General features: G+C 71.8%; 46 protein-coding genes (2 of these 46 cut by a window edge). 15 read left to right on the forward strand and 31 right to left on the reverse strand.

What is annotated here, in order from left to right:
* The 3 genes from EDD93_RS00020 to thyX all read right to left on the reverse strand — a co-directional run.
* On the reverse strand, window positions 1–1,022 hold the 5' portion of the coding sequence (locus EDD93_RS00020; RefSeq protein WP_123523202.1) for a ribonuclease J. Its footprint begins 664 nt before the window's first position; only the first 1,022 of its 1,686 coding nucleotides appear in the window; it begins with the start codon at window positions 1,020–1,022; its stop codon lies off the left edge, out of view.
* Window positions 1,023–1,154: 132 nt separating this feature from the next.
* The gene (dapA, locus tag EDD93_RS00025; protein WP_123523203.1) at window positions 1,155–2,054 is read right to left on the reverse strand and encodes a 4-hydroxy-tetrahydrodipicolinate synthase; all 900 of its coding nucleotides are present in this window, start codon (window positions 2,052–2,054) and stop codon (window positions 1,155–1,157) included.
* Between the two features lie 152 nt (window positions 2,055–2,206).
* A complete protein-coding gene (thyX, locus tag EDD93_RS00030) occupies window positions 2,207–2,944 on the reverse strand; it encodes an FAD-dependent thymidylate synthase (RefSeq protein WP_123523204.1) in 738 nt (245 codons plus the stop codon).
* A gap of 185 nt (window positions 2,945–3,129) precedes the next feature.
* On the opposite strand from thyX, the gene EDD93_RS00035 reads away from it, so the two are divergent.
* Window positions 3,130–3,369: a hypothetical protein gene (locus EDD93_RS00035; protein WP_123523205.1), complete on the forward strand. Its 240-nt coding sequence runs from the start codon at window positions 3,130–3,132 to the stop codon at window positions 3,367–3,369.
* Between the two features lie 94 nt (window positions 3,370–3,463).
* Window positions 3,464–4,015, forward strand: a complete 552-nt coding sequence (locus EDD93_RS00040; RefSeq protein ID WP_123523206.1) for a hypothetical protein — start codon at window positions 3,464–3,466, stop codon at window positions 4,013–4,015.
* Between the two features lie 98 nt (window positions 4,016–4,113).
* Here the strand turns inward: EDD93_RS00040 and EDD93_RS00045 are convergent, their stop codons facing one another.
* The 5 genes from EDD93_RS00045 to rpsO all read right to left on the reverse strand — a co-directional run bounded on the left by EDD93_RS00045 (window position 4,114) and on the right by rpsO (window position 9,620).
* Entirely contained in the window at window positions 4,114–4,653 is a 540-nt protein-coding gene (locus EDD93_RS00045) for a hypothetical protein (protein ID WP_123523207.1), read from the reverse strand.
* Window positions 4,654–4,667: 14 nt separating this feature from the next.
* Window positions 4,668–5,420, reverse strand: coding sequence for a 4-hydroxy-tetrahydrodipicolinate reductase (gene dapB, locus EDD93_RS00050; RefSeq protein ID WP_123523208.1), 753 nt, complete (start codon window positions 5,418–5,420; stop codon window positions 4,668–4,670).
* Between the two features lie 50 nt (window positions 5,421–5,470).
* On the reverse strand, window positions 5,471–6,850 hold the full coding sequence (locus EDD93_RS00055; RefSeq protein ID WP_123523209.1) for a pitrilysin family protein: 1,380 nt from the start codon (window positions 6,848–6,850) through the stop codon (window positions 5,471–5,473).
* On the reverse strand, window positions 6,847–9,060 hold the full coding sequence (locus EDD93_RS00060; RefSeq protein WP_123523210.1) for a polyribonucleotide nucleotidyltransferase: 2,214 nt from the start codon (window positions 9,058–9,060) through the stop codon (window positions 6,847–6,849). The genes EDD93_RS00055 and EDD93_RS00060 overlap by 4 nt, the downstream gene beginning before the upstream one ends.
* 269 nt (window positions 9,061–9,329) lie before the next feature.
* Window positions 9,330–9,620 (reverse strand): 30S ribosomal protein S15, encoded by a 291-nt coding sequence (rpsO, locus tag EDD93_RS00065; RefSeq protein ID WP_018551846.1) that lies wholly within the window; start codon window positions 9,618–9,620, stop codon window positions 9,330–9,332.
* A 276-nt stretch (window positions 9,621–9,896) separates the two neighbouring features.
* Between rpsO and EDD93_RS00070 the strand changes: the two genes are divergently transcribed.
* The 7 genes from EDD93_RS00070 (at window position 9,897) to EDD93_RS00100 (ending at window position 19,558) form a co-directional block, all read left to right on the forward strand.
* The gene (locus tag EDD93_RS00070; protein ID WP_073739179.1) at window positions 9,897–10,130 is read left to right on the forward strand and encodes a DUF397 domain-containing protein; all 234 of its coding nucleotides are present in this window, start codon (window positions 9,897–9,899) and stop codon (window positions 10,128–10,130) included.
* Between the two features lie 410 nt (window positions 10,131–10,540).
* Complete coding sequence (locus EDD93_RS00075; protein WP_123523211.1) at window positions 10,541–13,294, forward strand: SCO5717 family growth-regulating ATPase; 2,754 nt, start codon at window positions 10,541–10,543, stop codon at window positions 13,292–13,294.
* A 197-nt stretch (window positions 13,295–13,491) separates the two neighbouring features.
* Window positions 13,492–15,369 (forward strand): ABC transporter substrate-binding protein, encoded by a 1,878-nt coding sequence (locus tag EDD93_RS00080; protein WP_123523212.1) that lies wholly within the window; start codon window positions 13,492–13,494, stop codon window positions 15,367–15,369.
* Between the two features lie 121 nt (window positions 15,370–15,490).
* Window positions 15,491–16,573 carry an ABC transporter permease gene (locus EDD93_RS00085; protein ID WP_123523213.1) on the forward strand — a complete coding sequence of 361 codons (1,083 nt, stop codon included), beginning with the start codon at window positions 15,491–15,493 and terminating at the stop codon, window positions 16,571–16,573.
* A complete protein-coding gene (locus EDD93_RS00090; RefSeq protein WP_260255573.1) occupies window positions 16,570–17,538 on the forward strand; it encodes an ABC transporter permease in 969 nt (322 codons plus the stop codon). Before EDD93_RS00085 ends, EDD93_RS00090 begins: the two co-directional genes overlap by 4 nt.
* Window positions 17,535–18,563 carry an ABC transporter ATP-binding protein gene (locus EDD93_RS00095; protein ID WP_123523214.1) on the forward strand — a complete coding sequence of 343 codons (1,029 nt, stop codon included), beginning with the start codon at window positions 17,535–17,537 and terminating at the stop codon, window positions 18,561–18,563. The genes EDD93_RS00090 and EDD93_RS00095 overlap by 4 nt, the downstream gene beginning before the upstream one ends.
* Window positions 18,560–19,558: an ABC transporter ATP-binding protein gene (locus EDD93_RS00100; protein WP_123523215.1), complete on the forward strand. Its 999-nt coding sequence runs from the start codon at window positions 18,560–18,562 to the stop codon at window positions 19,556–19,558. Before EDD93_RS00095 ends, EDD93_RS00100 begins: the two co-directional genes overlap by 4 nt.
* A gap of 53 nt (window positions 19,559–19,611) precedes the next feature.
* Here the strand turns inward: EDD93_RS00100 and EDD93_RS00105 are convergent, their stop codons facing one another.
* The 10 genes from EDD93_RS00105 to rimP form a co-directional block, all read right to left on the reverse strand.
* The gene (locus EDD93_RS00105; protein WP_123523216.1) at window positions 19,612–20,709 is read right to left on the reverse strand and encodes an XdhC family protein; all 1,098 of its coding nucleotides are present in this window, start codon (window positions 20,707–20,709) and stop codon (window positions 19,612–19,614) included.
* Window positions 20,710–20,786: 77 nt separating this feature from the next.
* Complete coding sequence (locus EDD93_RS00110; protein ID WP_123523217.1) at window positions 20,787–21,740, reverse strand: bifunctional riboflavin kinase/FAD synthetase; 954 nt, start codon at window positions 21,738–21,740, stop codon at window positions 20,787–20,789.
* 43 nt (window positions 21,741–21,783) lie between these two features.
* Window positions 21,784–25,599 (reverse strand): serine protease, encoded by a 3,816-nt coding sequence (locus tag EDD93_RS00115; protein WP_123523218.1) that lies wholly within the window; start codon window positions 25,597–25,599, stop codon window positions 21,784–21,786.
* A gap of 191 nt (window positions 25,600–25,790) precedes the next feature.
* Window positions 25,791–26,693 (reverse strand): tRNA pseudouridine(55) synthase TruB, encoded by a 903-nt coding sequence (truB, locus tag EDD93_RS00120; RefSeq protein WP_123523219.1) that lies wholly within the window; start codon window positions 26,691–26,693, stop codon window positions 25,791–25,793.
* Window positions 26,690–27,142, reverse strand: a complete 453-nt coding sequence (gene rbfA / locus EDD93_RS00125; protein WP_123523220.1) for a 30S ribosome-binding factor RbfA — start codon at window positions 27,140–27,142, stop codon at window positions 26,690–26,692. Before rbfA ends, truB begins: the two co-directional genes overlap by 4 nt.
* A gap of 81 nt (window positions 27,143–27,223) precedes the next feature.
* Window positions 27,224–27,520, reverse strand: a complete 297-nt coding sequence (locus EDD93_RS00130; RefSeq protein ID WP_073739168.1) for a DUF503 domain-containing protein — start codon at window positions 27,518–27,520, stop codon at window positions 27,224–27,226.
* Window positions 27,521–27,657: 137 nt separating this feature from the next.
* A complete protein-coding gene (gene infB, locus EDD93_RS00135) occupies window positions 27,658–30,780 on the reverse strand; it encodes a translation initiation factor IF-2 (protein ID WP_123523221.1) in 3,123 nt (1,040 codons plus the stop codon).
* 154 nt (window positions 30,781–30,934) lie between these two features.
* The gene (locus tag EDD93_RS00140; protein WP_072489326.1) at window positions 30,935–31,213 is read right to left on the reverse strand and encodes a YlxR family protein; all 279 of its coding nucleotides are present in this window, start codon (window positions 31,211–31,213) and stop codon (window positions 30,935–30,937) included.
* A 159-nt stretch (window positions 31,214–31,372) separates the two neighbouring features.
* A complete protein-coding gene (gene nusA, locus EDD93_RS00145; RefSeq protein ID WP_073739165.1) occupies window positions 31,373–32,413 on the reverse strand; it encodes a transcription termination factor NusA in 1,041 nt (346 codons plus the stop codon).
* 2 nt (window positions 32,414–32,415) lie between these two features.
* Window positions 32,416–32,913 carry a ribosome maturation factor RimP gene (rimP, locus tag EDD93_RS00150; RefSeq protein ID WP_123523222.1) on the reverse strand — a complete coding sequence of 166 codons (498 nt, stop codon included), beginning with the start codon at window positions 32,911–32,913 and terminating at the stop codon, window positions 32,416–32,418.
* 178 nt (window positions 32,914–33,091) lie between these two features.
* On the opposite strand from rimP, the gene EDD93_RS00155 reads away from it, so the two are divergent.
* From EDD93_RS00155 to EDD93_RS00170, 4 genes are all read left to right on the forward strand, one after another.
* On the forward strand, window positions 33,092–33,631 hold the full coding sequence (locus EDD93_RS00155) for a hypothetical protein (protein ID WP_123523223.1): 540 nt from the start codon (window positions 33,092–33,094) through the stop codon (window positions 33,629–33,631).
* A gap of 11 nt (window positions 33,632–33,642) precedes the next feature.
* Entirely contained in the window at window positions 33,643–34,167 is a 525-nt protein-coding gene (locus EDD93_RS00160) for a ferritin-like domain-containing protein (protein ID WP_123527513.1), read from the forward strand.
* A 29-nt stretch (window positions 34,168–34,196) separates the two neighbouring features.
* Complete coding sequence (locus EDD93_RS00165) at window positions 34,197–35,123, forward strand: aminoglycoside phosphotransferase family protein (RefSeq protein WP_123523224.1); 927 nt, start codon at window positions 34,197–34,199, stop codon at window positions 35,121–35,123.
* A gap of 125 nt (window positions 35,124–35,248) precedes the next feature.
* Window positions 35,249–36,082, forward strand: a complete 834-nt coding sequence (locus tag EDD93_RS00170) for an NAD(P)H-binding protein (protein ID WP_123523225.1) — start codon at window positions 35,249–35,251, stop codon at window positions 36,080–36,082.
* 96 nt (window positions 36,083–36,178) lie between these two features.
* Here EDD93_RS00170 and EDD93_RS00175 read toward each other — a convergent pair whose 3' ends face one another.
* The 10 genes from EDD93_RS00175 to EDD93_RS00220 form a co-directional block, all read right to left on the reverse strand.
* Window positions 36,179–37,879, reverse strand: coding sequence for a proline--tRNA ligase (locus EDD93_RS00175; RefSeq protein WP_123523226.1), 1,701 nt, complete (start codon window positions 37,877–37,879; stop codon window positions 36,179–36,181).
* A 73-nt stretch (window positions 37,880–37,952) separates the two neighbouring features.
* Window positions 37,953–38,528 (reverse strand): GNAT family N-acetyltransferase, encoded by a 576-nt coding sequence (locus EDD93_RS00180; RefSeq protein ID WP_123523227.1) that lies wholly within the window; start codon window positions 38,526–38,528, stop codon window positions 37,953–37,955.
* 85 nt (window positions 38,529–38,613) lie between these two features.
* Window positions 38,614–39,456, reverse strand: a complete 843-nt coding sequence (locus EDD93_RS00185; RefSeq protein WP_123523228.1) for a GNAT family N-acetyltransferase — start codon at window positions 39,454–39,456, stop codon at window positions 38,614–38,616.
* A 180-nt stretch (window positions 39,457–39,636) separates the two neighbouring features.
* On the reverse strand, window positions 39,637–40,791 hold the full coding sequence (gene ispG, locus EDD93_RS00190; RefSeq protein WP_123523229.1) for a flavodoxin-dependent (E)-4-hydroxy-3-methylbut-2-enyl-diphosphate synthase: 1,155 nt from the start codon (window positions 40,789–40,791) through the stop codon (window positions 39,637–39,639).
* 181 nt (window positions 40,792–40,972) lie between these two features.
* Complete coding sequence (locus EDD93_RS00195; RefSeq protein ID WP_123523230.1) at window positions 40,973–42,283, reverse strand: RIP metalloprotease; 1,311 nt, start codon at window positions 42,281–42,283, stop codon at window positions 40,973–40,975.
* Window positions 42,280–43,533 carry a 1-deoxy-D-xylulose-5-phosphate reductoisomerase gene (gene dxr / locus EDD93_RS00200; protein ID WP_123527514.1) on the reverse strand — a complete coding sequence of 418 codons (1,254 nt, stop codon included), beginning with the start codon at window positions 43,531–43,533 and terminating at the stop codon, window positions 42,280–42,282. The genes EDD93_RS00195 and dxr overlap by 4 nt, the downstream gene beginning before the upstream one ends.
* A 136-nt stretch (window positions 43,534–43,669) precedes the next feature.
* Window positions 43,670–44,164, reverse strand: coding sequence for a nucleotidyltransferase domain-containing protein (locus EDD93_RS00205; protein WP_123523231.1), 495 nt, complete (start codon window positions 44,162–44,164; stop codon window positions 43,670–43,672).
* A gap of 31 nt (window positions 44,165–44,195) precedes the next feature.
* Window positions 44,196–45,449, reverse strand: coding sequence for a 3-phosphoshikimate 1-carboxyvinyltransferase (gene aroA, locus EDD93_RS00210; RefSeq protein ID WP_123523232.1), 1,254 nt, complete (start codon window positions 45,447–45,449; stop codon window positions 44,196–44,198).
* 86 nt (window positions 45,450–45,535) lie between these two features.
* A complete protein-coding gene (locus EDD93_RS00215; protein WP_123523233.1) occupies window positions 45,536–47,497 on the reverse strand; it encodes an acyl-CoA dehydrogenase family protein in 1,962 nt (653 codons plus the stop codon).
* Window positions 47,498–47,737: 240 nt separating this feature from the next.
* Window positions 47,738–48,859 carry a PP2C family protein-serine/threonine phosphatase gene (locus EDD93_RS00220; protein WP_123523234.1) on the reverse strand — a complete coding sequence of 374 codons (1,122 nt, stop codon included), beginning with the start codon at window positions 48,857–48,859 and terminating at the stop codon, window positions 47,738–47,740.
* A 190-nt stretch (window positions 48,860–49,049) separates the two neighbouring features.
* Between EDD93_RS00220 and EDD93_RS00225 the strand changes: the two genes are divergently transcribed.
* Both EDD93_RS00225 and EDD93_RS00230 read left to right on the forward strand, forming a co-directional pair.
* On the forward strand, window positions 49,050–50,072 hold the full coding sequence (locus EDD93_RS00225) for a helix-turn-helix domain-containing protein (RefSeq protein WP_123523235.1): 1,023 nt from the start codon (window positions 49,050–49,052) through the stop codon (window positions 50,070–50,072).
* Between the two features lie 134 nt (window positions 50,073–50,206).
* Window positions 50,207–53,593, forward strand: coding sequence for a S8 family serine peptidase (locus EDD93_RS00230; protein WP_123523236.1), 3,387 nt, complete (start codon window positions 50,207–50,209; stop codon window positions 53,591–53,593).
* A gap of 75 nt (window positions 53,594–53,668) precedes the next feature.
* Here EDD93_RS00230 and EDD93_RS00235 read toward each other — a convergent pair whose 3' ends face one another.
* The 3 genes from EDD93_RS00235 to EDD93_RS00245 form a co-directional block, all read right to left on the reverse strand.
* On the reverse strand, window positions 53,669–55,114 hold the full coding sequence (locus tag EDD93_RS00235) for an aldehyde dehydrogenase family protein (protein ID WP_123523237.1): 1,446 nt from the start codon (window positions 55,112–55,114) through the stop codon (window positions 53,669–53,671).
* 132 nt (window positions 55,115–55,246) lie between these two features.
* Window positions 55,247–56,812: a PucR family transcriptional regulator gene (locus EDD93_RS00240; protein WP_123523238.1), complete on the reverse strand. Its 1,566-nt coding sequence runs from the start codon at window positions 56,810–56,812 to the stop codon at window positions 55,247–55,249.
* Window positions 56,813–56,972: 160 nt separating this feature from the next.
* Window positions 56,973–57,671: the end of an ATP/GTP-binding protein gene (locus EDD93_RS00245; RefSeq protein WP_123523239.1), read on the reverse strand. It continues 1,782 nt past the right edge of the window; only the last 699 of its 2,481 coding nucleotides appear in the window; its start codon lies beyond the right edge, outside the window — the gene reads right to left on this strand; it ends in the stop codon at window positions 56,973–56,975.

The following is a 57,671-nucleotide window of genomic DNA, read 5'->3' on the forward strand; positions in this document are numbered from 1 at the left end:
GACGACGCCAGGATGACCGTGTCGCCCTGGACGATCCTGATCTGGTGATCACGGTTGGCCATCCGGGACAGGGCCGCCATCGGCTCGCCCTGGGAACCGGTGCAGACCAGCACGACCTCGTCGTCCGGCAGGTCGTCGAGGGTCTTGACGTCGACGACCAGACCCGCCGGAACCTTCAGATAGCCGAGGTCACGGGCGATGCCCATGTTCCGGACCATCGACCGTCCGACGAAGGCGACCCTGCGGCCGTATTCGTGGGCCGTGTCCAGGATCTGCTGGATGCGGTGCACGTGGCTGGCGAAGCTCGCCACGATGATGCGCTTCTGGGCGTTGGCGAAGACCGTGCGCAGGACGTTCGAGATGTCCCGCTCCGGCGGTACGAAGCCGGGCACCTCCGCGTTCGTCGAGTCGGAGAGCAGCAAGTCGATGCCCTCCTCGCTCAGCCGCGCGAAGGCGTGCAGGTCGGTGAGGCGGCCGTCCAGCGGGAGCTGGTCCATCTTGAAGTCGCCGGTGGCGACGGCCATGCCCGCAGGGGTGCGGATGGCGACCGCGAGGGCGTCCGGGATGGAGTGGTTGACCGCGATGAACTCGCAGTCGAAGATGCCGATGCGCTCGCGCTGGCCCTCCGTGACCTCAAGGGTGTACGGACGGATGCGGTGCTCCTGGAGCTTCGCCTCGATGAGCGCGAGGGTCAGCTTGGAGCCGATCAGCGGGATGTCCGGCTTCAGGCGCAGCAGATACGGGACACCACCGATGTGGTCCTCGTGGCCGTGCGTGAGGACGATGCCCTCGATGTCGTCGAGGCGGTCCCGGATCGTCGTGAAGTCCGGAAGGATCAGGTCGATTCCGGGCTGCTCCTCCTCGGGGAAGAGGACGCCGCAGTCGACGATGAGCAGGCGGCCGCCGTACTCGAAGACCGTCATGTTGCGGCCGATTTCGCCGAGGCCGCCGAGCGGGGTGACCCGCAGGCCGCCCTTCGGGAGCTTCGGCGGGGTGCCGAGTTCAGGATGCGGATGACTCAAAAGACTCTCCTTACCACACGCGCCACGTACCGCTTGGGCACGTGGCGCGCATGTCAATCGTGCACTTGCTGTTGTCTTGGGGTGTTGCCCTCTTGCGAGGTTTCTTCGCGTATTCAGTTGTGAAGTCTGTGGTTACAGCTGTACCCCACCGGCGGCGAGATCGATCTTGAGCTGTGCCGTTTCGTGTGCGGAGAGTTCCACCAGGGGGAGGCGCAGCGGACCTGCGGGGAGGCCCTGAAGGGTGAGTGCCGCCTTGGTGGTGATCACGCCCTGGGTACGGAACATGCCGGTGAAGACGGGCAGCAGCTTCTGGTGGATCTCGGTGGCCTTCTGGACGTCTCCGCCGAGGAAGGCCTCGACGAGGGCCCGCAGGTCGGGGGTGACGACGTGCCCGACGACGGATACGAGGCCGACGGCACCCACCGAGAGCAGCGGGAGGTTCAGCATGTCGTCGCCGGAGTACCAGGCGAGGCCCGACTGGGCGATGGCCCAGCTGGCCCGGCCGAGGTCGCCCTTGGCGTCCTTGTTGGCCACGATGCGCGGGTGCTCCGCGAGCCTGACGAGCGACTCTGTGTCGATCGGCACACCGCTGCGGCCGGGAATGTCGTACAGCATCACCGGCAGACCGGTGGTGTCCGCGATCGCCGTGAAGTGCCGCAGCAGGCCCTCCTGCGGCGGCTTGTTGTAGTACGGCGTCACCGCGAGCAGGCCGTGTGCGCCGGTGCGCTCGGCCATGCGGGCGAGCTCGACGCTGTGGCGGGTGTCGTTGGTGCCGATGCCGGCGACGACGTGCGCCCGGTCTCCCACTGCTTCGAGCACAGCCCTTACGAGCTGGTCTTTCTCCGCGTCGCTGGTGGTCGGGGACTCGCCGGTGGTGCCGTTGATGATCAGGCCGTCGTTGCCTGCGTCCACCAGATGGGTGGCGAGCCGCTGGGCGCCGTCGAGGTCGAGTGCGCCGTCCGCCGTGAAGGGCGTGACCATAGCGGTGAGGACCCGCCCGAAGGGGGTCTGCGGAGTGGAGATCGGAGCCATGGGTAACACGCTACTCGTTGCTCGGCGCCGGGTGTCCCCTCGGGGGGACAAGCGATAGGAGCCCGGCACTGCCTGCTCGGGGGTTCAAGCAGTGCCGGGTCCGTTTGATCAGCCTAGATGAACTTCACGAAACGCCGCAATACGGACACCGCCTATGGGGCGACGCGTCCATTTTTGTTGAAGGCTGCATGGGTGAGCGGCATGAGCTCCGCCCAGTGCGCCTCCATCTGCTGGCCGACCATCTCGATCTCGCGCTGCGGGAAGGACGGAACCTTCGCCAGCTCGTGCTGGGTGCGCAGGCCGAGGAAGTGCATCAGCGAGCGGGCGTTGCACGTGGCGTACATCGACGAGAACAGCCCGACGGGGAGAACCGCGCGGGCCACCTCGCGGGCCACACCGGCGGCGAGCATCTCCTGGTACGCCTCGTACGCCTGGCGGTACGAGTCCTCCATGACGCGGCCGGTGAGCTCCTGCTGTGCCTCGGTGCCCTCGACGAACTCGTACTTGCCGGGCCGGCCCTGCTGGACGAGCTTGCGGGACTCCCCCGGTACGTAGAAGACCGGTTCCAGCTCCCTGTAGCGGCCCGATTCCTCGTTGTAGGACCAACCGACGCGGTGCCGCATGAACTCGCGGAAGACGAAGATCGGGGCGCTGATGAAGAAGGTCATCGAGTTGTGCTCGAACGGGCTTCCGTGCCGGTCCCGCATGAGGTAGTTGATGAGCCCCTTGGAGCGCTCAGGATCCTTGGTGACCTCCTCCAGGGACTGCTCACCAGCCGTGGAGACACGGGCGGCGAAGAGCACGTCGGAGTCGCCTGCGGCATGTTTCACCAGCTCAACGGTGACATCGCTGCGGAAGCTGGGCTTTGCGGGCTCGGGGGTCTCGGTCACCGGCGGGGGTCCTTCCAATGGCGTCGCTCGGGCGGCGCCCACTCTACGGGCCCACTGACAACGTGGTCGGCACCGCCCTTTCGAGGATTCTTTCGACCAATTCGGCGATTCGGGGCACCGATCGGGCCCGCCATGCGTCTGACTCAGTAGCACCACCCGAAACAGAGTTCAAGGAGAGTTTCCTCATGTTCCGCCGGCGTGAAGCCGTCCCGTTCTCATTCGTCGCCGAGGCCGACCGATTCCGCAGTAACGTCACACCGCCGCCCCGGCAGCGCAGCACCGTCTCCGAGCTGGCGGCCCGCAGCCTCATCGGGTTCGCTGTGGTCGCAGGCCTCGCCGGATCACTGCTGCTCGGCCTTCCCGCCCTGGCACCCGATCAGTCGTCGTCGCACAGCCAGCAGACCGAGGCAGCACCGGGGCACTGACTCGTACGGGCCCCCTGGGGTGGTACGGCCTGCCACCCCCTCGGTAGCCTCACCGGGCACAGCAATCGAGCGTGCTTGTGAGTGAGGATCAGTCGTGCCCCTGCCCTTCCTGACGGCCGACCGCGCGTTTGACGCCAGCGCCGAGGATGTCGCGCTGCCGTTCGACGACCACGACAGCTGGCGGCGTCCCTACCGCCCCGGCCCGTGGCGGGTCGCGGCCGCGGCCACCCTGCTGCTGCTCGCCTCGTTCGTCCTCTTCGCGGGGATGATCACCGCGTTCGCCGGAGCCCTGCCCGGGGCGGGTGCCTGTCTGGCGCTCGCTCTCGCGCTGATCATCTGCGCCCTGCGGATGCTGCGGGTGGGCGCCTGGGTGAGCCGGCACGGCGTGCGTCGCGTCGGCTTCTTCCGGACGACGACCGTGCCGTGGAACCGCGCCACCGCGGTCCGTACGGTGCAGCAGCCGGTGAAGTGGCTCGGGTTCCCCCGCACCGTTCAGGGACAGGCCCTGATCGTCGTGCGCCGGGGTGGTGACGCGGTGCCGCCGCTGCTCACGGACTCCAACGCGGACTTCCTGACGCGGGGAGAGGCGTTCGACCGGGCCGCCGACACGATTGAGGCCTGGGGGGACGAGTACCGGCAGCACTGAGGCCTTTGCGGCCTTGCCGTCCGGCGACTGGGGTGGTCCTCAGTCGCCGGACGGCTTTTTTGTGTCCTCAGTCGCCCGACGGGCTCAGAAGACCGTCCTCAAACGCCGGACGGGCCTGAAGCACCGGACGCGCTTGAGATGCCCGTCGGGTCTGAGGGGCCGGACGGGGCTGAGGTGCTGGACGGGCTCGTGTGGCTTGAGTCGGCCTTGTGCAGGGTGATCGCGCGTTGCATGGCCTTGCGGGCCCTTGGGGTGTCCCTGGCGTCCTGGTAGGCGACCGCCAGACGGAACCAGCAGCGCCAGTCGTCCGGCGCGTCCTCGGTCTCCGCCTGCCTGCGGACGAACGCCGCGTCGGCGGAGTCCCGGTCGATGCGCCCGCTGGGGGTGCGGGCCAGGTCGTCGACCGGCAGCCCGCCCTCGGCGTCGAGCTCGGCGGCCAGGGCGTTGGCCCGCCGGACGAACTGGGTGTTCTTCCAGAGGAACCAGATGCCGATCAACGGCAGGATCAGCACCGCGACCCCGAAGGTCACCGTGAGGAGCGTGCCGTGCCGGATGAGCAGGATGCCCCGGCTGCCGGCCAGGACGAAGTAGAAGACCAGGACGGCAGCGGTGACGGTGTACGTGATCTTTGCGCGCATGGCGGTGGGCTCAGTCAGTTCAGGTCGAGGAAGTTTTCCAGGCCGAACGTGAGGCCCGGAGTGGACACCACACGGCGGGTACCGAGCAGGATGCCCGGCATGAAGCTGCTGTGGTGCAGCGAGTCGTGCCGGATGGTGAGGGTCTCGCCCTCGCTGCCGAGCAGGACCTCCTGGTGGGCCAGGAGGCCGCGGAGCCGGACCGAGTGGACCGGGACCCCGTCGACGTCCGCTCCACGCGCCCCGTCCAGCGCCGTGCTGGTGGCGTCGGGCTGCGGTGCGCTGCCCGCTTCCCGGCGGGCGGCCGCGATGAGCTGGGCGGTGCGGGCGGCGGTGCCGGAGGGCGCGTCGGCCTTGTTCGGGTGGTGGAGCTCGATCACCTCGACCGACTCGAAGTAGCGCGCGGCCTGCTGCGCGAACTTCATCGTGAGGACCGCGCCGATGGAGAAGTTCGGTGCGATGAGCACACCGGTCCCCGGCGAGCCGGAGAGCCAGGTGTTCAGCTGCGCGAGCCGTTCGTCGGTCCAGCCGGTGGTGCCGACCACGGCGTGGATGCCGTGCCGGACGCAGAAGTCGAGGTTCTCCATCACCGACGCGGGGGTGGTGAGCTCGACGACGGCCTGGGCGCCGGTGTCCGTCAGGGTCTCCAGCTTGTCGCCCCGGCCCAGTGCGGCCACCAGCTCCAGGTCGTCGGCGGCCTCGACCGCTCGTACCGCCTCGGAGCCGATGCGGCCCCGGGCACCGAGAACGGCCACGCGCAGCTTGCTCATGCTTGCTTCTTTCGGGTGACGGGTGACTAGGTGACTAGGTGACGATGTGACTAGGCGACTGTCTCGTGCAGACGGTCCGCCTGCTTGTCCTTGAGCGGACCGATGACCGACAGCGAGGGACGGTGTCCGAGGACCTCGCCCGCCACGGCGCGGACGTCGTCCGGGGTGACCTGCGCGATGCGGCCCAGCATCTCGTCGACCGACATCTGTTCGCCCCAGCACAGTTCGCTCTTGCCGATGCGGTTCATCAGCGCGCCGGTGTCCTCCAGCCCGAGGACCGTGGACCCGGAGAGCTGGCCGATGGCGCGGCTGATCTCCTCGTCGTCCAGTCCGTCCGACGCGACACGGTCGAGCTCGTCGCGGCAGATCTTGAGGACGTCGTGCACCTGGCTGGGGCGGCAGCCCGCGTACACCCCGAAGAGGCCGCAGTCCGCGAAGCCCGAGGTGTACGAGTACACGCTGTAGGCGAGGCCGCGCTTCTCCCGTACCTCCTGGAAGAGGCGGGAGCTCATGCCGCCGCCGAGGGCGGTGTTGAGTACGCCGAGCGCCCAGCGGCGCTCGTCGGTGCGGGCCAGTCCCGGCATGCCGAGGACGATGTGGGCCTGCTCGGTCTTGCGGCCCAGCAGCTCGACCCTGCCCGCGGTGCGCAGCGTGCGGGAGCCCGCGCGGGGCGCCACGGGGGCGGCGTCGGTGCGGGAGAGCGCGCCGGCCCGTTCGAAGGCGTTGCGGACCTGGCGTACGACCGTGGCGTGGTCGACGTTGCCGGCGGCGGCGACGACGAGGTGCGTGGGGTCGTAGTGCTTCTTGTAGAAGCGGGAGATCTGGCCGCGGCTCAGTGCGTTGACCGTGTCGACCGTACCGAGGACCGGACGTCCCAGGGGGGTGTCGCCGAGCATGGTGTGCGCGAACAGGTCGTGCACGCAGTCGCCCGGGTCGTCCTCCGTCATGGCGATCTCCTCGAGGATGACGCCGCGCTCGGCGTCGACGTCCTCGGGGGCGATCAGGGAGCCGGTCAGCATGTCGCAGACGACATCGATGGCCAGCGGCAGGTCCGTGTCCAGGACCCGCGCGTAGTAGCAGGTGTACTCCTTCGCCGTGAAGGCGTTCATCTCGCCGCCGACCGCGTCGATGGCGGAGGAGATGTCCAGGGCGCTGCGCTTGCCGGTGCCCTTGAAGAGGAGGTGTTCGAGGTAGTGCGTCGCGCCGTTCAGAGCCGGGGTCTCGTCGCGTGATCCGACGTTGGCCCAGATGCCGAAGGTGGCGGAGCGTACGGAGGGCAGGGTTTCGGTGACGATGCGCAGGCCGCCGGGGAGGACCGTGCGGCGGACCGTGCCGATGCCGTTGCTGCCCTTGAGAAGCGTTTGGGTACGGGCGACGGCCCGCGCCTCCGAAGAGGTGCGGGCCGTCGTCACGGAACTACGGGACGTCACTTGGCGGCGTCGTCCTTCGTCTCGTCCTCTTCACCCTCGACGACCGGGATCAGCGAGAGCTTGCCGCGGGAGTCGATCTCGGCGATCTCGACCTGGACCTTGGCGCCGACGGCGAGCACGTCCTCGACGTTCTCCACGCGCTTGCCACCGGCGAGCTTGCGGATCTGCGAGATGTGCAGCAGGCCGTCCTTGCCGGGCATCAGGGAGACGAACGCACCGAAGGTGGTGGTCTTGACGACCGTACCCAGGTAGCGCTCGCCGACCTCCGGCATGGTCGGGTTGGCGATCGCGTTGATCGTGGCGCGCGCGGCCTCGGCCTGCGAGCCCTGCTGGGCACCGATGTAGATGGTGCCGTCGTCCTCGATCGTGATGTCGGCGCCGGTGTCCTCCTGGATCTGGTTGATCATCTTGCCCTTGGGGCCGATGACCTCACCGATCTTGTCCACCGGGATCTTGACGGTGATGATCCGCGGGGCGTTCGGGGACATCTCGTCCGGGACGTCGATGGCCTCGTTCATCACATCGAGGATGTGGAGGCGGGCGTCACGGGCCTGCTTCAGCGCGGCGGCCAGGACCGAGGCGGGGATGCCGTCGAGCTTGGTGTCGAGCTGGAGCGCGGTCACGAACTGCTTCGTACCGGCGACCTTGAAGTCCATGTCACCGAACGCGTCCTCGGCACCGAGGATGTCGGTGAGGGCGACGTAGTGGGTCTTGCCGTCGATCTCCTGCGAGATCAGGCCCATGGCGATACCGGCGACGGCGGCCTTGAGGGGCACACCGGCGTTCAGCAGCGACATGGTGGAGGCGCAGACCGAGCCCATGGACGTCGAGCCGTTGGAGCCCAGCGCCTCGGAGACCTGGCGGATCGCGTAGGGGAACTCCTCGCGCGACGGCAGCACCGGCACGATGGCGCGCTCGGCGAGCGCTCCGTGGCCGATCTCGCGGCGCTTGGGCGAGCCCACGCGGCCGGTCTCACCGACGGAGTACGGCGGGAAGTTGTAGTTGTGCATGTAGCGCTTGCGGGTCACCGGGGAGAGGGTGTCCAGCTGCTGCTCCATGCGGAGCATGTTGAGGGTGGTGACGCCCAGGATCTGGGTCTCGCCACGCTCGAACAGCGCCGAGCCGTGCACGCGCGGGATGGCCTCGACCTCGGCGGCGAGCGTACGGATGTCCGTGACGCCGCGGCCGTCGATGCGGACCTTGTCCTTGATGACCCGCTCGCGGACCAGCTTCTTGGTCAGCGCGCGGTAGGCACCGGAGATCTCCTTCTCGCGGCCCTCGAAGGCCGGGAGGAGCTTCTCGCCCGCGATGTCCTTGATGCGGTCGAGCTCCGCCTCGCGCTCCTGCTTGCCGGCGATGGTGAGCGCCTTGGCGAGCTCGGTGCTGACGGCCTTGGTGAGCGCCTCCAGGACGTCGTCCTGGTAGTCGAGGAAGACCGGGAACTCGCCGGTGGGCTTGGCAGCCTTGGCGGCGAGGTCCGACTGGGCCTTGCAGAGCGACTTGATGAAGGGCTTCGCGGCTTCCAGACCGGCGGCGACGACCTCTTCGGTCGGGGCCTCGGCGCCGTCCTTGACCAGCTGGATGGTCTTCTCGGTGGCCTCGGCCTCGACCATCATGATCGCGACGTCGCCGTCCTCCAGGACGCGACCGGCGACGACCATGTCGAAGACGGCGTCCTCGAGCTCGGTGTGCGTCGGGAACGCGACCCACTGGCCCTTGATCAGGGCGACGCGGGTGGCGCCGATGGGGCCGGAGAAGGGCAGGCCCGCCAGGATCGTCGAGGCGGACGCGGCGTTGATCGCGACCACGTCGTACAGGTGGTCGGGGTTGAGCGCCATGATCGTCTCGACGATCTGGATCTCGTTGCGCAGGCCCTTCTTGAAGGAGGGGCGCAGCGGCCGGTCGATCAGGCGGCAGGTGAGGATCGCGTCCTCGGAGGGGCGGCCCTCCCGGCGGAAGAAGGAGCCGGGGATCTTGCCTGCGGCGTACTGCCGCTCCTCGACGTCCACCGTGAGGGGGAAGAAGTCGAGCTGGTCCTTGGGCCGCTTGGAAGCGGTGGTGGCCGACAGCACCATGGTGTCGTCGTCCAGGTACGCGACGGCGGAGCCTGCGGCCTGCTTGGCCAGGCGGCCCGTCTCGAAGCGGATGGTGCGGGTGCCGAAGGTTCCGTTGTCGATAACGGCCTCGGCGTAGTGGGTCTCGTTCTCCACTAGTGATTTCTCCATACTCGTCGTCTTTCGTCCTGTCGCCCGTGTGGCGCAGGACGGTGCGGAGAGGCGCACCGTGTGTGCGGGGCCGGTCTTCGATCGAAGCTCCCGGGCGTTGTCCCGGGGGCCACTACCGAGGACCGGCGGCGGCGTGGGGCGCCTCTCCTCGTCTGGTGTTGTACGTCCAGGTTACTGAGCTTGACCCCAGTCCCGCACGTACGGCAAAGGGAGCGGCCCCCTGGATACGGGCACCGCTCCCTCTCACAGCGTCTTTACTTGGCGCCGCCGGCCGCACCGCGGCGGATGCCGAGGCGGTCGACGAGCGCACGGAAGCGCTGGATGTCCTTCTTGGCCAGGTACTGCAGAAGGCGGCGACGCTGGCCGACCAGGATCAGCAGACCACGACGGGAGTGGTGGTCGTGCTTGTGCGTCTTGAGGTGCTCCGTCAGGTCCGAGATGCGGCGGGAGAGCATGGCCACCTGAACCTCGGGGGAACCGGTGTCGCCCTCCTTCTGCGCGAACTCGGTCATGATCTGCTTCTTCGTAGCGGCGTCGAGCGGCACGCGGTACTCCTCTAGGTGTTCGATGCGCCCACGAGTGCCCCTGGTCTTGATCTCAGGGGGGCTTGCGTGACTCGGGAGCGAAGGTCCGATGAGCGCAGCTCCCAGAACGAACCGGGAACGCGTACACAAACGGCCACGCCCAGACTACCAGCCGCCCGGAGCGCGCCCGACGGGAGCACAGATCAGGGCCGCGCGCTGCGGAATTCCCGACCCGCTCCCCCGCCGTTGCGGGACCTGTACGGTGCCGTGCAGAGCCACCGTACGGAGAGGAACCCGATGGGCACGCAGGCGGAGAAGGACGAGCTGTACGCACTCGACATCTCGGGGGTGGAATGGCTGAGCGCGCCCGGCACCGAGGACGCCGAGGAGCGCGTCGAGATCGCGCATCTGCCCGGCGGAGCGGTGGCGATGAGGTCCTCGCTGGATCCGGAGACCGTGCTGCGCTACACCGAGGCCGAGTGGCGCGCCTTCGTGCTGGGCGCCCGGGACGGCGAGTTCGACCTCAAGTAACGGGCCGGGGCGACGTTCCGGCACACGGCGTTACGGGGTGCGGCGGACTCGGCCCCGGCAGGCACAGGCGGTAGGCACAGTGGGCACGTTCAGGCGGACGTGCCCACTGTCGTGTGCGAAATGTTCAGGTTTCTCTGCGTAGATGTGCCTGTTTGATCGCATCCCCCTTCACTCTGCGCCGCACTCAGTTCACTTGGGGGCAGTACGTGACGTACGGGACAGCGCACGGGGTCCCGTACGGCCTGCCGTAGCGGGCCCGATGACGATTAGGGTGGGTGCGGACGCGGCAGAAGAACCTGCGGGCAGGCAACGCGCGTCCCAGGGGGAGAGCCGGGCGGTTCGCACTGTGTGGGAACGGTCGCCCCCACCCACCACGGCACAGAGGGTGCTCGACCACACCAGGAGGCAAAGTGAACGGCGATCGGGACGAGATGCGCGGGAGCTGGGACAGGCCCGTCGACGAGTCGACCGACGCGGAGCCCGCCGAGACGACGGGTGAGTTCACCATCGACTACACCCCGCCCGCCTGGTACACGCAGAATACGCCGGGCGACTCCGCAGGCGGCGCAGGAACACACCTGGCTCCGCCCCCGCCGCCCAACGGCGCACCGGTGTCCGCACCCGGGCTGTCGGCCGGCGGCGGTTACGAACCCGGCTGGACTCCGGCCGCGCCGGCGCAGCCCGCACCGCAGGCCCCGGCGCCCGCCCCGGCTCAGCCCGCCCCGGCAGCACCGGCCCCGGCGGCCCCCGTCCCCGCGCCCGCAGCGACGGACGGCGGCGGTGCGGCCGATCCGGCCGGGAACGGCGACGTGGAGAGCGGCTCGACCGTGCGGTTCTCGTCCGCCGCCCTGCGGCGGGAGATCGCGGAGCGCGAGGCGCCCGCCGCATCGCCGAGCCCGAGCCCGAGCCCCGGCGCGGACGCGGCCGACGCCGGTACGGACACGGACGCCGCACCTGACCGGACCGCCCCGGAGGATGCGGGCGAGCCGGACTCGCCGGCGCCCTCCGACACCGCGTCGGCGGAGCCCGACGAGCCCTCGGCCGACGCGACGAACGGCACCGGTGACGACAGCACGCCCCAGGCCGACGGCGCGCCGGACGAAGCGCCGTCCGCCGACGCACCGTCCCCCGACGCACCGCAGAACGCCCCCGTCCCCTGGGCGCCCGCACCGCCGCAGGGCGGGCTGCCGCCGCTGCCGCCCTCCTTCGAGCCGGCCGCACCGCAGCCCGCCGCGCCCCAGCCCGCGTCGCAGTGGCCGGGACAGCCCTCGGCGAACGAGGCTCCGGGCGGCTACGGGTTCCCGCAGACCCCGGCGGCCCAGGCGCCCCAGAGCCCTCAGCAGCCCGGGTTCCCTCAGCAGCCCCAGCCCGGAGCGCCCGCACCGCAGGCGGGCTACGGCTTCCCTCAGCAGCCTCCCGCGCCGCAGCAGGCACAGCAGCCGCACCAGGCACAGCAGCAGCCCGGAGCCCCGCTCCCGATGCCGCACTCGCCGCAGGCCTCTCCTTATGCACCGCAGGCGCCCCAGCCGCCGCAGACACCTCAGTGGCCGGCGCAGCAGCAGGGCGCTCCGCAGCCGCCGCCCGGACCCCAGCCGCAGCAGCAGGGCGGTTACGGCTTCCCGCAGGGCGGCCACCCGCAGGCCCAGGGCGGGCCGAACCTGCCCGCCCAGATCCCCCCGCACCAGCTCCAGCAGCAGGGGCAGCCTGTACAGCAGGGCCAGCAAGGGCAGCAGCTTCCGCCGCAGCAGGGGGCGCCCGTCGACCCGCGCGCCGGAGCCGCCTGGCCCACTCCCGTCACCCACGACCAGCGCGAGCGTTCGGTGCAGGGCGCACCGCTCGGGTACACGGCGGCGGTGGAGCTCTCGTCGGACCGGCTGGTCCGGGGCAAGCAGAAGACGAAGAGCAGCCGGGGCCCGTCCGCGGCCTCCCGCTTCAAGATCGGCGGCAAGAAGGAGGAGATCGAGCGTCAGCGCAAGCTCGAACTGATCCGCACCCCGGTCCTCTCCTGCTACCGGATCGCGGTGATCAGCCTCAAGGGCGGCGTCGGCAAGACCACGACGACCACCGCGCTCGGCTCCACCCTGGCCACCGAACGGCAGGACAAGATCCTGGCCATCGACGCCAACCCGGACGCCGGCACGCTGGGCCGCCGGGTCCGCCGCGAGACCGGGGCGACCATCCGCGACCTGGTCCACGCGATCCCGCACCTGCACTCGTACATGGACATCAGGCGGTTCACCTCGCAGGCGTCCTCCGGTCTTGAGATCATCGCCAACGACGTGGACCCGGCCGTCTCGACCACGTTCAACGACGAGGACTACCGGCGCGCGATCGAGGTGCTGGGCAAGCAGTACCCGATCATCCTCACCGACTCCGGCACCGGTCTCCTCTACAGCGCCATGCGCGGCGTGCTGGACCTCGCCGACCAGCTGATCATCATCTCCACGCCGTCGGTCGACGGTGCGTCAAGTGCCTCCACCACGCTGGACTGGCTGTCGGCGCACGGTTACGCCGATCTGGTGCAGCGTTCCCTCACGGTGATCTCCGGGGTCCGCGAGACCGGCAAGATGATCAAGGTCGACGACATCGTGCAGCACTTCGAGACGCGCTGCCGCGGCGTGGTCGTCGTGCCGTTCGACGAGCACCTGTCGGCCGGCGCCGAGGTGGACCTCGACATGATGCGCCCGAAGACGCGGGAGGCGTACTTCAACCTCTCCGCGCTCGTCGCCGAGGACTTCTCGCGCGCCCAGCAGCAGCAGGGGCTGTGGACGTCGAACGGCGGCAACCAGCCGCCGCAGTACGCCCCGCCGATGCCCGGCCAGCAGCAGGCGCCGGGCCAGCAGCCTTACGCGCCGCAGCAGCCGGGCCAGCCGTATCCGCCCCAGCAGCCCTACGGCGGCCAGCAGCCGCAGCAGCCGTACGGCGGTCAGCAGCCCTATCCGCAGCAGCCGGCCCCCGGCGCCGGTCAGGGCTGGCAGCAGCAGCCCCCGCAGGCCCAGCCGCCCGCCGACCCGGCCGGCCACCCGCAGCAACAGCAGTACGGCGGACCGGCCGTTCAGCCCGGTCAGCCGGGGCAACCGGGGCAACCCGCCCACCCCGGACTTCAGGGTCCCGTGCCGCCTGCGGGATGGCAGCAGCAGCCTCCGCCAGCGCCTCAACAGTAAGGCGTCAGAGGTCTAAACCAATGAGGGTCCGCATCGTCTCCACGATGCGGGCCCTCTGCGCATTCCCGCAGCCCACACGCCGTTTCGATGACCGTTGACGCGGCTCGACCACCGCTGATAAACCTTCGCTTCACCAGCTGGCGATCCACAGATCAACCCGCCTTCTCCGTGCGAGTCATGACGCGAGGTCCCTGACCATGGTCGAAAGAGTTCCACCACACGCCGCCCAGCCACGCTCACGTCTGCGTATCCTCCTGGCCTCCGGCGCCGCCGCCCTCGGACTCGCCGCCGCGTCCGTCGTGCCGGGGGTGCCGCTCGGGGCAGCCTCGCCCCAGCAGGCACAGGCCGCCGACAGCGGCAAGTCGACACTGACCGTCGCGGTGGCGCAGAGCGTCGACTCGCTGAGTCCGTTCCTCGCCCAGAAGCTGCTGAGCACCAGCGTCTCCCGGCTCATGTACGACTTCCTGACGAACTATGACGTCAAGGACAACCACGCGATCCCGGGCCTCGCCACCAAGTGGGAGCCGTCCGCGGACAAGCTGACGTGGACGTACACCATCCGGTCCGACTCCAAGTGGTCCGACGGTCAGCAGGCCACCGCCGAGGACGCGGCCTGGACCTTCAACAAGATCATGACCGACGAGGCAGCCGCCCAGTCCAACGGCAGCTTCGTCACCAACTTCAAGAAGGTGACGGCTCCGAGTCCCACAAAGCTCGTCATCGAGCTGAAGGAGCCGCAGGCCACCATGGCCGCGCTCGATGTGCCGATCGTCCCCAAGCACGTCTGGGAGAAGGTCGGGGACTTCTCGAAGTTCAACAACGACACGAAGTTCCCGATCGTGGGCAACGGGCCCTTCATCCTGACCGACTACAAGGTCGACCAGTATGTGAAGCTCAAGGCCAACAAGGACTTCTGGCGCGGCTCGCCCAAGTTCGACGAGGTGGTCTTCAAGACCTACAAGGACCAGGACGCCGCGGTCGCCGCGCTCCGCAAGGGCGAGGTCTCTTTCGTCGCCGGTTCGCCCGCGCTGACGCCCGCTCAGGCCGCGTCGCTCAAGGGCGAGAAGAACGTCAAGGTGAACGAGGGTCCGGGCCGCCGGTTCTTCGCGCTGGCCACCAACCCCGGCGCGCAGACCAAGGACGGCAAGAAGTTCGGCAACGGCAACAAGGCGCTGCTCGACCAGAAGGTCCGCCAGGCGCTGTTCCTGTCGATCGACCGCGACACCCTCATCGACAAGGTCTTCCAGGGCCACGCCGTCAACGGCGCGGGCTACATCCCGCCGCGCTTCCCCGCCTACAAGTGGGAGCCGTCGGCGAGTCAGAAGCTGGGCTACGGCCCGGCCAAGGCGGCCAAGCTGCTCGACCAGGCGGGCTACAAGCTCAAGGGCGACCAGCGCGTCGGCAAGGACGGCAAGCCGCTCGACCTGCGCATCCTGTGCCACGCCACGGACCCGAACGACAAGGCGATCGGCAAGTACCTCAAGGAGTGGTGGGGCAAGCTCGGCATCGGCCTCAAGGTCGACTGCCTCGACGACGTCTCGGTGCCCTGGTACGCCGGTGAGTACGACCTCGCCTTCGACGGCTGGTCGGTCAACCCCGACCCGGACTTCGTCCTCGGCATCCACACCTGCGCCGCCCTGCCGGTCAAGGCCAAGGCGAGCGCGGCCACGGACAACTTCATCTGCGACAAGACGTACGACGAGCTGTACAAGAAGCAGCTCGCCGAGTACGACCCCGCCAAGCGGGCGGACATCGTCAAGCAGATGCAGTCCTGGCTCTACGACTCCGGTTACATGAACGTCATCGCGTACCCGAACGCGGTCGAGGCCTACCGCACGGACCAGATCAAGTCGATCTCCACCATGCCCGAGGCGGCCGGCAACATCTACGGCCAGGACGGGTACTGGAGCTGGTGGTCGGCCGTACCGGCGGGCAGCGGCGACGGAACGGACAACGACAGCGGCTCGGGTTCCACCGGGATCGTCATCGGCATCGTGGTCGTCGTCGTGGTCCTGGCGGGTGGCGGATTCCTCCTCATGAGGCGGCGTCGCACCACTGCGGACGACCGCGAGTAGTTCCATGGACCGCGGGCATTTTCCGCGGACCGGATGAGAGCGAGCGGCGGCGGGGCCCCGGACAACGGCGGCCCCGCCGGCCCCTCTCTCTAAGTGCAGCACGAGTAACGAGAGTTCCCTCATGACAGCTGACAGCACTCCGGCGCTCGTGAAACAGGCGGATGCGGATACCGACGGTCCGGCTCCGGCCGGTCCGCCGGCCGCACGCAGTCCACGGGCGCGCGACACCAAGGCCTACCTCAGGTACGTGGCCGCCAAGATCCTCGGCGCGGCGGTCTCGCTGTTCGCCGTTCTGGTCACCAGCTTCTTCCTCTTCCGGCTCATCCCCAGCGACCCGGTGAAGCAGATGACGGGCGGCCGCCGGGTCTCCTCCGAGCAGCTCGAGTCGCTGCGCCATCAGTTCGGCCTCGACCAGCCGATGTGGAAGCAGTTCACCTCCTACGTGGGGGACGCGCTCACCGGCGACTTCGGCACCTCGTACCAGTTCCACGCCCCGGTGATGGACAAGATCGTCGAGGCGCTTCCGGCGACGCTGCTGCTGACCGGCACGGCGTACGTCCTGTACAGCGCGCTCGGCCTCTGGCTGGGCACCCGTACCGCCTGGCGCAACGGCTCCACGAGCGACCGGTTCAACACCGCGCTGGCGCTCACGCTCTACTCGGTGCCGTCGTTCTGGCTCGGGCTCCTCCTGATCATCGTCTTCGCGGTGGGCATCGGACCGATCCCGGGCATGTTCCCGACCGGCGGTCTGGAGTCGGGCAACGAGACGGGGTTCGCGTACGTCCTGGACGTCGCACACCACATGGTGCTCCCGGTGATCACCCTGGTCGCGGTCGGCTACGCGCAGACGCTCCTGGTGATGCGCTCCTCGCTGCTCGACGAGATGGGCAGCGACTACCTGACGACGGCCCGCGCGAAGGGGCTGCGCGACGACTCGGTACGCCGCAAGCACGCCGTGCCCAACGCGATGCTGCCAACTTTCACGCTGATGTTCGTCAACCTGGGCCATGTGGTCGCCGGACAGATCCTGGTCGAGACGGTGTTCTCCTGGCCGGGTCTCGGCGGCCTCTTCTACCAGGGACTCAGCGTCCCTGACCTGCCACTCGTCCAAGGGCTCTTCTTCGTCTTCGCCACCGCGGTGATCCTGGCGAACACCCTGGCCGACGTGCTGTATCCGCTGCTCGATCCCCGGGTGGGCCGATGACGACCGAATCCATGCCCGCCTCCGCCCCCGAGGCCGGGAACCCCGCGCCCGAGGGACCCGGTACCGGCGTGTCCAAGAGTCCGCGCGCACTGGCCAGAGCCCGCAAGCGCCGCTCCGTGGCCCGCTTCTGGCGCGAGTACCGCAAGCACCCGGGCGGCCTCTGGGGGCTGGCCGGGCTCATCCTGATCGCCCTGATCGCCGTGTTCGCGCCGGTGCTGGTCGGCAACGACTCGCAGAGCGTCACCGCCGCCCCCGGCGGGGCGCTGGAGTCCCCGAGCGCAGAGTTCCCGCTCGGCACCGACCAGTTCGGCCGCAGCGTGCTCGCCCTGCTGGTGTGGGGCGCGCGTGTCTCGCTGACCGTCGGGCTGCTCGCCGCCTTCCTGTGCGTCGCCATCGGCACGGTCGTCGGCATCCTCGCGGGCCACTTCCGCGGCTGGTACTCGACGGTACTGATGCGGGTCACCGACTGGTTCCTGGTGATGCCGACCCTGGTCCTGGCGATCGCGCTGGCCACCGTGATGGACCGCTCGCTGTGGACGGTCATCATCGCGATCGGGGTCACCACCTGGCCGACGACGGCCCGTCTGGTGCGGGCGCAGACGCTCGCCGTGGAGTCCCGCCCCTACATCGAGCGGGCACGGGCGCTGGGCGGCGGACACGGCCACATCATGACCCGGCACGTCCTGCCGAACGTGATGCCGCTCGTCCTCGCCCAGACCACACTGGTGATCTCCAGCGCGATCCTGACCGAGGCCACCCTGGCCTTCCTCGGCCTCGGCGACCCGACCATCACCTCCTGGGGCGGCATGCTCCAGGACGCCCGCGAGGCCGGCGCCGTCAGCTCGGGCGACTGGTGGTACCTGGCACCGCCCGGTATCGCCATCGCCCTGGTGGCCCTGGCGTTCACGCTGTGCGGCCGCGCCATCGAGACCGTCCTCAATCCCAAGCTGGGGGTGGCCCGTTGAGCACGACGAGCATCCGTAAGACGCCTCTTCTCCAGGTCCGCGACCTGACGGTGACGTACGCCGGCGGGGCCCGAGCGGTCCGCGGGGTCGATCTGGAAGTGGACGCGGGCCAGAAGCTCGGCATCGCCGGGGAGTCGGGGTGCGGGAAGTCGACGCTGGCGCTCGCGCTGCTGCGGCTGCTGCCTGCGGGCACGAAGGTCACCGGCGAGATCCTGCTGAACGGCGAGGACGTCCTCACCATGAAGTGGGGCCGGGTCCGGGCCGTGCGCTGGGCAGGCGCCTCGATCGTCTTCCAGGGCGCGATGCACTCGCTCAACGCGGTGCACCGCATCGGGGACCAGATCGCCGAGCCGATCGTGCTGCACAGCAAGGCCTCCCAGACCGCCGCCCGCAAGCGGGCCGGCGAGCTGCTGGAGCAGGTGGGGCTGCCCGCCGCCCGGGTGGACGCCTATCCGCACGAGCTGTCCGGCGGGCAGCGCCAGCGCGTGATGATCGCGATGGCGCTCGCCTGCGACCCCGGGCTGATCATCGCCGACGAGCCGACGACGGCCCTCGACGTGATGATCCAGGCCCAGATCCTGCGCCTGATCGAGCAGCTGGTCTCCGAGCAGGACCTCGGGCTGATCATGATCAGCCATGACCTGGCGGTGCTCTCGGACACCTGCGACCGGCTCGCGGTGATGTACGCGGGACGCGTCGTCGAGCAGGGGCCCGCCTCCGAGGTCTACGAGAACGCCACCCACCCGTACAGCAAGGCCCTGTCCGGCGCCTTCCCGCGCATCGGGGACCCGGCCTCCCGGTTCGCTCCCCGGGGGCTGCCGGGCGATCCGCCCGACCCGTCGGCGCTGCCGGCCGGCTGCACCTTCCACCCGCGCTGCCCGGTGGCCCTGGACTCCTGCACCACGCTGGACCAGGAGCTGCGGGACGCCGGGCCCGGACGGCAGGCCGCCTGTGTGCTGGTGGGCCCGCAGGGGGCCGCAGCGCCGGTCCTGCCGGGCGCCGAGGAAGCAAGGAGCACCACATGACCACCACCACGGACCTGCTCAGCGCCCAGGCGCTGCGGGTCGCCTTCCCCGGCAGGCACGGCGCCGAGCCGGCGCGGGCCGTCGACGGCGTCGACCTGGACATCAGGCCGGGCGAGATCGTCGCCCTGGTCGGGGAGTCCGGCTGCGGCAAGACGACCCTGGCGCGTTCACTGCTGGGCCTGGTCCCGCCGACCTCCGGGCAGATCACGTTCGGCGGCAAGCCGCTCGGCTACGGGAGCCGTGCGCTCAAGGCCTACCGCAAGCGGGTCCAGCTGGTGCTCCAGGACCCGAGCGGCTCCCTGAACCCGCGCCATACGGTGTACGACGCGGTGGCCGAGGGGCTGCGGATCCACCGGTACGGCGGCGACGAGCGGGAGGCGGTGACCAGCGCCCTGTCCCGGGCCGGGCTGCGGCCGCCGGAGCGGTTCTTCCTGCGCTACCCGCACGAGCTGTCCGGCGGCCAGCGCCAGCGCGTCGTGATCGCGGGGGCACTGGTCCTGGAACCGGAACTCATCGTGGCCGACGAGCCGGTGGCCTCGCTGGACGCCTCGGTGCGCGGCGAGATCCTGGCGCTGCTGCTGCGGCTGCGGGACGAGCTGGGCCTGTCCGCCCTGGTGGTCACACACGACCTCGGACTGGCGTGGAACATCGCGGACCGGGTGGCGGTGATGTACCTCGGCCGGATCGTGGAGACCGGTGACGTCGAGCAGATCCTCACCGCTCCCCGGCATCCGTACACCCAGGCGCTGCTGTCGGTGCTGCCGGAGGCGGAGGGCGATCCGGTGGTGCTGAGCGGCGAGCCGCCGGACCCGTCCAAGGTGCCGTCCGGCTGCCGCTTCCACGTCCGCTGCCAGGTGCTGGCCTCCGGTGAGGCGGAGCGGGCGGGGGTCGCGGACGCGTGCCGTACCAAGGATCTGCCGGTGCTCGCGGGGGGCGGCGAGACGCAGGTGGCGTGCCACTGGGCGAACGCGGTGGTGGCGGCGCCGTCGTCGTAGGCGTGACGTGCGGTGGCGGGCGGGTCCGGGACAGCGGGCCCGCCCGCCGCTGTTCAGTGGTGGATCGCGCCGGACAGCTCGCCGAGCGGCCGCCCCGTGCCGCCCCAGCGGTGCTGGATGATCTCGGCGGCGATCGAGACGGCCGTCTCCTCCGGCGTACGGGCGCCGAGGTCGAGCCCGACGGGTGAGGCGAGCCGGACCAGGTCGGACTCCCGCACCCCTTCTTCGCGCAGCCGGGCGAGCCGGTCGAGATGGGTGCGCCGGCTCCCCATCACACCGATGTAAGCGGCCGGCGTGCGCAAGGCCGCGACCAGCAGCGGGACATCGAACTTCGGATCGTGCGTCAGGACGCAGACCACCGTGCGCCCGTCGATCTGCGTGTCCGACAGGTAGGTGTGCGGCCAGGCGCAGACGACCTCGTCCGCGGTGGGGAACCGCTCGCGGGTCGCGAAGGCCGGACGGGCGTCGCACACGGTGACCCGGTACCCGAGGAAGGAGCCGATGCGCGCCGTCGCGGCCGCGTGGTCGATCGCGCCGAAGACGAGCATCCGGGGCGGTGGCGCGTACGTCTGGACGAACACGGACACGTCCTGCATCCGGCGCTCCCCGCGCGCCCCGTACCACTGGAGGCCGGTGGCCCCTTGGGCGAGCAGGCCCCGGGCGTCGTCGGTGACCGCCGCGTCGAGCCCCTCGTTGCCGAGCGAGCCCTGTGCGCTGCCGGCCCTGACCACCAGCCGGGCCCCGGCAGCGGCGGAGCCCGGCAGGACGGTGGCCACGGCGACGGGTTCGCCGTCCGCGATCGAGTCCGTGACGCCCCGGAGCCATGCGCGGTCGGCCTCGGCGGCGAAGGGCGCGACCAGGATGTCGATCGTGCCGCCGCAGGTCAGTCCGACGCCGAACGCCTCGTCGTCGCTGATCCCGTACGACTGGAGCTGCGGAGTGCCCGAGGCGAGCACCTCGCCGGCCAGCTCGTACACCGCACCCTCGACACAGCCGCCGGACACGCTTCCCGCCACCGCTCCGTCGGCGGTCACCGCCATCGCGGCGCCCGGGGCACGCGGGGCGCTGCCCCGGACGGCGACGACCGTGGCCAGGGCGAACGGTGTGCCGGCCTCGTGCCAGACACGCAGCTCGGAGAGCAGTTCACGCACGGTAGCGACCTCCTCGGGCCCGGCTCACCCGGCCGGGACGCGGCCCACCCTAGGGCCTGGCGCCGAGGCCCGGCGGCTCAGTCCCGGTCGTACGCGGCGATCAGCTCGCTGCACCGCTTCACGTCGGCGGCCATCGCCACGAGCAGCTCGTCGATCGAGTCGAACTTCAGCATCCCCCGTACGTAGGCGAGGAAGTCCACGGCGACGTGCAGCCCGTACAGGTCGAGGCCGACGCGGTCGATCGCGTACGCCTCCACCGTCCGCTCGGTGGCGTCGAACTGCGGGTTGGTGCCGACCGAGATCGCGGCGGGCATCGCCTCGCCGTTCACGTTCAGCCAGCCCGCGTACACCCCGTCGGCGGGGATCGCGGTGTGCGGCAGGGTCTCCACGTTCGCGGTGGGGAAGCCGAGTTCACGGCCGCGCTGGGCACCGCGGACGACCACGCCCTCGACACGGTGCGGGCGGCCCAGGATCTCGGCGGCGCCGGTCATGTCGCCCTCGGCGACCAGGCGCCGGGTGAGGGTGGAGGAGAACGGCTCGCCGCCGCCCGCCTCGCCGCGCACCCGCAGGTCGATGACCTCGACCTGGTAGTCGTACGTACCGCCGAACTCGGCGAGCAGCCGCACGTTCCCCGCCGCCTTGTGGCCGAAGCGGAAGTTGGGGCCCTCGATGACCAGCTGCGCGTGGAGCTTGTCGACGAGCACCTTCACGATGAAGTCGGCCGGGGCGAGCTTCGAGAAGTCGGTGGTGAACGGCAGGATCAGCAGCGCGTCCACGCCGAGCTCCGCCATCAGTTCGGCGCGCCGGTGGTGGGGGGCGAGCAGCGGCGGGTGGCTGCCGGGCCGGACGACCTCGCTGGGGTGCGGGTCGAACGTCACGACGACCGACGGCACGCCCAGTTCACGGGCCCGCTCGACGGCTCGGCCGATGATCAGCTGGTGTCCGCGGTGCACCCCGTCGTAGGAGCCGATGGTGACGACGCTGCGTCCCCAGTCCTGGGGGATGTCCTCCAAGCCACGCCAGCGCTGCACTCTGACCGCTCCTCGCCCGAACCTGTGTACGTGGGTTTGTCTCTTACGCAGGTCTAAGACTGCCATGCTCACGCTCTGCGGCCTGCATCGGCATGGGCATCGGGGCCCCGAGTGCCTCCACGGTCCGCCACGCGCCGGGACCGACGACCACCGCCCACTCCTGCGGGGCGTCCGCCAGCCACCCGGTGACCATGGCGGCGAATCCGGCCACCTCATGGGCGAGTTCGACCAGTCGCCGGTCGAACCGTGCGGCGCCCTCGGGCGTCCGGACGAGCAGCATCCCGGTGCGGTGGACCAGGGCCCTGGTGCGGGCCCGGCCGCGCCGGGCGCTGCCGGCCGCGGCGGCCCGCAGCAGCGCGTCGAGGACGACCGGGTCCCGGTGCGCAGCGCCCTGTTCGAACTCCAGCAGCACTTCCAGCAGCTCGTCCCGCAGTGGCTGCGAGGCCGGGCTGCCGGGCGAGGCCAGCACCCCGGCGAGCGAACCGCGCACCGGCGCGGGTGCCGGCCGGTCCCGGAGCAGCCCGGTCAGCAGGGGCAGCAGCAGGGCACGGGCGGCGGGCCCGTGCTCCAGCCTGCGGTCGAGGTAGGCGGCGGTGTGGACGGTGTCCTCGGGGTGGCTGTCGACGTAGGTCCGTACGAGCCCGGCGGCGTGCAGGGCGAGCGCGGGGGCGTCGATCCCGGCGAGGGCGCGCAGCACCTCGCCGGCGCTGTCGCCGGATCGCCGGAGGCGCTCGCGGTACGCGGCCAGCACCTGGTCGGGGTGGGTGGGCAGGGCGACGGCGAGCGCGGCCGGGGACAGCCGGGGGCCGCCCTCGGCGAAGGCGCGCAGGGCCTGCGGCAGGCAGCGGTCCCTGGTCTGCGGGTCGGCCACCAGCCGGGTCAGCGCAGGCCCGTGCAGTTCGGTGTCGCCGGGGCGGGCCAGCAGGGCGAGGGCGGAGCGGCGCAGCAGCTCGCGGTCGGCCTCGCGGGTGAGGTTCGGTGCGACGACCGCCCCGTAGGAGGCGGCCGCGATCCGCCGGTCGCGGCGTTCGTCGTCGCGGGACCAGCGCTCGACGGCCCGGCAGAGCGCGGAGGGTTCGTCCTCGGCCAGGGCCGCGAGCAGCTCGACGGCCCGGGGGTGGTCGGTGGAGACCAGCGCGTCGGCCAGGTCGTCCACGGCGAGGTCGCGGCGGGCGTAGAGGAGGTCCTGCGCGGCCGCCGCGACGGTGGGGCGCGGGGCGGCTTCACGGTCGGCCGCGATGGGCTGTTCGTCGGTGAACCAGGTGCACAGGAGCGGCTGGAGGGCACGCGGATGGGCGGCGAGCCGGCGTGCCACCGCGTCCAGGAAGCCCCCGCCGTCGGCGTCGTCCTCGCCGCGTGGCGGTCCGTCGGCGGGGACGAGCCGGCGGAACAGGTCCATCCGGTCCGCCTCGGGCAGCCGCAGCCGCCGCCAGAACCACGGCCCGAACTCCGCGTACACCCCCTGCGGACCGGCCCCGCCGGCCTCGGCGGAACTGCGGACGATGCGCCCGGTGAGCAGCCGGAGCACGCCGAGGTGCGGCCGGGCGTCGGGCACCCGCAGGAGCGTCTCGGCGAGCAGATGCGCGGCCCACCAGCGGGCGTCGGGGGGCGGGCAGCCACCGGCCGAGGACGGCTCGGCGGACGGGGCCTCGGCGGAGGGCGGCTCGGCGGGATCGTCGCCCGGCCGCGCCGCGGTGGCGGTGCTGTTTCCTGAAGCGCCCGGGGCGTCCGGTGACGGGTCCGGTGACGGGTCCGGTGACGGGTCCGGTCCGCCGGTCCTAAGCGCCGTCCCCTCCCCTCCGGCCGGCAGCCGGTCCAGCGCCTCGATCAGGTCGGCCAGCCGGTGGGCCAGCGCGGCGGGGCCCTGGCGGCGGCCCAGGACCAGGAGTGCCTGGATCACGGGTCCGATCCGGTGGCGCGGCACCGGGAGGGTGCGCGGCTCGGTGTCCCCGGCTCCCCCGGCCGGGGCCGCGTGGCCGGCGCCGGGGCCTTCGGCCGTGTCCGGGCGCCGGGGGTGCGGAACCCGGCCGCCGCTCTCCGCCGCCTCGGCAGCGGGGGCGTGCCAGCGGTGCACCAGCGCCCGCAGCGCCGCGTCCAGGTCCAGATGTGCGCCCTGGACCCAGTCCCCCAGCTCCTCGTGCGCGAAGCGGTAGCCCGCTCCCGCCGGGACCAGCAGGCCCTCGGTGAGCACGGCCGACGCCCAGCCCGTGCGCCACGGGAAGACCTGCTCGAACCCGGTCCGGTCCAGCTCCCCCTGCCCCGGCCCGAGGCAGCGCCGGGCCGCCTCGTGGACCTGGCCCGCCACCTGCGCCGCCAGCCGCCGCACCGCGCTGCCCCTCGGGGCCGGCCGGCACTCGGCGGCGATCCGGACCGCGATGCGCAGGCACATCAGGTCCAGGTGGGCGCCGAAGACCTCCTCGGTGTCCGGCCGCCCCGGTGTGTCCGGCGGCAGCGCCTCGCGCACCTCCGCCAGCAGCCGCAGGGTGAGCGGGTGCCGGTCGTGGCCGGCGGCGAGCGCGTCGGGCGGGAGCCCGTACCGCTGCCGGGCGAGCTCGGCCTGACCGACGGTGAGGTCGTCGACGCGCAGGGCGGACGGCAGTCGCCGGGCGGGCCTGGCCGGGCGGTGCAGCGCGTCCGGCGGGCAGAGTGCGCCGGCGGTCTCCCAGTGCTCGGGGCGGCAGGCGACGACGAGCCGTGCCCCGTTCTCCCGGAGCCAGCCGACCGTGCCGGTGCTCCACCGGGCCAGCCGGTGCGCCAGGACGGGCGGCATCTCCTCGGGGCCGTCCAGCAGGACGAGCAGCGGGCTGCCGGAGTCCGCCGCCAGCCGGGCCACCCGTTCCGCGGTGGCGGCGGCCATGTCGCCGAGGGCTCCGGCGGCGGTGACGATGCGCCCGGCCTGCCCGAGTGTGCGGGCGATCGCGTCGGCCACGGAGGTGTCGTCGGCCAGCAGGTCGGCGCCGCGCAGCCACAGGGTGAGCGCGGGCACCGGGCCCCGGGCCCGCCGGGCGGCGAGCGCGGCGAGCTCGGTGGTACGGCCGGTGCCCGGCTCCCCCACGAGGCCGAGGACGACCGCGCTCGCCCGGCCGGCCACCGCTGGTCCGGCGGCGGCGAACGCGCTGAACTCCGCGGTGGTCGCGGGCCGTTCCACCGGATCGGGCCGGACACCGTGTCCGCCCGCCGAGCCGACGGACATGGCGGTCAGCTGGAGGGCTCCGGCCAGGTTCAGATCGCGGCCGTAGCCGGGCACGCTCATGGCGTTGCGCCGCAGCAGCTCGCGCAGGGGTCCGCCGTCGCCCGTCCCGGCCAACGGCACCGCGCATCCGGCGGCGGCGTGGCCGGCCCGCAGGGAGGTGCCGAGCACCGCGATGACCGCGCCGGTGTCCGGGTCGAGGACCGGCCCGCCCACGGCCGCGCCGCCGAGCCGGAGCGCGTCGCTGCCGTCCGTGCCGAGGGCCAGCTCCAGCGCCCGGCCGATCCGGTGGGCGGCGCCGCCGGCCGTGTACGTCACCGGGACCGGGCCCAGGACGCGGGCCTCGCGCCAGCCGTGCGCGGCGATCGTCACGTAGCTGCCGGCCTCGATCCGCTCCCGCTCCACGATGGGCAGCGGCTGCGCGCCCAGCGCCTCCGGCCCGCCGGTGGGCAGCAGCGCGAGATCCAGCTCGGGCAGGGCGGTGATGTCATCGGCTTCGACGCGGCAGCTGCGCCCGTCCGTGCCGTGCAGGACGAGGTGGCCGACCCCGTCGACCGCCTCGTGGCTGGTCACGACCGTGCCCCGGTCGTCAGCGACGAACCCGGTCCCCCTCGGCCGGCCGGCCGAATCGCACAGTCGTACCAGCGTCGCCCGGTCCCCGCATCCCATGATCCGACGTTAGGTCCACCGTGATCGACAAGAGGCCATTGGAGTAAAAGCGCCCCCGTTCGCACCCTTGATTCACTCCGAGCGCCTGCTCAATGGGGTGAATCAGGGGCATTCGATGGACAGGAGGCGATAGGTGCCTGTGGAGCGGGCGTGGGACCCTGCCCGCTCCACAGCGCGGACACCGGAGGCGTTCAGCCGAAGACGGCGAGGCTCTTGGCCTTGCCCTTCTGCTCCTCGACGAGGACCAGGAAGCGCCCGTCGGGCCCGAAGACCGCGACCGGCCCCGGCGGGTAGGCGGGCATGTCGATCCGCATCCCGTTCAGCAGCAGCCGGGCCCGCTTCTCGTCGACGTCCCAGCGCGGGAACGCCGAGGCGGCGGCCTCGGCCACCGGCATCACGGTCAGCTCCTCCTGGTGCTGGTCCAGGGTCCTCGCCCCGTCGAGACCGTACGGGCCGACGCGGGTGCGCCGCAGCGCGGTGAGGTGCCCGCCCACGCCGAGTCCGGCGCCGAGGTCGCGGGCGATGGCCCGGATGTACGTACCGGAGGAGCAGACCACCGAGACGACCAGGTCGACCACCGGGGTGCCGTCATCGGCGACGGCCTCGCGGACGTCGTAGACGTTGAAGGACGAGATGGTCACCGGCCTGGCCGGGATCTCGAACTCCTCGCCGCCGCGCACCCGCGCGTAGGACCGTTTGCCGTCGATCTTGATGGCGCTGACCTTGGACGGCACCTGCATGATGGCGCCGGTCAGCGCGGCGACCCCGGCGTCGATCCCCTCACGGGTCACTCCGGAGGCGTCGGTGGACGAGGTGATCTCGCCCTCCGCGTCGTCGGTGACGGTGTCCTGGCCGAGCCGGATCGTACCGAGGTACTCCTTCTCGGTCAGCGCGAGATGGCCGAGCAGCTTGGTGGCCTTCTCGACGCCGAGCACGAGCACGCCCGTCGCCATCGGGTCCAGCGTGCCGGCGTGGCCGACGCGGCGGGTCCTGGCGATGCCGCGCATCTTGGCGACGACGTCGTGCGAAGTGAAGCCGGACGGCTTGTCGACGATGACAAGGCCGTCCGGCGTCCTGTTGTTCTGCGCTGTCATTCGGAGGCGGTGTCCTCGTCGGTCTCGTCCTCCGGCTTGCGGTACGGGTCGGCGTCGCCCGCGTAAGCGGCGCCCGAGGACGCCTCGCGCACCTTGGCGTCCGAGGCGCGTGCCCGGTCGAGGAGGTCCTCGATCGCCTTGGCGTTCTCGGGGAGCGCGTCCGCCATGAAGGCGAGCGTGGGGGTGAACTTCGTCCCGGCCGCCGCGCCGACCGCCGACCGCAGGATGCCCTTCGCGCTCTCCAGACCGGCTGCCGCGCTCGCCCGGTCCTCGTCGTCGCCGTAGACCGTGTAGAAGACCGTGGCCTCCCGCAGGTCGCCGGTGACGCGGGTGTCCGTGATGGTCACGTGCGTACCCAGGCGCGGGTCCTTGATTCCGCGCTGCAGTTTCTCGGCGACCACCTCCTGGATGAGGTCCGCCAGCTTCTTAGCCCGCGCGTTGTCGGCCACTGGTCCGTCTCCTTCTCGCTTTGGACCCGGCCGGGAGCCGGGGGCGGCGTCGCCCGCCCTCCGGTTCCCGGCCGGTCCTGCTCAATCGTCTTCGTCGCTGTGGAGCCGCCGCCGTACGGACAGCAGCTCCACTTCCGGCCGGCCGGCGATCAGCCGCTCGCACCGGTCCAGTACGTCCGTGAGGTGCCCGGTGTCCCCGGAGACCACGGCGAGGCCGATCTCGGCCCTGCGATGGAGGTCCTGGCCGCCCGTCTCCGCCACGCTCACCGCGTATTTGCGCTGGAGCTCGGCAACGATCGGACGGACCACGGAGCGCTTCTCCTTCAGCGACCGTACGTCGCCGAGAAGCAGGTCGAAGGACAGTGTCCCCACATACATGTATGTCCGGATGTCCCGCCGGTTCGGGTTCGTGCCCCACCAGTGTTTGGCAGGGACACAAGAACCGTACACGGAACGGCCGGGGCCGATCGACGGAAATACCACCCGTCGACCGGCCCCGACTGTTGAGGTACGGGTCAGCCTCGCGGCTTCTCGCGCATCTCGTACGTCGCGATGACGTCGTCGATCTTGATGTCGTTGAAGTTTCCGAGGTTGATACCGCCCTCGAAGCCTTCGCGGATCTCGGTGACGTCGTCCTTGAAGCGGCGCAGCCCGGAGATGTTGAGGCTCTCCGCGATGACCTTGCCGTCGCGGAGCAGGCGCGCCTTGGTGTTGCGCTTGACCTCGCCGGACCGGACCAGCACACCGGCGATGTTGCCCAGCTTGGACGAGCGGAAGATCTCGCGGATCTCCGCCGTACCGAGCTCGACCTCTTCGTACTCCGGCTTGAGCATGCCCTTGAGGGCCGCTTCGATCTCTTCGATCGCCTGGTAGATGACCGAGTAGTACCGGACGTCCACACCCTCGCGGTCGGCCATCTGCTCGGCACGCCCTGCGGCGCGCACGTTGAAGCCGATCACGATGGCGTCGGAGCCGGTCGCCAGGTTGATGTCCGACTCGGTGACCGCACCCACACCGCGGTGCAGGATCCGGATGTCGACCTCTTCACCGACGTCGAGCTGGAGCAGCGAGGACTCGAGAGCCTCCACCGAACCGGACGCGTCGCCCTTGATGATGAGGTTGAGCTCCTGGACCAGACCGGCCTTGAGCGCCTCGTCCAGGTTCTCCAGGGAGAACCGGACACCCTTGCGGGCGAAGTTGGCGTTGCGCTCACGAGCGGCACGCTTCTCGGCGATCTGGCGGGCCGTACGGTCCTCGTCGACCACCAGGAGGTTGTCGCCGGCACCCGGGACGTTGGTGAGACCCAGGACCAGGACGGGGGTCGAGGGACCCGCTTCCTGGACGTTCTGACCGTTGTCGTCGAGCATCGCCCGGACACGGCCGTACGCGTCGCCGACCACCACGGTGTCGCCGATGCGCAGCGTTCCGCGCTGGACCAGGACGGTCGAGACGGCACCCCGGCCTCGGTCGAGGTGGGACTCGATCGCAATACCCTGCGCGTCCTGCTCCGGGTTGGCCCGCAGGTCGAGCGAGGCGTCGGCGGTGAGGACGACGGCCTCCAGGAGAGCCTCGATGTTGAGGCCCTGCTTGGCGGAGATGTCGACGAACATCGTGTCGCCGCCGTACTCCTCGGCCACCAGACCGAACTCGGTGAGCTGACCGCGCACCTTGACCGGGTCGGCACCCTCGACGTCGATCTTGTTGACCGCGACCACGATCGGCACGTCGGCCGCCTTGGCGTGGTTCAGCGCCTCGATCGTCTGGGGCATCACACCGTCGTTCGCCGCCACCACGAGGATCGCGATGTCGGTGGACTTCGCACCACGTGCACGCATGGCGGTGAACGCCTCGTGACCCGGGGTGTCGATGAAGGTGATGCGACGGTCCTCGCCGTTGACCTCGGCGCCGACCTGGTAGGCACCGATGTGCTGCGTGATACCGCCGGCCTCGCCCGCGACGACGTTCGTCTTGCGGATCGCGTCCAGCAGCCGGGTCTTACCGTGGTCGACGTGACCCATGACGGTCACGACCGGCGGACGGGAGACCAGGGCCTCTTCGCCGCCCTCGTCCTCGCCGAACTCGATGTCGAAGGACTCGAGCAGCTCGCGGTCCTCCTCCTCGGGGCTGACGATCTCCAGGACGAAGTTCATCTCGTCCGCGAGGAGCTTCAGCGTCTCGTCCGGGACGGACTGCGTGGCAGTGACCATCTCGCCGAGGTTCATCATCACGCCGACGAGCGACGCCGGGTTCGCGTTGATCTTCTCCGCGAAGTCCGTGAGCGAAGCACCGCGAGACAGCCGGACAGCCTGCCCGTTGCCGCGGGGCAGCATGACGCCGCCCACCGACGGAGCCTGCATCGACTCGTACTCCTGGCGCCTCTGCCGCTTCGACTTGCGACCACGACGCGCGGGACCGCCGGGGCGGCCGAAGGCACCCTGTGTGCCACCACGGGCACCGGGGCCACCGGGACGCCCGCCGAAGCCGGGACGACCGCCGAAGCCGCCGCCACCCGGACGACCGGGAGCGCCACCGCCGCCACCGGGACGGCCGGCGAAACCGCCGCCACCGCCACCGGGACCGGCCGGACGGCCTGCGAAGCCGCCGCCACCGGGACGGCCTGCGCCGCCACCGCCGCCGGGACGACCGCCGCCGCCACCGGGACCGCGGCCACCGCCGGGGCCACCACCGGGACGCGGGCCGGCAGCGGGACGCTGCGGCATCATGCCCGGGTTGGGACGGTTACCGCCGGCGCCGGGGGCGCCGCCGGGACGAGGAGCCTGCGGGCGCGGCATGCCGCCCGGAGACGGACGTGCGCCGCCCTGCCCCTGGGGGCGCGGGGCGCCGCCGGGGCCGCCCTGCGGACGCGGGGCACCGGGGCGCTCCGAGCCGCCACCGGGACGCGGGGCGCCGCCGGGACGGGGCGACTGCGGACGGGCCATGCCCGTCGAGCCACCGGAGGTGAACGGGTTGTTGCCCGGACGGGGACCCGCCGGACGTGCGCCGGGACGCGGGGCGCCCTGGCCTGCGGGACGCGCCGGACGGTCGCCGCCACGGGCACCGTCGCGGCCGCCGTCACGCTGACCACCGTCGCGGCCACCGTCACGCTGACCGCCGGCCGGAGCCGGACGGGCAGGGCGGGGACCCGGTGTGGCACCCGCGGGACGCGGGGCCTGCTGCTGCTGCGGTGCGGCCGGCTGCGCGGGGGCCGGGGCCGAGAACTCGGCCGCGGGCACCGGGGTGACCGGGGCGGGCTTCGCGGGTGCGGGCTTGGGGCCCGGACGCGGGCCCGCCGACGGCGCGGCGGCCGCAGCGGGGGTGCTGCTCGGGGCCTCGTCGGCGGCCGGCTTGGCAGCCGGTACGCCGGGCTTCGGGGCAGCGGGACGTGCCGCAGCGGCCGGGGAGGGCGCTGCGGGCTTCACGGGGGCGGCCTTGCGGGGCGCGCCAGGCTTTGCAGCGGACTTGCCGGCGGCGCTGCCACCGGGACCCTGCAGTGCGTCAGTCAACTTGCGTACAACCGGCGCCTCGATCGTCGAGGACGCCGAACGTACGAACTCACCGAGTTCCTGGAGCTTGGCCATGACGACCTTGCTCTCAACCCCGAACTCCTTGGCGAGTTCGTATACCCGGACCTTAGCCACTTCGCTCCTTTTAGGTCCGGGTTACCGCCGGACCGTCGCTACTTCATGGGCGTACTCATCGCGTACTCATCGAGTGCTCATCGCAATCTCGACCTACTTCCAACTCGCGAGGTACCTGACCGCACGGGGACCCGTGCCGTTCAATTTGCTGTTCCTACGGTGTCACCCGTTCGACGAACCGCTGTACAGCTGCGGGGTCGAACGGCCCCTTGGCCTTGAAGGCCCGGGGGAATGCCCGGCGGCGAACCGCCAGGTCGAGACAGACAGATGCGGGGTGTACATATGCACCCCGGCCGGGCAGCGTACCGCGAGGGTCGGGGACGCAAGCGTCTCCGTCCGCCACGATGCGCAGCAGCTCGCTCTTGGCCGCTCGCTCCCGGCAACCCACACAGGTTCGCTCAGGGCAAGCGCGGGCGTGCGTCCGGCCAGACACGTTTAAGTCTACCTCCCCGTAACGACCTCACCCGTTTGGGGCAGAGATCGAACGGATGTTGTCGTGATCTCAGCGGCATGTCGACGAGATCTATTCCTTGTGGGCCGCTCCGGACCGGGCCTCGGGGCGCTCTTCCGCGCGCCCCGGCCGGTCGCCGGATCAGTTGCGCTCGGCGCGCTCCCGGGCCCGCTCGGCCCGCTCGCGGTCGGCCACGTCGCGCTCGGCGTCGGTCTCGGTGTCCGGGCGGATGTCGATGCGCCAGCCGGTGAGACGGGCGGCGAGACGGGCGTTCTGGCCCTCCTTGCCGATCGCCAGCGACAGCTGGTAGTCGGGCACGGTGACCCGGGCGGAGCGTGCGCCGAGGTCCACGACCTCGACCTCGCTGACCCGGGCGGGCGAGAGCGCGTTGGCGACCATCTCGGCCGGGTCGTCCGACCAGTCCACGATGTCGATCTTCTCGCCGAGCAGCTCGGCCATGACATTGCGCACACGGCCGCCCATCGGGCCGATGCAGGCGCCCTTGGCGTTGAGTCCGGAACGGGTGGAGCGGACCGCGATCTTGGTGCGGTGGCCGGCCTCGCGGGCGATCGCGCAGATCTCGACGGAACCGTCCGCGATCTCCGGGACCTCCAGCGCGAAGAGCTTCTTCACCAGGTTGGGGTGGGTCCGCGACAGCGTCACCGACGGACCGCGCACGCCCTTGGCCACCCGTACGACGTAGGTGCGCAGCCGCAGGCCGTGGGTGTACTCCTCGCCGGGCACCTGCTCCTGCACCGGCAGGATGGCCTCCAGCTTGCCGATGTCGACCAGGACGTTCTTCGGGTCCTTGCCCTGCTGGACGACGCCGGTGACGACATCGCCCTCGTGGCCCGCGTACTCGCCGAACGTGCGGTCGTCCTCGGCGTCGCGCAGCCGCTGCAGGATGACCTGCTTGGCGGTGGTCGCGGCGATCCGGCCGAAGCCCGACGGGGTGTCGTCGAACTCCTTGGGCTCTTGGCCCTCCTCCAGATCGGCCGGGTCCTCCTTGGCCCACACCGTCACATGGCCGCGCTCGTCCAGCTCCACGCGCGCCCTGCGGTGGCTGCCGTCGGTGCGGTGGTACGCGATGAGGAGGGCCGACTCGATCGCCTCGACGAGCACGTCGAACGGGATCTCCTTGTCCTGCGCCAAGCCCTTCAGAAGCTTCACATCGATGTCCACGGCTACGCCTCCTCTTCCTTCTTGTCCTTGCGGTTGAATTCCAGCTCCACGCGCGCCCTGGCGATCTCCGTGAAGGCGATGCGGCGGGACGTGGGCTTGCGGCCCTTGACGCCCGGGACCTCGAGATCGAGGCCCTCCTCGTCGACCGCGAGGATGCGGGCCACCAGCTCGCCGCCCTCGTTCAGGGTCAGCCTGGCCAGGCGGCCGGTGTTGCGTACGTAGTGGCGGTGCTCGGTCAACGGGCGGTCGGCGCCGGGAGAGCTGACCTCCAGGACGTACTCTTCCTCGCCCATCGCGTCGGTCTCGTCGAGCTTCTCGGAGATCGCGCGGCTCAGATCCGCGCAGGTGTCGAGCTCCACGCCCTCTTCGGAGTCCACGATGATCCGCAGCACCCGGCGGCGGCCGGCCCGGGACACTTCGATCTCTTCCAGATCCAGCTGCTCGGCGCTGACGAGCGGTTCTACCAGCCCGCGCAGCCTCTCGCTCTGGGTGGTGCTCATCCGGGTGACTCCTCGGCCGCGTGTGCTGTTGTGGGGATCGTCGCGTGTCTGGGTCAAAGGGTATCCGGTCCCAGGGGGTGTTGCCGTCCGCCGGCCCCGCGAGCGCGGGTACGCTCGCCTGCGGTGATCACTTCCGGACACATCCGGTCAAGACAGGTCCAGGCCCGAAGGAGAACAGGTGCGGCGCACGGGGACGACGCGCAGGGGCGCGCTCACCGCGACGGGAGCGATCGCCATGGGGGCGGTGCTGGCCGGCTGCGGAGACGGCGCCGACGAGAGCGGCGGCCGGAAGGGCTCGGCACCCGCCGACGCCCGGACCGCCTCCGACAGTGCCTCGGCGGTACGGGCGGAGACCTCGCTCCGGAAGAAGGCCGCCGGTGTGTCCGCGTCCCTGCTGGGGCAGTACGAGAACGTGCTCGCCGCCCATCCGGCGACCTCGGCCGGACTCACCCCGCTGCGCGACGCCGTACGTGCCCACGTCCAGGCCCTCGCCCCGGGCGGCGGGGCCTCGCTCGAATTCGTCCGCACCCGGCCCGCAGGCAGCCCCCCGGAGGCCGTCAAGGCCCTGGCCGCCGGCGAGCGCCGCGCCTCGGCCGCGCACACGGCGGCCCTGCTGGACGCGCCGCCGGAGCTGGCCCGGCTGCTCGCCTCGGTCGCGGCGGCCGCTTCGGCGCACTCCTACCTGCTGACCGAACTGGCCAAGGAGACGAAGGCGTGAGCGACAAGGACCTGCGCGACGCGACGCTGAAGGCCGCGCAGGCGGCCCTGGCCGCCGAACACGCCGCGGTATACGGGTACGGGGTGGCGGGCGGCCGGGTCGCCGCGGACCGCCGCGCCGAGGCCACCGCCGCGCACCACGCCCACCGGGCCCGCCGCGACGCGCTGGTGCGCACCGTGCGCGGCCTGGGCGGTGAACCGGTGGCGGCGGACCCCGCGTACGCTCTGCCGTTCGCGGTGCCCGGCGCGGCCGCGGCGGTGCGGCTCGCCGCCGTGCTGGAGGACCGGGTGGCGGACGTCTACTCCGACCTCGTACGGGCCGCCGACGGGCCGCTGCGGCGGGATGCCGCGGACGCGCTGCGGGAGGCCGCGGTGCGCGCGGTTCGCTGGCGGGGCAGCGGCGTACCCTTTCCCGGGCTCGTCGAGCGGGCCGCCGACGGTTCCCGCAAGGACGGTGCCGGTGAGAAGGACGAGGCGGCGGGTACCGACGCGAAGACCGGCCCGGACGCGAAGGGCCGGAACGGCGCGTCGCACTGAAGCAGGCTCTGAAAGGGAACACGGCACGTATGGGTTTTGAACCGCCGCAGCGTCTGGTGCGAGCGCTCGGCGAGTCGTACGGGGGTACGGCCGCCGGGGAATGGCTCGCGGAGCTTCCCGAACTGACCGAACGAGCCCTGGCAGGACGGGACCTGTCCGTGGACCGGGTCGCCGCCCCCGGCGGGCGCAGCAGCCTGGTCCTCCTGGTGCGGGGCGGTGACGGCGCCCCGGCGGCGCTGAAGATCTCTCCGTCGGGGGCCGCGCCCGAGCTCGAAAGGGCGGCGCTGGCGCACTGGGGCGGCTGGGGCGCGGCCCGGCTGGTCGCGCCGGGTGAGGATCTGCTCCCCGGACAGGCCGGGGCCGGCGCCCTGCTCCTGGAGCGGCTGCACCCCGAGGTGTCGCTGCGTTCGCTGCCGGAGGCCAAGGCCCTGCTGGAGGCGGCGGGCACGGTACGGCGGCTGTGGGTCGAGCCGCCCGCCGCTCACGCCTTCGAGACGGTCGCGGAGCGGACCGCGCTGCGGACCGGGCCGATGCGGGCCGCAGCCGAGGCCGATCCGGATCTCGGCCCCCTGGTCACCGCGGCGCTGGCGGCGCGCGAGGAACTGCTCGCCCACTCCCCCGAGACCCTGCTGCTGCACGGCAACTTCCGGCAGAGCAAGGTGCTCGCGGGCGAGCGCGCGCCCTGGCTGACCGTGGGCCCCGAGCCGCTGGTCGGCGAGCGGGCCTACGACCTGGCGCGGCTGGTGCGCGACCGGGTGGAGGACCTGATCGCCTCCTCCGGCGGAGCGATGACCGCCCGGCGCAGGATCAAGCGCCTCGCGGAGGCCCTCGAGGTGGACCGCGAGCGGCTGCACGGCTGGACGCTGTTCCGCGCGGTGGAGTCGGGCACCCGGGCGCTCGCCGCGGGCCGCCGCCAGGAGGGCGAAGTGACGCTGGAGTTCGCGGGCTGGCTGTAGCCGGACGCGGGCGGCCGGGGTGCGGGCCGTCCGATGGGTCCCGGGTCCTGAAGCTCCTTGACCTGAAGCGCGATTGAGCTTCTAGCGTGTCGTCGGGTTCATCATCCGACGACGGGAAGACGCTCATGATCCTCGTGACCGGCGCCACCGGGAACATCGGCCGTGCCCTGCTGAAGGAACTTCACGCACACGGTGCCGGGCCGCTCCGGGGGCTCACCCGCGATGCCTCACGGGCCGTCCTGCCCGACGGGGCCGAGGCCGTACGGGGCGACTTCACGGATCCGGCGTCGCTGAAGCCCGCACTGGACGGGGTGCGCTCGATGTTCCTGGTCTCGCGCCTCGGCCCGGACGCCGACATCCTCGAAGCCGCCCGGCGGGCGGGGGTGGAGCACGTCGTGCTGGTGTCGTCCATCACCGTCCTGACCCACCCCCGCCTCGGCCCCGCCGGCGAGAACCTCGCGGTGGAGCGGCTGCTCAGGGCGAGCGGCATGGCCTGGACGGTCCTGCGGCCGACACAGTTCGCCTCGAACGCCCTGATGTGGGCGGGCACCGTCCGCGGCCACGGAACCGTTCACGCGCCCTACGCCGACACGCCGCTGCCGACGATTCACCCGGCGGACATCGCGTCGGTGGCACGGGTGGCGCTGACCGAGCCCGGCCACCGGGGCCGGACCTACGCCCTGACCGGTCCGGAGCCGGTGACCGCCCGGCAGCAGGCCGAGGCCATAGCCGCCGCGCTGGGCCGGGAGGTCCCCTTCGCCGGGATCAGCCGCCAGGAGGCGTACCCGCAGATGGCCGCGGTCTTCGGGCCCGAGGCCGCTGACGCGGTGCTCGACGTCACGGGCGGCGACGTGAACGACGAGCTGCTGACGGTGCGCGACACGGTCTCGCGGGTCACCGGAGCACCTGCCCGCCCCTTCCGGCAGTGGGCCGCGGAGAACGCCGACGCCTTCCGCTGAATCGCCTGGGCCTGTCCCGGCAGCACTTCGTCCCGCCGGAGGAACCGACGGGACGAAGTGCTGCCGGGACAGGGCCCGTACGGCGTTGCGGGGTGGTCAGCCCTGCTGGGTGAGGCGGGCGATCGCCTCGTCGACGGTGAGCTCCTCGCGCTCGCCGGTGCGGCGGTCCTTGAGCTCCAGGACGCCCTCGGCCGAGCGGCGGCCGGCGACCAGGATCTGCGGGACGCCGATCAGCTCGGAGTCGGTGAACTTGACGCCGGGCGAGACGCCCGCGCGGTCGTCGACCAGGACGCGCAGACCGGCCGCGTTCAGCTTCTCGGAGACGTCGAGGGCCAGCTCGGTCTGGAGCGCCTTGCCCGCGGCGACCACGTGCACATCGGCCGGGGCGATCTCACGGGGCCAGCACAGACCCTTGTCGTCGGCGGTCTGCTCGGCGAGCGCGGCGACGGCGCGGGAGACGCCGATGCCGTACGAGCCCATCGTCACGCGGACGGGCTTGCCCTGCTGGCCGAGGACGTCCAGGGAGAAGATGTCGGCGTACTTGCGGCCGAGCTGGAAGATGTGGCCGATCTCGATGGCACGGTCCACCTGGAGGCCGGCGCCGCACTTGGGGCAGGGGTCCCCGGCCTCGACGACCACGACGTCGAGGTAGTCGTCGACCTCGAAGTCACGGCCCGCGACGACGTTCTTCGCGTGCTTGCCGTCCTTGTTGGCACCCGTGATCCACGCGGTGCCCGAGGCGATGCGCGGGTCGGCGATGTAGCGGACCTTCTCCAGGCCCTGCGGGCCGACGTAGCCGCGCACCAGGTCGGGGCGGCCGACGAAGTCCTCGGCGGTGACGAGCTCGACGACGGCGGGGGCCAGGTGCTCACCGAGCTTGCCGAGGTCGACCTCGCGGTCACCGGGCACGCCCACGGCCACGATCTCGCCGTCGACCTTGACCAGGAGGTTCTTCAGGGTGGCGGAGGCCGGCACGCCCAGGTGGGCGGCGAGGGTCTCGATGGTCGGGGTGTCGGGGGTGTCCAGCTCCTCGACGGGACCGGCCGCCGAGCCGTCGGCCGGGGTGGCGTTGAACGTCACGGCCTCGGTGTTGGCGGCGTAGTCGCAGTTCGGACAGTCGACGAAGGTGTCCTCGCCGGCGGGCGCGGGCGCCAGGAACTCCTCGGAGGCCGAGCCGCCCATGGCGCCGGAGACCGCGGAGACGATGCGGTGGTCGAGGCCGAGCCGCTCGAAGATCCGGATGTAGGCGGCGCGGTGCAGCTGGTACGCCTCGGCGAGACCCTCGTCGGTGGTGTCGAAGGAGTACGAGTCCTTCATCTGGAACTCGCGGCCGCGCAGCACTCCGGCGCGGGGGCGGGCCTCGTCGCGGTACTTGGTCTGGATCTGGTAGAGGATCACCGGCAGGTCCTTGTAGGACGAGCACATGTCCTTGACGACCTGGGTGAAGATCTCCTCGTGGGTGGGGCCCAGGAGGTAGTCGGCGCCTTTGCGGTCCTTGAGCCGGAACAGCAGGTCGCCGTACTCGTCGTAGCGGCCGCTCGCCTCGTACGCCTCCTTGGGCAGCAGCGCGGGGAGCAGCACCTCCTGGCCGCCGATGGCGTCCATCTCCTCGCGGACGACGCGGCTGACGTTCTCGAGGACCTTCTTGCCCAGCGGCAGCCAGGACCAGATGCCGGCGGCGGTGCGGCGTACGTATCCGGCCCGGACGAGCAGCTTGTGGTTGAGCGTCTCGGCGTCCGCCGGGTCGTCGCGCAGTGTCTTGATCATCAATCGGGACATGCGCTGGACCTGGGCCATGGTGAACTCCTGCTCGGAAGGGTGGTGTGCAGGAGGTTAGCCGGGCGGCACGGGCGGGCGGAAATCGATTCGCTCAGCCACGCTCCGCGCGGAGCAGCGGAAGCGGTGCTCCCATGACCGCGTACGGCTTGGGAGCGCTGGGGAAGAGCACCTGCCGGGCCAGGTCGCGGTAGCCGAGCGAGCGGTACAGACCCCGGGCCGGGCTGTCCGTGTCGATCGCGGAGAGGATGGAGCGGGGCTGCTCCACGGCGTCGGTGATGGTGGTGATCAGGGTGCGGCCGATCCCGTGGTTCTGGAACTCGGGGTGGACGTGCAGTTCGGTGATCACGAAGGAGTCGTCGAGCCAGTGCGCGGAGCCGGTGGCGCGCAGGCAGGGCTCGACGACGGTGGACCACCAGTGGCCGCGTTCGTTCGGCATGCCGTAGACGAAGCCGACGAGCCGGTCGTCCGGGGTGAGGGCGCCGAGCGCGCGGGCGCAGGGGTGGTCGAGGTGTCTGAGGACGATGTGGCGGCGTACTTCGATCTCGTCGGGGCCGAGGCCGAAGGCGACGGCCTGGACGGCGAGCGCCTCGTCCACGCGTGCGGCGAGATCGATCGGTCCGATCCGGACGCTGGGTGTGTGGGGGCCGCCCCCGGAAGCTGCTGCCATGGACAGACCCTACTGTCCGTGGCGGTGGGCGGGGTACGGGCCGGCGCGGAACGGATCGGGGGCCGGGTCAGAATTGGGGGCCGGGTCAGAACAGCACGCTCATGAACGCGCCGACCTCGCGGAAGCCGATGCGGCGGTAGGACCTGCGCGCGGGGGTGTTGTAGTCGTTCACGTAGAGGCTGACGACCGGGGCGATGTCGGCCAGCGCGTAACGCAGGACGGCTGCCATACCGGCCTCGGAGAGGCCCCGGCCGCGGAACTCGGGGGCGACCCAGACGCCCTGGATCTGGCAGGCCTGTGCGGTGGTGGCGCCGATCTCGGCCTTGAAGACGACCTTGCCGTCCTCGATGCGGGCGAAGGAGCGGCCGGCGGCGATGAGCTCCGCGACGCGGGCCTGGTAGAGGAGTCCGCCGTCGCCGGCGAGCGGGGAGATGCCGACCTCCTCGGTGAACATGGCGACGCAGGCCGGCATCAGGATGTCCATCTCGTCCTTGCGGACGCGGCGGACCAGTGGATCGGGTGTCACGTCGGCTGCGGGGTTCTCGGTGACCATGAGGGGCTGGTTGGCCCGGACCTCGCGGGCGGGGCCCCAGCCCGGTTCGAGGAGCCGCCACAGCTGTGCGGTCGGCTCGGCGGGGCCGACGATCGAGGAGCAGCGGCGGCCGGCCCGGCGGGCCCGGTCCGCGAAGGCCCTGACGGCTTCGGGGCCGGCGCAGATGGGGACGAGGTTGGCCCCTGAGTAGCACAAGGAGCGCAGCCGCCCGTTGGCGTACCAGCCCCACATCTCGCCGCCGAGGCGCCATGGGTCGAGGCCCGCGATCTGGACCCGGGAGGTCACGAAGGCGTTGGCTACTGGTTCGCTCTCCAGCACCGCGAGCGCGGCGCCGAGGTCGCTGGGTTCGAGGACCCGAGTGGTGGTCTGCGTCAACACGAGGGGGCCTCACCATGCGGTCTGCTGATTTCCGCACTGTACCCAAAGAGGCCGGGAGACGCCGCTCGTGGCCGTGAACAGCTTGCGCGGAACGCGGTGACCTCGCTCACGGACAACGCCCCGCGGAGCTGTGGGCTCCGGCGGGGCGCTGTCGTGGGTGTCATGGGTGTCATGGGTTCAGCTGATGGAGACCTCGGGCTCGCCGGAGGCGATGCCGTCCTTCTCCATCTGTTCGGCGATCTTGAGGGCTTCCTCGATGAGGGTCTCGACGATCTTCGACTCGGGCACCGTCTTGATGATCTCGCCCTTGACGAAGATCTGGCCCTTGCCGTTGCCGGAGGCGACGCCGAGGTCGGCCTCGCGGGCCTCGCCGGGGCCGTTGACGACGCAGCCCATCACGGCGACGCGGAGCGGCACCTCCATGCCCTCCAGACCGGCGCTGACCTGGTCCGCGAGCTTGTACACGTCCACCTGGGCGCGACCGCACGACGGGCAGGACACGATCTCGAGGCGGCGCTGCTTCAGGTTCAGCGACTCCAGGATCTGGAGCCCGACCTTGACCTCCTCGGCCGGCGGCGCGGACAGCGAGACGCGGATCGTGTCACCGATGCCCTCGCTGAGCAGGGCGCCGAAGGCAACGGCGGACTTGATGGTGCCCTGGAAGGCCGGTCCGGCCTCGGTGACGCCGAGGTGGAGGGGGTAGTCGCTCTGCGCGGCGAGCTGGCGGTAGGCGTTGACCATCACGACCGGGTCGTTGTGCTTGACCGAGATCTTGATGTCGCGGAAGCCGTGCTCCTCGAAGAGGGACGCCTCCCACAGGGCCGACTCGACGAGCGCCTCGGGCGTCGCCTTGCCGTACTTCTTCAGCAGTCGCGCGTCCAGCGAACCGGCGTTCACGCCGATCCGGATCGGGGTCCCGGCGTCCTTGGCGGCCCGCGCGATCTCCTTCACCTTGTCGTCGAACTGCTTGATGTTGCCCGGGTTCACGCGCACCGCCGCGCAGCCCGCGTCGATCGCCGCGAACACGTACTTCGGCTGGAAGTGGATGTCCGCGATCACCGGGATCTGCGACTTCCGGGCGATCGTCGCGAGGGCGTCCGCGTCGTCCTGGGTCGGGCACGCCACCCGCACGATCTGACAGCCGGACGCCGTCAGCTCCGCGATCTGCTGGAGCGTGGCACCGATGTCCGACGTGCGCGTCGTCGTCATGGACTGCACCGAAACCGGCGCGTCCCCGCCGACCGCCACCGACCCGACCTGGATCTTGCGGCTGACCCGCCGTACGGCGAGCTGGGTCGGAACGGTAGGCATTCCGAGAGAAATCGCAGTCATGCGCTGAGCATCCCCAAGGTTTGGATCAACGTCCCGAGATCGGCGGGCTCCGGCTTTCGAGGTTACGGCACCGAGGACAAGCTGAGGCACACGGCGTCCGGCGTCCGCACAAAATGTGGGCCACCGGACGCATCACGCGCATCCGTCGTCACTCGGGGTACATCGGGGGCGTCCGCCCCGGTCAGGAGATCTTGACCGGATTGACGACGTCGGCCACCAGCACGAGCAGCGTGAAGCAGATGAACACTCCGGCGACCACGTAGGCGACGGGCATCAGCTTGGCGACGTCGAAGGGGCCCGGGTCGGGGCGCTTGAAGACGCGCGCCGCGTTCCGGCGGAGGGCCTCCCACAGGGCTCCCGCGATGTGGCCGCCGTCCAGCGGCAGCAGCGGCAGCATGTTGAAGAGGAACAGCGAGAGGTTGAAGCCGGCCAGCAGGAACAGCATCATCGCGATCTGGTTCTGCGCCGGAACGTCCAGCGTCATCACCTCGCCGCCGATCCTGGCCGCGCCGACGACGCCCACCGGGGAGTCGTCCGCGCGCTCGCCGCCGTCGAAAGCCGCGTTCCAGAGTGCGGGGATCTTGGACGGCAGGGCGATGATCGAGTCGACGCCGTTCTCGAACATGTCGCCCATGCGGACGACCGAGTCACCGAAGGAGAGCGGGACGATCTCCGTCTGCGCGGCGAATCCGAGGTAGCCGGCGGAGACGAACTTGCCGGGGATCACCTCGCCGTCGGAGTTCTTCTTCGCCACCGCGTTCTTCGCGAGGACGGCGTGCAGGGTCTGTTCCCGGCCGTCGCGCTGGACCGTGATGGTGGCGGGGCCGATCGTGTCGCGGATCCTGTCGGAGAGCGCGGACCACTCGTCGACCTTCTGGCCGTTGAAGGCGACGATCTTGTCGCCCTCGCGGAGTCCGGCCGCCTGGGCGGGCGAGACCGGGTCGGACGACTTGCAGGCCTCGCGCTTCTCGCTCTGGGAGATCACGCACTTCTGGACGCCGGCGACCTCGGTCGTCTGGGTCTGGAACCCGAAGGTCATGGCCACGCCGAGGAAGATCGCGACGGCCAGGATCAGGTTCATGAACGGCCCGGCGAACATGACGATGACGCGCTTCCACGGCTTGCGCGTATAGAAGAGACGCTTCTCGTCGCCCGGCTCCAGCTCCTCGAAGGCGGCCGACCTGGCGTCCTCGATCATGCCGCGCCACGGTGACGTGGAGCGTGCCTCGATCCTCCCGTCGGGTCCCGGCGGGAACATCCCGATCATGCGGATGTAGCCGCCCGCCGGGATGGCCTTGAACCCGTACTCCGTGTCGCCCTTCTTGCGCGACCAGACCGTCGGGCCGAAGCCGACCATGTACTGGGGTACGCGAATGCCGAAGAGCTTCGCGGTGGAGAGGTGTCCCAGTTCGTGCCAGGCGATGGAGAAGAGCAGCCCGACGACGAAGACGGCGATACCCAGAACGGTCAACAGGACCGACGTCATACTCATGCGCGCGCCTCCGCTGCGGCCTCGGCCGTGAGTTCCCGGGCCCGGGTCCGTGCCCAGGCCTCCGCTTCAAGGACGTCCGCGACGGTCAGTGAAGTTCCCGCCGGGGGCGTTCCGTGTTCGGCCACCACCGCGGTGACGGTGTCCATGATGCCGTTGAACGCCAGCCGTCCGGACAGGAACGCGTCGACGCACTCCTCGTTGGCGGCGTTGAACACCGCCGGGGCGGTGCCGCCCAGGGTGCCCACGTGCCGGGCCAGGCCGACGGACGGGAACGCCTCGGTGTCCAGCGGGAAGAACTCCCAGGACGAGGCCTTCGTCCAGTCGAACGCGGGGGCGGCGTCGGGGACGCGCTGCGGCCAGCCGAGGCCGATGGCGATCGGGCCGCCCATGTCGGGCGGGGTGGCCTGGGCGAGCGTCGAGCCGTCGGTGAACTCCACCATGGAGTGCACATAGGACTGGGGGTGGACCACGACCTCGATCCGGTCGAAGGGGATGTCGTAGAGGAGGTGCGCCTCGATGACCTCCAGCCCCTTGTTGACCAGGGTCGCGGAGTTGATCGTGATGACCGGGCCCATGGCCCAGGTCGGGTGCGCGAGCGCCTGCTCCTTCGTGACGCCCGCCAGCTCGCTCCTGGTGCGTCCGCGGAACGGGCCGCCGGACGCGGTGACGACGAGCTTGCGCACGTCGTCGCGCTTGCCGGCCGCCAGCGCCTGGAAGAGCGCGGCGTGCTCGGAGTCGACCGGGATGATCTGGCCCGGGGCGGCCAGCTCCTTGACGAGCGGACCGCCGACGATCAGCGACTCCTTGTTGGCCAGTGCCAGGGTGCGGCCCGCCCTGAGCGCGGCCAGCGTGGGCGCCAGGCCGATCGAGCCGGTGATCCCGTTGAGCACCGTGTGGCAGTCGCCGGCGGCCAGCTCGGTGGCCGCGTCCGGACCGGCCAGGATCTCGGGGAGCTGTTCTCCGGCCCCGTACCGCCCGCTCAGCGCGTCGCGCAGGGCGGGCACCGCCTCGGGAGCGGCGACCGCGACCGTGCGCACCCGCAGGCGGTGGGCCTGCTCGGCGAGGAGGGCCACCCGGCCGCCCGCCGCCGAGAGCGCGGTGACACGGAAGCGGGCGGGGTTGCGCAGTACCAGGTCGATGGCCTGGGTGCCGATGGACCCGGTGGAGCCGAGGATGACGAGATCCCGGCGTCCTTCCACGGCGTCGAAGACGAGGTGCGGGTCTGCCAGGGGGGCGGGGCTGTCGCTCATGCCCCCCATTGTTGCCGCATCCGCTGTGTGCGTGGGTACGGAGTCCCGCACACCGTGCCTGCCTGTCCCCATTCGCCGGGTTCCCCTCGCTCGTCGCGCTCCGGCCGCCGCCCGGCCCCGCCGTGTGCCGGTGGCGTCAGAAATGCGTGGTCACGCCGAACTCGGCGCGCAGCCCGGCCATGTCGTGGAGGTCGGCCGGGCCGGGATCGTACCCCTGGTGGAACTCGATCTGCTGCCGGACCGAGATGCAGCGCACCGGTGTCCCGCCGATGGTGCCGGTGACGAAGCACTCCGCCGGGTAGCGGAAGGGCTCCTGCGGATCCAGTGACGACTGGACGGCCGAGCCGTCGGGGGCGAACCGCAGGGGGTGCAGGTCGATTTCGGTGCCGGCGGGGTGGCTGAGGACGAACCGTGCCGGACGCCAGTCGAGGGTCTGGGTGTAGCCGGCGGCCGTCAGGGCGGCGAGGAGGGCGGGTTCCTGCTCCTCGCGGTGCAGCAGGTCGAGGTCCCGGTGCTCGCGGGTCTCGGCCCCGATCAGGGCGTCGACGCCCCAGCCGCCGGCGATCACCACGTCCGTACCGGCCTCGCGCAGCACCGACAGGACGGACAGCACTTCGGCGGTGGACATCATGGGCGGAGCCTAGTGGCGCGCGCCCACCGGTTCACGGGCTTTGCGTGAGGTGCGCCGCGAAGGCGGCGAACTCCTCGTGGAAGCGGGGGTACGTCTTGCGTACGCAGCCGGGGTCGTCGCAAGTGAGGCCGGGGGTGCGCAGGGCGGCGACGGCGAAGGACATGACGATGCGGTGGTCGCCGTGGGTGGCGATCTTGGCGGCGCGCGGGGTGCCGGGCCGGATCTCGATCCAGTCGGGGCCGGTCCCTACGGTGATGCCCATCCGCCGCAGGTTCGCGGCGCACGCCTCCAGCCGGTCGCACTCCTTGACCCTGGTGTTGCCGACGTCCTCGATGCGTACCGGCCCGGAGGCGTACGGGGCGATCGCCGCCAGCGTCGGCATGGTGTCGGAGATGTCGCGCATGTTGACGGTGAGGCCGTGGAGCTTCCCGGTGGAGCGGACCGTGGTGGAGTCGGCGGTCGTACGCACCTCGGCGCCCATCCGGCTCAGTACGCCGACGAACCCCAGGTCCCCCTGGAGGGCGCCCGCGCCGAGTCCGGGGACGGTGACCTCGCCGCCGGTGACTGCGGCGGCGGCGAAGAAGTAGCTCGCGGTGGAGGCGTCCGGCTCGACCGCGTAGGTGGTGGCCCGGTAGCCGCCGGGCGGCACGGTGAAGACGTTGCCGCCGGGGCCGCCGCGGGTGACCTCGACGCCGAAGGCGCGCATCATCGCCAGGGTGATCTCGATGTAGGGCGCCGACACCAGTTCGGTGACGGTGATCCGGAGTCCGGTCTCCGTGAGCGGGCCGAGCATCAGCAGCGCGGTGAGGTACTGGCTGGACTGCCCGGCGTCCAGGGTCAGTTCGCCGCCCCTGATGCCGGCGGCCCTGATCCGCAGCGGGTGGTGGCCCTCGGCCTCCTCGTGGTGGAGGTCGACGCCGAGGAAGCGCAGCGCCTCGGTGAGCGGGGCGAGGGGGCGGCGGCGCATCTGGGCGGAGGCGTCGAAGCGGTAGCTGCCCCGGGCTCCGGCCGCGGCGAGGGCAGGCAGGAAGCGGGCGGTGGTCGCGCCGTCACGGCAGTAGATGTCGGCCTCGGTGGCGGCGGGCCCGGCGGGGCGGCCCTCGATCCGCCATTGGTCCGGCTCCTGGACCACCTGGTAGCCGAGGCCGGTGAGCCCCTGCGCAAAGCCTTCGGTGTCGTCCGAGCTGAGCGGACGCAGGAGGGTGCTGGTGCCGTTCGCGGCGGCGGCCAGGAACAGGGCGCGCGCGGTGACGGACTTGGAACCGGGGACGTGGATGACGGTCACGGGCCCCCATCCTGCCGTGCCGCGCGCGAGGGCGGCGAGGCGCGTCCAGCGGGTGGACGTGCCTCGCCGCCCCGGGCGTCAGCGGCTCAGCGGACGGGCCGGTGCACGTTGTCCCGGGTGGAGGGGCCGGGAGTGGCGTCGGCGATCCACGGGCCTTCGCCGCTCGGGTCGATGATGCCCTCCTCCAGCCAGGTGTAGGTGCCCGACAGGACGCCTTCGACGACGCGCCGGTCCAGGTCGTCGGTGTTGGACCAGAGCCGGGTGAAGAGCTCCTCGACCCGGACGCGGGACTGGTGGCAGAAGGCGTCCGCGAGCTGGTAGGCCTCGCGGCCGTGGTCGTCGCCGGTGCGCAGGAGTTCGGCCCGGACGCAGGCGGCGCTCATCGCGAAGAGTTCCGCGCCGATGTCGACGATCCGGCCGAGGAAGCCCTGCTTGGTCTCCATCCGGCCCTGCCAGCGCGACATGGCGTAGAACGTGGAGCGCGCCAGCTTGCGGGAGGCGCGTTCGACGTAGCGCAGGTGGCTGGCCAGGTCGGCGTGGCCCGCGGGGTTGAACTCCGCGTAGGTGCCGGGGAGCTGTCCGGGTCCGGTGACGAGCTTGGGCAGCCACCGGGCGTAGAAGCCGGCGGCGTTCGCGCCCGCCTTCGCCTTGGCGGAGAGCGGCTTGTCGGGGTCGATGATGTCCCCGGCGACCTTCAGGTGGGCGTCGACGGCCTCCCGGGCGATCAGCAGGTGCATGATCTCCGTCGAGCCCTCGAAGATCCGGTTGATGCGCATGTCCCGGAGCATCTGCTCGGCGGGGACGGCCCGCTCGCCGCGGGCGGCGAGGGAGTCCGCCGTCTCGAAGCCGCGGCCGCCTCGGATCTGGACCAGCTCGTCGGCCATCAGGCAGCCCATCTCGGAGCCCAGCAGCTTGGCGAGCGCGGCCTCGATCCGGATGTCGTTGCGGTTCTCGTCGGCCATCTGGGAGGCGAGGTCGACGACCGCTTCCAGGGCGAAGGTGGTCGCGGCGATGAAGGAGATCTTCGAGCCGACCGCCTCGTGCCGGGCGACCGGCCTGCCCCACTGCTCACGGACCGCCGACCACTCGCGGGCGATCTTCAGGCACCACTTCCCGGAGCCGACGCACATGGCGGGCAGCGAGAGCCGCCCGGTGTTGAGCGTGGTGAGCGCGATCTTGAGCCCGGCCCCCTCGGGTCCGATGCGGTTCGCCGCGGGGACGCGCACCTGGTGGAAGCGGGTGACGCCGTTCTCCAGGCCGCGCAGGCCCATGAAGGCGTTGCGGTTCTCCACGGTGATGCCCGCAGAGTCGGCCTCGACCACGAAGGCCGTGATGCCGCCCTTGTGCCCCTCGGACTTCGGGACCCGCGCCATGACGACGAGCAGGTCGGCGACGACCCCGTTGGTCGTCCACAGCTTCACCCCGTCGAGCACGTAGTCGGAGCCGTCCGGTACGGCGGAGGTGGCGAGGCGGGCCGGGTCGGAGCCGACGTCCGGTTCGGTGAGGAGGAACGCCGAGATGTCGGTACGGGCCAGCCGGGGCAGGAAGGTGTCCTTCTGCTCCTGGCTGCCGAAGGTCTTCAGCGGCTGGGGCACGCCGATGGACTGGTGGGCGGAGAGCAGGGCGCCGATCGCCGGGCTGGCGGAACCGACCAGGGCGAGGGCCTTGTTGTAGTACACCTGGGTCAGGCCCAGACCGCCGTACTTCACATCGATCTTCATGCCGAGCGCGCCGAGTTCCTTGAGGCCGTTGATCACCTCGTCGGGGATCCTGGCCTCGCGCTCGATCAGGGCCCCGTCGACCCTGCTGTCACAGAAGTCGCGCAGCCGGGCGAGGAACTCCTCGCCGCGCCGGACGTCCTCGCCCGCGGGCAGCGGATGCGGGTGGATCAGGTCGAGGCGGAAGCGGCCCAGGAAGAGTTCCTTGGCGAAACTGGGTTTGTGCCAGTCCCGTTCCCGCGCCTCCTCGGCCACCTGGCGCGCCTCGCGCTCGGAGACCTTGGGCGTGTGCTGTGGTGCGGATGGCCGTTGTGCGGATGGTGCGGACATGAGGAGCTCACCTCGCCGCTTCGTCGGGGGTCTTCTACTCGTCCGTATGTACCCGATTCCTGCCGGTGCCACCACCCTCGGGACGCCGACCGGGTCGCCCGCCACTCCAGTGACCTGGCCCGCTCGCGGAATCGCGGAACGGCTGGAACGGAGCTGAAGGTGTCCCGGATCCACGCGGTGGCACGGGGGCGGACTGAGCCGTGGAGGCCGGGGTGACGTTCTTCGACAGGTGCGGTGGTGTCAGCGGTACGGCGACCGGCGGACGGACAGGATCGCGACGTCGTCGTGCCGGCTGCCCCCGCCGGCGAAGGCGCGCGCGTCGTCGTACAGGGCCCGGGGCAGTTCGGTGGGCGAGAGGGTGACGCGCCCGTTGAGGCGTTCGGTGACGGGGTAGAACGAGCCGTCGGGGTCGCGGGTCTCGGTGAGTCCGTCGGTGGTCAGCAGCAGTGTCGAGCCGGGCGGGAAGGCGAACCAGTCGACGGTCGTGGGCTCGACGGCGAGTTCGGCGAGGCCGAGGGGGACGCCGGAGGTGAGTTCCGGGGTGATGACGGCGGCGTCCTGCACCAACTGGGGCGCGATGTGGCCACAGTTGATGACCTGCACCTCGCTCTGCGCATCGATGTTCACGATGAGCGCCGTGACGAACCGTTCGTCGTCGCCGGTCTGCGCGGCGTAGGAGTTGTGCCGTACGACCGAGGCGTCCAGGGCGTCGACGAGCGCCGTCAGGGTGGGTTCCCGGTGGGCCGCCTCGCGGAAGGCGCCGATGACGGCGAACGCGGCGCCGACCGCGGGCAGGCCCTTGCCCTGGACGTCGCCGATCAGGACGCGGGTTCCCCACGGGGAGACGACGACGTCGTAGATGTCGCCGCCGATGAGCCGGTCCTCCTGGACCGGCTCGTACACACCGTCGACCAGCACGTCGTCGGTGAGCAGCGGCAGCGGGCGCAGGATGTGGCGCTGCATCGCCGCGGCGGTGGAGCGCAGCCGCAGCATCTCCGTCTCGCGCCGGATACGACGGTGACAGGCGTAGACGGCGGCGAGTCCCAGGGCGCAGGTGAGCAGCATCATGAGGAGCCTGTCGAGCCACGACCGCCCGTCTCCGTGCCGGATCAGCACGGTGGCGACGACCACGGCCGTGGTCCACCCGGCCACGAACATCGTCTGGCGCGCGGTGCACAACGCGGACGCCGCCCCCGGCAGGAACACCAGGAGCCCGAGAAGCCACACCGGGGACGCGGACAGGGCGCCGAGCAGCACCACCAGGAGGGTCAGCGAGACCACTGCGATCACCACGGCACCGTCGCTGGGGGCTTCGACGGTTTCGAAGGGGCGTGCGGATCTCGTCGAGCGCGTGCGGGGCACGGGACCTCCCGGGCAGACGGTGTGCTCTCCGTACGTTAGGCAGCCCCGGCCGGGGCGGAGCCGCGCCCCGCCGGAAGGCGCCCGGCGGGCCCGGCAGGTCAGCGGGATATGGTTCGGCCGCAATGAATCCGATCGGTCCACCCGGGCTGCGCCGAGGCCCTCGGCGGTGGCCCGCCCGAGGGAGAGCCGGATGCTGCAGGCACTGGGACTGGGCCCGGCCGAAGAGGCCGTCTACACCGCGCTGCTGGCCCGCCCGGCGGCCTCGGCGCCCGAACTCGTCCGGCAGACCGGGCTGACGGAGGCCGAGGCCACCCGCGTCCTGCTCGACCTGGCGGCGCGCGGACTGGTGGTGAGCGCCGCCGGGGCCGGGGTGGCCGAACCGGACGGCGGCGGGCCGGGCCCGCACACCGCCCGCTACCGGCTCGCGCCGCCCTCGGTGGCGCTGGCCCCGTTCCTCGTCGAACAGCGCAACGCGCTGCACCGGGCCGAGACCGCGTTGTCCATGCTGAGCGAGCAGTACCGCACCACCACCGGGCACTCGGCCGGCAGCGTCGTGGAGCCGGTCGTCGGCGTCGAGCAGGTCGCGCACCGGTTCCACCAGCTGCAGCGGGGCGCCCAGCGGGAGCTGCTCGTCTTCCTCATCGGCCGGCCCATCGCGGTGCCGCGCGAGGACACCGACGCGTCGGAGAGCTCCGCGCTGGAGCGCGGCGTCGATTTCCGGGTCGTCGCCGCCAGGGACTACCTCGACGGGCCCGAGGTGGCGAGCGACATGCGGGCGGCCATGACGGCGGGTCTGCAGCTCCGCCTGGTCGATTCGTTGCCGCTGAAGATGGTCGTGGCGGACCGGGAGCGGGCCATGGTGCCGCTGGACACCGCGGACGCCGGCGGTGAGCCGGGCGCCATCGTCGTGTACCGCAGTGGACTGCTGACGGCCCTGGTCCACCTCTTCGAGAAGGAGTGGGTCCAGGCCCGGCCGCTGTATCCCGCCACCACGGGTGTGCGCGTGGAGCCGCTGGGCGAGCGGCGGCCGACCGAGGGGGAGCTGGAGGTTCTTGCCCTGCTGCTGGCGGGGATCTCCGACCGTCGGGCGGCCTCCCAGCTCGGCTTGTCCATCCGCACGGTGGAGCGACGGACCCGCCGTCTGATGGACCTCGCCGGAGCGGATTCGCGCCTGCAGCTGGGGTGGCACGCCGCCCGTGCCGGCTGGCTCTGACGGCAAGTGAGACGGCCGTGTGACGGAATTCCGACATGCGGGCGACCCGTCACGCGTGACGCCCCTATGCCATTCGCGTGTCTGCCAGGCTGCAGCGGCAGCACAGCTGTTCACGCCACCGAGTGGGGAGATTCATGCGCTCCGTCATGCGAATAGCCTTGGGCACGGCCACCGCCGTCGCCCTGGCCTTCACCGCGGCCACGCCGTCCGGGGCAGCGGATCCGCCGCCCGCCGGCGCCGCGGGCAAGAGACCGGTCGTCGGCAGTGAGGCCGCGGCGAAGAGCGGCGGGCAGGCGACGGTCACGCTCGTCACCGGCGACCGGGTGCTGGTGACCACGGACCCGTCGGGCCGTAGTTCCGCGGCGTTGCTGCCGCGCGAGGACGGCACCCGCCCGTTGATCCAGACCCGCCAGGTGGGCAAGGACCTCTACGTCTACCCCGACACCGCCTCCCGGGCGATCGCCGAGGGGAGGGTCGACGAGCAGTTGTTCAACGTGACCGGGCTGATCCGCCAGGGCTACGACGACGCGCACACCGGCTCGCTGCCGCTCATCGCCACCTACGGGAAGGGCGTGGACGTCGCGAAGAGCGCGCCGCCCGCGCCGCGCGGCTCCGAGCGGGGGCTGAGCCTCCCGGCCGTGGACGGAGTGGCCCTCAAGGCGGACAAGGACACGGCCGCCGCCTTCTGGCAGGACGTCACCGGCGCCCGCTCCCGGGCCGCGGCCACACTGAAGAAGCTGTGGCTGGACGGCAAGGCCGAGGCCACGCTGGACCGTTCCACCGCGCAGGTGCACGCACCGGAGGCCTGGGCCGCCGGATACGACGGCAAGGGCACCAAGGTCGCCGTGCTGGACACCGGCGTGGACGCCGCGCACCCGGACCTGACGGACCGGATCGCCTCGTCCAAGAACTTCACGGACTCCCCGGCCACCGACGACAAGGTCGGCCACGGCACCCACACCGCCTCCACGGTCGGCGGGTCCGGAGCGGCCAGTGACGGCCGTCAGAAGGGCGTCGCCCCCGGCACCTCGCTGCTCATCGGGAAGGTCCTGGACGACCGGGGCTCCGGCCTGGAATCCTGGATCATCGCGGGCATGCAGTGGGCCGTCGACCAGCAGGCCGACGTCGTCTCGATGAGCCTGGGCAACCCGACGATCGGGGACTGCACGGACCCGGTGGCCGAGGCCACCGGCCGGCTCTCGCAGGACACGCACACCCTGTTCGTCGTCGCCGCGGGCAACGCCGGTCCGGGCGCCGGGACCGTCTCGTCGCCCGGCTGCGTGCCCGGCGTGCTGACCGTCGGCGCTGTCGACCACGACGACACCACCGCGCCCTTCTCCAGCCGCGGCCCCGTCGCCGTCACCCACACCCTCAAGCCCGAGATCGCCGCCCCCGGCGTCGGCATCTCGGCGGCGAGTGCGGGCGGCCGCGGCGTCTACGCCTACCGGACGATGTCCGGCACCTCGATGGCCACCCCGCATGTCGCGGGCGCCGCCGCCGTCGTCCGCCAGGCCCACCCGGACTGGACCGCGCAGCAGATCAAGGCCGCCCTGGTCTCCTCGGCCCGCACCGGCGGGAAGGTCGCGGGCGCCGACGAGACCGGCGGCGGGGTGCTCGACGTGTTCGGCGCGGTGAACCAGCAGGTGGTCTCCGTACCGGCCGTGCAGGCCGGCAGCTACAACTGGCCGCAGGACGCCTCGGACCGCACCACGGTGCGGGTGCCCTTCACCAACACCGGCACGAGCGCCGTCACCCTGGGCCTGAAGGTCAGTGGTGTGCACGGCAACGACGGCAGCGATGTCGTCTCCGGCGTCGTCGGGGTCGCGAGGGACAAGGTGCGGGTCGCCGCCGGCGCCACCGTCCGGGTGCCGCTGCGGATCGATCCGACCGCCCGGCTGAAGGACTCCCAGTACGGCGCCGTCACCGGCCGCCTCCTGGCCACCGGCGGCGGGGAGCGGGTCTCCGTACCCGTCACGCTGTACGTCCAGCCGGAGACGGTCACGCTCCGGGTCAAGCTGATCGACCGGCACGGCGCGCCCGCCGCGGGCATCTCGTCGCTGGACCTGGCCGGCCTCGACACCGACACGGGGGAACGCCGCACCAACAACGGCGCGGGCGACCAGACGTTCCGCGTGCGCCCGGGTGCCTACTCCCTCAGCAGCTTCGTGGGGAGCTACGGCGCGGACAAGGCGCCCGAGTCGGTCAGCTACCTCGCCAACCCGCAGCTGCGGATCACCCGTGACACCACCGTCGTCCTCGATGCCCGCAAGGCGCACCGGCTGAGCCTGCGCACCGAACGCCCCTCGACGGTGGCCAACACGACGCTCAGCTACGCCCGCACCTGGGACGACACCTGGCAGCTGTCCGGTTCGGTGGTGGCCGACTCCGTCCAGGAGTTCTACGCGGACATCGACGGACGCGCCGCGAAGGGCACCTACGAGTTCCGTCCCACCTGGCGCGCGGCCGGCTCCCAGGACGGCAGGCCCTACGTCTACAACCTGTCCTTCCCGACGCGGGGCCCGCTCCACGCCGAACGGGTCTTCAGGCCGAAGGACGCCGGGCTGGCCCGGGTCAGCGAGACGTGGCACGCCATGGGCAAGGCGGGCGGCTACGTCGACGCGATGTTCGTCCGCCCCTCCGGCGGCTACAGCGCCTACCTCCCCGTGGCCCCGATGGACACGGTCCACGTCCCCGGCACCCGTACCGCCTACTACACGGCCGGCGACGACGCCTGGTACCACGGCGCGATGACCAGCTTCCCGTTCGCCGCGTTCATGGGCGACCGGGAGCGCAGTTACCGGGCCGGCGAGCGGCGCGACGAGGAGTGGTACGGCGGCCCCCTGCGGCCGGCCGCACCGCGCGACGCCGACGGCAAACCGATGCTGGCCGCCGAGCGGCAGGGCGACCTGATCGGCTTCCAGAACGCGCTCTGGCTCGACGAGTCCGGCGACCACTGGACCTACGGCGGGTCGTTCGGTGACCTCGGCAAGCTGGTGCTGAAGCGCAACGGAGAACAGATCGCCACCCGCGTCGATCCGTACGGTGTGTTCACCGTGCCGGACGAGGACTCCGCGTACGAACTCACCCAGATCCTGGAGAAGATCCCGTCCGCGGACGGCAACTGGCTGCGCTCCACCGCCGCCACCACCACGTGGAGCTTCCGCTCCCACCGGGAGCCGGACGTCTACTCGCGCGGCCTGCCGGTCCTCACCCCCGAGTACGACCTGCCGGCGGACGGCATGAACACCCTGCCTGCGCGGGGCGGTATCAGGGTCGGCCTGTCGGTCGAGGGCCATGCCGGGTACACCCCGGGCGCAGTCACGGCGGCCGCGTTCTCCTACTCCTACGACGGCGGCGCCACCTGGACCCGGGCGCCGGTCCAGCAGCACAAGGGGAAGTGGACGGCCGTCCTGGACCACACCGGCGCCGCCGGCCGGCAGGTCATGACGAAGGCCTCCTTCACGGACGCCAACGGGAACGCGGTCACCCAGACCATCACCCGCGCCTACGACGTCCGGTAGCGGCACACGACGGCAGACGGCCGGGCGGGTCACCCACGAGGGGTGACCTGCCCGGCCGTCGCCGGTCCGACAGGGTTACAGGGCGAGACCGGTGAGGACCAGGACCCGCTCGTAGGTGTAGTCGTCCATCGCGTACCGGACGCCCTCCCGGCCGGTGCCGGACTGCTTGGTGCCGCCGTACGGCATCTGGTCCGCGCGGTAGGAGGGGACGTCGCCGATGATCACGCCGCCGACCTCGAGGGCGCGGTGGGCGCGGAAGGCGGTCTGCAGGTCGTGGGTGAACACCCCTGCCTGGAGGCCGTACTTGGAGGAGTTGACGGAGGCGAACGCCTCGGCCTCGCCGTTCACCTTCTGCACCGAGAGCACCGGCCCGAAGACCTCCTCGCAGGAGAGGCTGACGCCGTCGGGGAGGTCGGTGAGGACGGTCGGGGCGTAGGTCGCGCCGTCGCGCTTGCCGCCGGTGAGCAGGGTGCCGCCGGCCTGTACGGCCTCGTCGACCCAGGACTCGACGCGCTTGGCGGCGTCCTCGTTGACCAGCGGGCCGACGTCGGTGGCGGCGTCGGACGGGTCGCCGGTGACCTGGGCCTCGACGGCCGCGACGATCTTCGGGAGCAGCCGGTCGTAGACGGCGGCGTCCGCGATGACGCGCTGCACGGAGATGCAGGACTGGCCGCCCTGGTAGTTGGAGAACGTCGCGATGCGGGTCGCGGCCCAGTCCAGGTCCGTCTCGGAGGCGTAGTCGCCGAGGACGACGGCCGCGCCGTTGCCGCCGAGCTCCAGGGTGCAGTGCTTGCGCGGCACCGAGTCCATGATCGCGTAGCCGACCGGGGCGGAGCCAGTGAACGAGATCACGGGCAGCCGCTCGTCCTGGACGAGGGCGGGCATCCGGTCGTTGGGGACCGTGAGCACCGACCAGGAGCCGGCCGGCAGGTCGGTCTCGGCCAGCAGCTCGCCCAGGATCAGCGAGGAGATCGGGGTGGCCGGGGCGGGCTTGAGGATGATCGGGGCGCCGACGGCGATGGCCGGGGCGACCTTGTGGGCGCTGAGGTTCAGCGGGAAGTTGAACGGTGCGATGCCCAGGACCGTGCCGCGCGGGAAGCGGCGGGTGAGGCCGAGCCGGCCGGTGCCGCCGGCGTCGGTGTCCAGGCGCTGGGCCTCGCCGCCGTTGAAGCGACGGGCCTCCTCGGAGGCGAACCGGAACACCGAGACGGCACGGCCGACCTCGCCGCGCGCCCACTTGACGGGCTTGCCGTTCTCGGCGGAGATCAGCTGGGCGATCTCCTCGGTGCGCTCGGTCAGCCGGCGGGCGACGTGGTCGAGCGCGGCGGCGCGGACGTGGGCCGGGGTGGCGGCGAACTCGTCACGCACGGCGTGGGCGGCGGCGACCGCCTCCTCGACCTGGGCCTCGGTGGGCACGCTGACGGTGCCGACGAGGCGGCCGTCCCAGGAGTTGGTGACGTCGAAGCTTTCCTCGCCGGTGGCCTCGCGGCCGGCCAGCCAGAAGGCGTGGGTGGAGGTCATGGAGGTTCCGGCCCTTCGATGTCGTGGGGTGTTCCGTCCCCACCGTAGGGGCGCGCCGTCCGCCTGGCGTTTGTCCGGCGTGGAGCAGAGGCACTCCGGGATACGCCGGTTTGTCGCAGCCGACGGCCCGTCCTACGACGCCGTCGGGGGGCTGGTCACCTTGAGGGCCAGCCAGAGCTCCATCCGGCTGTCCGGATCGTCCAGCGAACGCCCGAGGATCTCCTCCACCCGCCGCATCCGGTAGCGCAGGGTGTGCCGGTGCACCCCCAGGTCGGCCGCGGCGGCGTCCCACTGGCCGTGGTGGGAGAGCCAGGCCCGCAGCGAGGCGACCAGGTCGCCCCGGCCCTTGGTGTCGTGTTCGTACAGGGGGCGGAGCATGGCGTCCGCGAAGGCGCGCACCGCGTCGTCGGCGAGCAGCGGGAGCACCGAGCCGGTCGCCAGCTCCTCGTGCTCGACCAGTGCCCTGCCCCGCCGGCGGGCCACCGACAACGCCTGTTCGGCCTGCTTGTACGCGGCCGATACGGCGATCGGGCCCGCGGGGGCGGAGAGGCCGACGACCACCTGGGTGTCGCCCGCCGGTTCGTGCGCGGGCCGTTCCTCCTGGGTCTCGGCGTAGCCGGTGCAGGCGGCGACCGCGGCGCCGCCGTCTGCGGCCAGGACGACGAGGCGTTCGCCCTCGGGGACCATCAGCACGGTCTCGCCGGACCGGGCGGCCGCGCTCTCCATCGCCTCGGCCAGCTGCGCGGTGGTCGAGGGTTCGGACGCCTCCGCGATGAGCAGCCGGAAGGGGGCGTCGAGCAGCCCGCCGTAGAGGTCTCCGGCGACGGCGCGCGCGTGGTCGGGCTGGCCGGCGAGCAGCATCCGCAGCACCGCGGCGCCGAGCCGCTGTTCGGCGCCCTGGAGCGAGCGGGAGCGGGCGGTGGTGAGGGTGAGCAGGGCGACCGCCGAGTGCACGGCGTACCGTTCCGCGGTGCCGAGCGCCGACCCGGTGCCGACGGCGAGGGCGCCGCGGGCCCGGCGGCCGGTGCCCAGGGACTGGAGCTCGACCCGGTCCTCGTTGCCGCCGACGACCACGCTGGCCGGGGCCGGGCGGTCGCGCAGGCGTTCCACGTCCGGGGTGAGCCGGGCGGCGCGGCGGGCGGCCCAGTCGGGGGCGGCCGCCACGACGGCCCCGGAGGCGTCGTACAGCGCGGCCCAGCCGTCGACGTGCGCGGCGAGCCGGCCGAGGAGTTCGCCGGGGCCGTCCCCGGCGAGCGCCGCCCTGGTGAGTTCGCGCTGCGCCTCGAAGCCGGCGGTGACGGCCCGGTACTGGTCGGCGGCGATCTCCGAGGAGACCGCCTTGGCGATGGCGATGAACGGGGTGCGGCGGGGCACTTCGATGAGCGGCAGCCCGGCTTCCTCGGCGGCGTCGATCAGCGCCTTGGGCACGGCGTCGTAGTTGACGCCGACGGCGAAGCCCACCCCGACGACGCCGGATCCGGCCAGCCGTCGCACGTACCGCTGCATGCCCTCGGGGCTCTCGGCGTCGAGATTGGTCGCGGTGACCAGCAGCAGTTCGCCGCCCTCCATGTAGCGGACGGGGTCGGCCAGCTCGCTGGCGTGCGCCCAGCGCACGGGTGTGTCGAGCCGGTCCGCTCCCGCACGGACCGTGAGTTTGAGCGCCGAGTGCTGGACGAGCGAGGCGAGCGTGGGCGGCATGGGACGGGTGACCTTTGGGAGGGGGCGTCTGGGCGGGGCGCCTGAGTGGGGCGTCGATTGCGCCGTCACGTATGAACGGCTGCTATCGATTCTGCCAGGGCGGCAGGGTTCCCGTAACCGCTCTCAGCCCCTCCTGTACCGCCGCTCCCTCGGATGCCCGTCAGCCACCCAGTTTCATCAGGAGCGGAGGGGCGTGCCGGCCGTCGACCGTGGTGAGGGAGACCACCGCGTGGCCGGCCGCCAGTTCGTAGGCGAGCCCCGAGGCGGACCAGCGTTCCCGTTCGACCTGGCGCACGGTCACGGCGTCCGTGGTGACGGCCTTGCCGGTGGCGAACTTCCGCAGGGCGTGCAGGGCCCGGGTGAGCGGCTGGTCGGCGAAGACGCCGTGCTGGGCGACCTCGCGGACCTCCACCCATTCCTTGCCCCAGGCCTCGGCGAAGCGTTTGCCGTCCCAGGTGGAGACGCCGGAGAAGGCCATGTTGCAGCCGACCGAGCCGAGCAGCGCGGTGTGCAGCGGCTCGGGCACGTCTTCCAGGGTCCGCAGGGCCAGGACCGCCCCCGCGTTGACGGACCGCAGCCGCCGGATGCCCCGGACGGTCTCGGCGGTGACGGTGTGGGTGGCGTCGTCCAGGACCAGGCAGACGAACAGCGAGCGGTCGGCGCGGGCCGCGGTGATCGCGTTGAACTGGGCGAGGACGAGGCGGGCCAGTACCTGGGACGCCTCGGCGTGGGCGCGCTCGGGGAGATCGATGCGCACCCGCAGCGGGTGCTGTTCCAGGGAACGCAGCGAGAACGGCCGGGCGTCCTCGCCGGTGGCGAAGAATCCCGCGAAGGCCGGCCGGTCGAGGACGGCGATCCG

The organism is Streptomyces sp. 840.1, from assembly GCF_003751445.1.
Taxonomy (GTDB): domain Bacteria; phylum Actinomycetota; class Actinomycetes; order Streptomycetales; family Streptomycetaceae; genus Streptomyces.

Excerpts from the sequence above, each read along its gene's own strand:
- EDD93_RS00240 (WP_123523238.1), bottom strand. The coding sequence starts at position 56,812 with ATGCCGCCCACGCTCGCCTCGCTCGTCCAGCACTCGGCGCTCAAACTC.
- EDD93_RS00100 (WP_123523215.1), top strand. The coding sequence starts at position 18,560 with ATGACCACCACCACGGACCTGCTCAGCGCCCAGGCGCTGCGGGTCGCC.
- EDD93_RS00215 (WP_123523233.1), bottom strand. The coding sequence starts at position 47,497 with ATGTCCGCACCATCCGCACAACGGCCATCCGCACCACAGCACACGCCC.
- EDD93_RS00205 (WP_123523231.1), bottom strand. The coding sequence starts at position 44,164 with ATGATGTCCACCGCCGAAGTGCTGTCCGTCCTGTCGGTGCTGCGCGAG.
- dapA (WP_123523203.1), bottom strand. The coding sequence starts at position 2,054 with ATGGCTCCGATCTCCACTCCGCAGACCCCCTTCGGGCGGGTCCTCACC.
- EDD93_RS00130 (WP_073739168.1), bottom strand. The coding sequence starts at position 27,520 with ATGTATGTGGGGACACTGTCCTTCGACCTGCTTCTCGGCGACGTACGG.
- EDD93_RS00115 (WP_123523218.1), bottom strand. The coding sequence starts at position 25,599 with ATGGGATGCGGGGACCGGGCGACGCTGGTACGACTGTGCGATTCGGCC.
- EDD93_RS00230 (WP_123523236.1), top strand. The coding sequence starts at position 50,207 with ATGCGCTCCGTCATGCGAATAGCCTTGGGCACGGCCACCGCCGTCGCC.
- EDD93_RS00070 (WP_073739179.1), top strand. The coding sequence starts at position 9,897 with ATGGGCACGCAGGCGGAGAAGGACGAGCTGTACGCACTCGACATCTCG.
- EDD93_RS00035 (WP_123523205.1), top strand. The coding sequence starts at position 3,130 with ATGTTCCGCCGGCGTGAAGCCGTCCCGTTCTCATTCGTCGCCGAGGCC.
- EDD93_RS00090 (WP_260255573.1), top strand. The coding sequence starts at position 16,570 with ATGACGACCGAATCCATGCCCGCCTCCGCCCCCGAGGCCGGGAACCCC.
- EDD93_RS00165 (WP_123523224.1), top strand. The coding sequence starts at position 34,197 with ATGGGTTTTGAACCGCCGCAGCGTCTGGTGCGAGCGCTCGGCGAGTCG.
- EDD93_RS00175 (WP_123523226.1), bottom strand. The coding sequence starts at position 37,879 with ATGGCCCAGGTCCAGCGCATGTCCCGATTGATGATCAAGACACTGCGC.
- truB (WP_123523219.1), bottom strand. The coding sequence starts at position 26,693 with ATGACAGCGCAGAACAACAGGACGCCGGACGGCCTTGTCATCGTCGAC.
- EDD93_RS00045 (WP_123523207.1), bottom strand. The coding sequence starts at position 4,653 with ATGCGCGCAAAGATCACGTACACCGTCACCGCTGCCGTCCTGGTCTTC.
- EDD93_RS00080 (WP_123523212.1), top strand. The coding sequence starts at position 13,492 with ATGGTCGAAAGAGTTCCACCACACGCCGCCCAGCCACGCTCACGTCTG.
- EDD93_RS00180 (WP_123523227.1), bottom strand. The coding sequence starts at position 38,528 with ATGGCAGCAGCTTCCGGGGGCGGCCCCCACACACCCAGCGTCCGGATC.
- EDD93_RS00225 (WP_123523235.1), top strand. The coding sequence starts at position 49,050 with ATGCTGCAGGCACTGGGACTGGGCCCGGCCGAAGAGGCCGTCTACACC.
- dapB (WP_123523208.1), bottom strand. The coding sequence starts at position 5,420 with ATGAGCAAGCTGCGCGTGGCCGTTCTCGGTGCCCGGGGCCGCATCGGC.
- EDD93_RS00195 (WP_123523230.1), bottom strand. The coding sequence starts at position 42,283 with ATGAGTATGACGTCGGTCCTGTTGACCGTTCTGGGTATCGCCGTCTTC.
- EDD93_RS00170 (WP_123523225.1), top strand. The coding sequence starts at position 35,249 with ATGATCCTCGTGACCGGCGCCACCGGGAACATCGGCCGTGCCCTGCTG.
- rimP (WP_123523222.1), bottom strand. The coding sequence starts at position 32,913 with ATGAGCACCACCCAGAGCGAGAGGCTGCGCGGGCTGGTAGAACCGCTC.
- ispG (WP_123523229.1), bottom strand. The coding sequence starts at position 40,791 with ATGACTGCGATTTCTCTCGGAATGCCTACCGTTCCGACCCAGCTCGCC.
- EDD93_RS00235 (WP_123523237.1), bottom strand. The coding sequence starts at position 55,114 with ATGACCTCCACCCACGCCTTCTGGCTGGCCGGCCGCGAGGCCACCGGC.
- dxr (WP_123527514.1), bottom strand. The coding sequence starts at position 43,533 with ATGAGCGACAGCCCCGCCCCCCTGGCAGACCCGCACCTCGTCTTCGAC.
- EDD93_RS00085 (WP_123523213.1), top strand. The coding sequence starts at position 15,491 with ATGACAGCTGACAGCACTCCGGCGCTCGTGAAACAGGCGGATGCGGAT.